40 protein-coding genes and 3 pseudogenes (1 of these 43 cut by a window edge) are annotated in these 57,671 nt (G+C 69.3%); 21 read left to right on the top strand and 22 right to left on the bottom strand.

From position 1 onward, the window contains the following. Nucleotides 1-619 carry the 5' portion of a cytochrome P450 gene (locus AB0C38_RS24275; protein ID WP_360677154.1) on the bottom strand. The gene continues 584 nt to the left of window position 1, outside the view, so 619 of the gene's 1,203 nt are visible here — the first part of the coding sequence; its start codon is at nt 617-619; its stop codon lies beyond the left edge, outside the window. A gap of 103 nt (nt 620-722) precedes the next feature. Between AB0C38_RS24275 and AB0C38_RS24270 the strand changes: the two genes are divergently transcribed. Then, nucleotides 723-3,839 (top strand): BTAD domain-containing putative transcriptional regulator, encoded by a 3,117-nt coding sequence (locus AB0C38_RS24270; RefSeq protein WP_360677152.1) that lies wholly within the window; start codon nt 723-725, stop codon nt 3,837-3,839. Here AB0C38_RS24270 and AB0C38_RS24265 read toward each other — a convergent pair. Together AB0C38_RS24265 and AB0C38_RS24260 are read right to left on the bottom strand one after the other, a co-directional pair. Next, a complete protein-coding gene (locus tag AB0C38_RS24265) occupies nt 3,823-4,563 on the bottom strand; it encodes an ABC transporter permease (protein WP_360677150.1) in 741 nt (246 codons plus the stop codon). The two genes, AB0C38_RS24270 and AB0C38_RS24265, sit on opposite strands and share 17 nt — an antisense overlap. After that, on the bottom strand, nt 4,560-5,495 hold the full coding sequence (locus tag AB0C38_RS24260; protein ID WP_360677148.1) for an ATP-binding cassette domain-containing protein: 936 nt from the start codon (nt 5,493-5,495) through the stop codon (nt 4,560-4,562). Before AB0C38_RS24260 ends, AB0C38_RS24265 begins: the two co-directional genes overlap by 4 nt. Nucleotides 5,496-5,878: 383 nt before the next feature. On the opposite strand from AB0C38_RS24260, the gene AB0C38_RS24255 reads away from it, so the two are divergent. Continuing rightward, entirely contained in the window at nt 5,879-6,169 is a 291-nt protein-coding gene (locus AB0C38_RS24255; RefSeq protein ID WP_360677146.1) for a hypothetical protein, read from the top strand. After that, entirely contained in the window at nt 6,147-6,437 is a 291-nt protein-coding gene (locus tag AB0C38_RS24250) for a hypothetical protein (protein WP_360677144.1), read from the top strand. The genes AB0C38_RS24255 and AB0C38_RS24250 overlap by 23 nt, the downstream gene beginning before the upstream one ends. Nucleotides 6,438-6,657: 220 nt before the next feature. Here the strand turns inward: AB0C38_RS24250 and AB0C38_RS24245 are convergent, their stop codons facing one another. From AB0C38_RS24245 to AB0C38_RS24210, 8 genes are all read right to left on the bottom strand, one after another. Beyond that, on the bottom strand, nt 6,658-7,344 hold the full coding sequence (locus tag AB0C38_RS24245) for a class I SAM-dependent methyltransferase (protein ID WP_360677142.1): 687 nt from the start codon (nt 7,342-7,344) through the stop codon (nt 6,658-6,660). A gap of 38 nt (nt 7,345-7,382) precedes the next feature. Next, entirely contained in the window at nt 7,383-8,621 is a 1,239-nt protein-coding gene (locus AB0C38_RS24240) for an acyl-CoA dehydrogenase family protein (protein WP_360677140.1), read from the bottom strand. A gap of 34 nt (nt 8,622-8,655) precedes the next feature. Continuing rightward, nucleotides 8,656-10,200 carry a 4-hydroxyphenylacetate 3-hydroxylase N-terminal domain-containing protein gene (locus AB0C38_RS24235; RefSeq protein ID WP_360677138.1) on the bottom strand — a complete coding sequence of 515 codons (1,545 nt, stop codon included), beginning with the start codon at nt 10,198-10,200 and terminating at the stop codon, nt 8,656-8,658. A gap of 17 nt (nt 10,201-10,217) precedes the next feature. Then, nucleotides 10,218-10,352: a hypothetical protein gene (locus AB0C38_RS24230; protein WP_360677136.1), complete on the bottom strand. Its 135-nt coding sequence runs from the start codon at nt 10,350-10,352 to the stop codon at nt 10,218-10,220. A gap of 184 nt (nt 10,353-10,536) precedes the next feature. Next, complete coding sequence (locus AB0C38_RS24225) at nt 10,537-10,992, bottom strand: SgcJ/EcaC family oxidoreductase (protein WP_360677134.1); 456 nt, start codon at nt 10,990-10,992, stop codon at nt 10,537-10,539. Nucleotides 10,993-11,043: 51 nt separating this feature from the next. After that, nucleotides 11,044-11,517, bottom strand: coding sequence for an SgcJ/EcaC family oxidoreductase (locus AB0C38_RS24220; RefSeq protein WP_360677132.1), 474 nt, complete (start codon nt 11,515-11,517; stop codon nt 11,044-11,046). Then, nucleotides 11,501-12,652 (bottom strand): hypothetical protein, encoded by a 1,152-nt coding sequence (locus AB0C38_RS24215; protein WP_360677130.1) that lies wholly within the window; start codon nt 12,650-12,652, stop codon nt 11,501-11,503. The genes AB0C38_RS24220 and AB0C38_RS24215 overlap by 17 nt, the downstream gene beginning before the upstream one ends. A gap of 62 nt (nt 12,653-12,714) precedes the next feature. Beyond that, entirely contained in the window at nt 12,715-13,158 is a 444-nt protein-coding gene (locus AB0C38_RS24210; protein WP_360677128.1) for a thiamine pyrophosphate-binding protein, read from the bottom strand. Nucleotides 13,159-13,317: 159 nt separating this feature from the next. On the opposite strand from AB0C38_RS24210, the pseudogene AB0C38_RS24205 reads away from it, so the two are divergent. The 12 genes and pseudogenes from AB0C38_RS24205 to AB0C38_RS24150 form a co-directional block, all read left to right on the top strand. Continuing rightward, nucleotides 13,318-13,590 (top strand): annotated as a pseudogene (locus tag AB0C38_RS24205) (4-hydroxyphenylacetate 3-hydroxylase N-terminal domain-containing protein); the annotation flags it as partial. A 341-nt stretch (nt 13,591-13,931) separates the two neighbouring features. Next, a complete protein-coding gene (locus AB0C38_RS24200) occupies nt 13,932-19,757 on the top strand; it encodes an SDR family NAD(P)-dependent oxidoreductase (RefSeq protein WP_360677126.1) in 5,826 nt (1,941 codons plus the stop codon). A 2-nt stretch (nt 19,758-19,759) separates the two neighbouring features. Further along, on the top strand, nt 19,760-20,212 hold the full coding sequence (locus tag AB0C38_RS24195) for an acyl-CoA thioesterase (RefSeq protein WP_360677124.1): 453 nt from the start codon (nt 19,760-19,762) through the stop codon (nt 20,210-20,212). Nucleotides 20,213-20,312: 100 nt separating this feature from the next. Then, nucleotides 20,313-20,798, top strand: a complete 486-nt coding sequence (locus AB0C38_RS24190) for a flavin reductase family protein (protein ID WP_360677122.1) — start codon at nt 20,313-20,315, stop codon at nt 20,796-20,798. Beyond that, nucleotides 20,795-20,968, top strand: a complete 174-nt coding sequence (locus AB0C38_RS24185) for a DUF6222 family protein (protein ID WP_360677120.1) — start codon at nt 20,795-20,797, stop codon at nt 20,966-20,968. Before AB0C38_RS24190 ends, AB0C38_RS24185 begins: the two co-directional genes overlap by 4 nt. A 96-nt stretch (nt 20,969-21,064) precedes the next feature. Continuing rightward, nucleotides 21,065-21,208 carry a hypothetical protein gene (locus tag AB0C38_RS24180; RefSeq protein ID WP_360677118.1) on the top strand — a complete coding sequence of 48 codons (144 nt, stop codon included), beginning with the start codon at nt 21,065-21,067 and terminating at the stop codon, nt 21,206-21,208. A 94-nt stretch (nt 21,209-21,302) separates the two neighbouring features. After that, the gene (locus tag AB0C38_RS24175) at nt 21,303-23,171 is read left to right on the top strand and encodes an amino acid adenylation domain-containing protein (RefSeq protein ID WP_360677116.1); all 1,869 of its coding nucleotides are present in this window, start codon (nt 21,303-21,305) and stop codon (nt 23,169-23,171) included. Next, nucleotides 23,168-30,634 carry an amino acid adenylation domain-containing protein gene (locus AB0C38_RS24170; RefSeq protein ID WP_360677114.1) on the top strand — a complete coding sequence of 2,489 codons (7,467 nt, stop codon included), beginning with the start codon at nt 23,168-23,170 and terminating at the stop codon, nt 30,632-30,634. The genes AB0C38_RS24175 and AB0C38_RS24170 overlap by 4 nt, the downstream gene beginning before the upstream one ends. After that, nucleotides 30,618-31,874, top strand: a complete 1,257-nt coding sequence (locus tag AB0C38_RS24165) for an MFS transporter (RefSeq protein ID WP_360677112.1) — start codon at nt 30,618-30,620, stop codon at nt 31,872-31,874. The genes AB0C38_RS24170 and AB0C38_RS24165 overlap by 17 nt, the downstream gene beginning before the upstream one ends. Beyond that, entirely contained in the window at nt 31,871-32,827 is a 957-nt protein-coding gene (locus AB0C38_RS24160; protein WP_360677110.1) for a pyridoxal-phosphate dependent enzyme, read from the top strand. The genes AB0C38_RS24165 and AB0C38_RS24160 overlap by 4 nt, the downstream gene beginning before the upstream one ends. A gap of 1 nt (nt 32,828) precedes the next feature. After that, complete coding sequence (locus tag AB0C38_RS24155) at nt 32,829-38,969, top strand: amino acid adenylation domain-containing protein (RefSeq protein WP_360677108.1); 6,141 nt, start codon at nt 32,829-32,831, stop codon at nt 38,967-38,969. Continuing rightward, nucleotides 38,966-39,193, top strand: a complete 228-nt coding sequence (locus AB0C38_RS24150) for an MbtH family NRPS accessory protein (RefSeq protein WP_206792574.1) — start codon at nt 38,966-38,968, stop codon at nt 39,191-39,193. The genes AB0C38_RS24155 and AB0C38_RS24150 overlap by 4 nt, the downstream gene beginning before the upstream one ends. Nucleotides 39,194-39,635: 442 nt before the next feature. Here AB0C38_RS24150 and AB0C38_RS24145 read toward each other — a convergent pair. From AB0C38_RS24145 to AB0C38_RS24115, 7 genes and pseudogenes are all read right to left on the bottom strand, one after another. Continuing rightward, nucleotides 39,636-40,149, bottom strand: a pseudogene (locus AB0C38_RS24145) (transposase); the annotation flags it as partial. Between the two features lie 56 nt (nt 40,150-40,205). Further along, the gene (locus AB0C38_RS24140) at nt 40,206-41,612 is read right to left on the bottom strand and encodes a condensation domain-containing protein (protein ID WP_360677106.1); all 1,407 of its coding nucleotides are present in this window, start codon (nt 41,610-41,612) and stop codon (nt 40,206-40,208) included. 353 nt (nt 41,613-41,965) lie between these two features. Next, complete coding sequence (gene hppD / locus AB0C38_RS24135; protein ID WP_360677104.1) at nt 41,966-43,021, bottom strand: 4-hydroxyphenylpyruvate dioxygenase; 1,056 nt, start codon at nt 43,019-43,021, stop codon at nt 41,966-41,968. Beyond that, on the bottom strand, nt 43,021-43,233 hold the full coding sequence (locus AB0C38_RS24130) for an MbtH family protein (RefSeq protein WP_360677102.1): 213 nt from the start codon (nt 43,231-43,233) through the stop codon (nt 43,021-43,023). The genes hppD and AB0C38_RS24130 overlap by 1 nt, the downstream gene beginning before the upstream one ends. A gap of 17 nt (nt 43,234-43,250) precedes the next feature. Then, the gene (locus AB0C38_RS24125) at nt 43,251-45,005 is read right to left on the bottom strand and encodes a non-ribosomal peptide synthetase (RefSeq protein ID WP_360677100.1); all 1,755 of its coding nucleotides are present in this window, start codon (nt 45,003-45,005) and stop codon (nt 43,251-43,253) included. A gap of 1,204 nt (nt 45,006-46,209) precedes the next feature. After that, nucleotides 46,210-47,574, bottom strand: coding sequence for a nucleotide disphospho-sugar-binding domain-containing protein (locus AB0C38_RS24120; protein WP_360677098.1), 1,365 nt, complete (start codon nt 47,572-47,574; stop codon nt 46,210-46,212). A gap of 11 nt (nt 47,575-47,585) precedes the next feature. Beyond that, a complete protein-coding gene (locus AB0C38_RS24115; RefSeq protein ID WP_360677096.1) occupies nt 47,586-48,410 on the bottom strand; it encodes an alpha/beta fold hydrolase in 825 nt (274 codons plus the stop codon). 143 nt (nt 48,411-48,553) lie between these two features. Between AB0C38_RS24115 and AB0C38_RS24110 the strand changes: the two genes are divergently transcribed. Then, nucleotides 48,554-48,703 carry a hypothetical protein gene (locus AB0C38_RS24110; RefSeq protein ID WP_360677094.1) on the top strand — a complete coding sequence of 50 codons (150 nt, stop codon included), beginning with the start codon at nt 48,554-48,556 and terminating at the stop codon, nt 48,701-48,703. Between the two features lie 17 nt (nt 48,704-48,720). Here AB0C38_RS24110 and AB0C38_RS24105 read toward each other — a convergent pair whose 3' ends face one another. Then, complete coding sequence (locus tag AB0C38_RS24105) at nt 48,721-49,530, bottom strand: class I SAM-dependent methyltransferase (protein WP_360677092.1); 810 nt, start codon at nt 49,528-49,530, stop codon at nt 48,721-48,723. Further along, on the bottom strand, nt 49,527-51,185 hold the full coding sequence (locus AB0C38_RS24100; protein WP_360677090.1) for an MFS transporter: 1,659 nt from the start codon (nt 51,183-51,185) through the stop codon (nt 49,527-49,529). The genes AB0C38_RS24105 and AB0C38_RS24100 overlap by 4 nt, the downstream gene beginning before the upstream one ends. 317 nt (nt 51,186-51,502) lie before the next feature. On the opposite strand from AB0C38_RS24100, the gene AB0C38_RS24095 reads away from it, so the two are divergent. The 3 genes from AB0C38_RS24095 to AB0C38_RS24085 are packed head-to-tail and all read left to right on the top strand — an operon-like array spanning nt 51,503 to nt 54,458. Continuing rightward, the gene (locus AB0C38_RS24095; protein WP_360677088.1) at nt 51,503-52,651 is read left to right on the top strand and encodes a DegT/DnrJ/EryC1/StrS family aminotransferase; all 1,149 of its coding nucleotides are present in this window, start codon (nt 51,503-51,505) and stop codon (nt 52,649-52,651) included. A gap of 36 nt (nt 52,652-52,687) precedes the next feature. Then, nucleotides 52,688-53,797 carry a DegT/DnrJ/EryC1/StrS family aminotransferase gene (locus tag AB0C38_RS24090; RefSeq protein ID WP_360677086.1) on the top strand — a complete coding sequence of 370 codons (1,110 nt, stop codon included), beginning with the start codon at nt 52,688-52,690 and terminating at the stop codon, nt 53,795-53,797. 28 nt (nt 53,798-53,825) lie between these two features. Next, nucleotides 53,826-54,458: a dTDP-4-dehydrorhamnose 3,5-epimerase family protein gene (locus tag AB0C38_RS24085; RefSeq protein WP_360677084.1), complete on the top strand. Its 633-nt coding sequence runs from the start codon at nt 53,826-53,828 to the stop codon at nt 54,456-54,458. A 47-nt stretch (nt 54,459-54,505) separates the two neighbouring features. On the opposite strand, the gene AB0C38_RS24080 is transcribed toward AB0C38_RS24085, so the two are convergent. Then, nucleotides 54,506-54,886, bottom strand: a complete 381-nt coding sequence (locus AB0C38_RS24080) for a hypothetical protein (protein WP_360677082.1) — start codon at nt 54,884-54,886, stop codon at nt 54,506-54,508. 406 nt (nt 54,887-55,292) lie between these two features. Between AB0C38_RS24080 and AB0C38_RS24075 the strand changes: the two genes are divergently transcribed. Next, complete coding sequence (locus AB0C38_RS24075; RefSeq protein ID WP_360677080.1) at nt 55,293-56,294, top strand: alpha/beta hydrolase; 1,002 nt, start codon at nt 55,293-55,295, stop codon at nt 56,292-56,294. A gap of 195 nt (nt 56,295-56,489) precedes the next feature. On the opposite strand, the gene AB0C38_RS24070 is transcribed toward AB0C38_RS24075, so the two are convergent. Next, nucleotides 56,490-56,825 carry a helix-turn-helix domain-containing protein gene (locus tag AB0C38_RS24070; protein WP_360677078.1) on the bottom strand — a complete coding sequence of 112 codons (336 nt, stop codon included), beginning with the start codon at nt 56,823-56,825 and terminating at the stop codon, nt 56,490-56,492. Nucleotides 56,826-57,582: 757 nt separating this feature from the next. Here AB0C38_RS24070 and AB0C38_RS24065 point away from each other — a divergent pair. Beyond that, nucleotides 57,583-57,671, top strand: a pseudogene (locus AB0C38_RS24065) (PadR family transcriptional regulator); the annotation flags it as partial.

Genomic DNA, 57,671 nt, shown 5'->3' with positions numbered 1-57,671 from the left:
GCTTGTGCGTGACCAGTTCGGACAGATACGTGTTCAGCGCGATGTACGCACCCATCTTCTCTTCGAGCGTCTGGTCCCGGACCATGAACTGCGCCGAGTTGGCCTGGAAGCTTTCCCGGTCCTCGTACGCGACGCCGAGCAGCTCGCAGATCACCAGCGACGGCACCGGCAGCGCGAACTCCTTCACCAGGTCGATCGGCGGGGCCAGGCGCGCGAGGTGGTCCAGCTGCTGCTCGACGATCTCGGCGATGTGCTCCTCGAGCTGCTTCATCCGCTTCACGGTGAAGGCACCGGTGAGCCGCTTGCGCAGCCGGCCGTGGTCCGGCGGGTCCATCGCGATGAACATGCCCGGCAGCTGCGGGGACGGCTCGGTCGCGACGGGCATGCCGGGCGTCTCGTACGGCACGTGGACGACGTCGAGGTCCAGCCGCGAGCTGAACCGCGGGTCGGCCATCATCTGCCGCACCGCCTCGTAGCCGGTGACGAGCCAGCCCTCGTGCCCGTCGGGGAACGTCATCGGGCTGACCGGGCGAGCGTCGCGCAGCCGGGTGATCTCGCGGGGCGGGTCGAACGGACCCGCGTCGCGCTCCATCGGGAGTCCCTGCGGGATGTCGCTCATCGGAGGTCCTTTCGTGGTGGTTGTGCCCACCACCATCGCCGCCGGACCTGACATGGCGCTGACACGGCCCGGACATCGACGGGCCCGTGGCATGATCGGCCGGGTGCAGATCGGGATACTGGGGTCATTCGAAGTTCGTGCGGACGACGGCGTCGTGGCCGACGTGCCGGGCGCCCGGCTGCGCGGACTGCTGATCGCTCTCGCGCTCGAGCCGGGTCGCGTGGTGCCGAAGGCGACGCTCGTCGACTGGATCTGGGGCGAGAACCCGCCCGCCGACGCGGCGAACGCGTTGCAGCGCTTGGTTTCCCGGCTGCGAAAGGTGCTTCCGGACGGCGAGGTCGAGGGCAAGCCCGCCGGCTACCGGCTGACCGTGGACCCCGACGCCGTCGACGCCGTGCGGTTCGAACGCCTCGTCACCCAGGCCCGCGACGACGACGATCCGGGACGGCTGCGCGAAGCCCTCGCGTTGTGGCGCGGCGCGGCCATGCAGGACGTCGGCCTGCAGGAGAGCGCGGCGTTCGACGCGGCGGTCACCCGGCTCGAGGGCCTGCGCCTGGCCGCCCTGGAGGACCGGTTCGACGCGGAGATCAGCCGCGGCCACGGCGTGAAGCTGGTCACAGAGCTGACCGACCTGGTCGCCGCGAACCCGGTCCGGGAACGGCTGGTCGGCGCGTTGATGCGAGCCCTCGTCGCGAGCGGCCGCGACTCCGAAGCACTGCTCGTCTACGAACGCCTGCGGGAGACCCTGGCCGACGAGCTGGGCGTCGACCCGTCGCCGGAGCTGTCCGAACTGCACGTCGCGCTGCTGCGGGGCGAGCTGGGCCGGCGCGAGGAGACACGGACGACCAACCTGCGGGCCGAGCTGACCAGCTACGTCGGCAAGGACGCCGACGTCACCGCGGTCCGCGAGCTCGTCGCCGAACACCGGCTCACCACCCTGGTCGGGCCGGGCGGCTCGGGGAAGACCCGGCTGGCCACCGAAACCGCGCGCACGATGCTGGGCGACCTGCCCGACGGCGCCTGGCTGGTCGAGCTGGCGCCCATCGGCGCGGACGGCGATGTCGCGCAGGCGACGCTCTCCGCGCTGAAGCTTCGGGACGCGCTGCTCGGCGACGCACCGGACACCGAGCCCACGGACCGGGTCATCGCGGCGGTCCGCGACCGGGACCTGGTGCTGGTCCTGGACAACTGCGAGCACGTGATCGAGTCCGCGGCGGCGTTCGCCCACCGCGTGCTCGGCGAGTGCCGCCGGCTGCGGATCCTCGCGACGAGCCGGGAGCCGCTCGGCATCACCGGTGAAGCGCTGTGGCCGGTCGCGCCGCTGGTCCTGCCCGCGGAGGACGCCGACCCGGACAAGATCGCGTCCGCGCCGGCCGTGCAGCTGCTGCGGGAGCGGGCCGGTGCGGTGCGCACGGACCTCGCGGCCGACGCCGCCACGCTGTCGACGCTGGCTCGCGTCTGCCGGGCGCTGGACGGGATGCCGCTGGCCATCGAGCTCGCTGCGGCCCGGCTGCGCACGATGTCGCTCGAGCAGCTCGCCAACCGGCTCGACGACCGGTTCCGCCTGCTGACCGGCGGCAGCCGCACCGCGCTGCCGCGGCACCGGACGCTGCGCGCGGTGATCGACTGGAGCTGGGAACTGCTCTCCGACGACGAACGCGTCGTCTTGTGCCGGCTCTCGGTGTTCGCCGGTGGCGCGAGCCTGGAAGCGGCCGAGCGGGTCTGCGCGAGCGACGCGGCCGAGGAGCTCCTGACCGCGCTGGCCGAGAAGTCGCTGGTGGTCACCGAAGGCGACCAGGCACCGCGGTACCGGATGCTCGGCACGATCAAGGAGTACGCCGAGCAGCGTCTCGCCGAGGCCGGCGACACGGACTCGGCGCGTCAAGCGCACCTCGCGTACTTCACCGAACTCGCCGAAACCGCGGAGCCGCACCTTCGCCGCGCCGACCAGCTCACCTGGCTCGCCACGCTCGACGCGGAACACGACAACATCGTCGCCGCGATGCGCGGGGCCCTCGCGGCCGGCGAGGCCCTCGGGGCGATGCGGCTCGCGGCGGCCGCCGGCTGGTACTGGTGGCTCGCCGGGCACAAGACCGAGGGCAACGAGCTGCTCATGGCGGCCACCGCCGTCCCCGGCGAGGTGCCCGACGAAATCCGCGCCACGGTGTACGCGTTCGTCACGGGGTTCCTGACGTCCGGCCGGGAAAGCGACCAGTTCCAGGCGGCGGACTGGATCCACCAGGTGTACGAGCTCAACCAGCGCTTACGGCGCCCGCACCCGGCGGTGGCGCTCGTCGCCGCGCTGGAACGGATGCTGCAGGCGCCGGACGCGTTCCTGCCCGCGTGGGAACCGTTGCTCTCCGAGGACGATCCTTGGGTCCGCGGCCTCGCCCGGCTGCAGCTCGGCAAGATGCGGATCCAGCTCGGCGGTGCCGGGGAAGAGGCGGACGCCTTCCTCGAGACGGCGCTGACCGAGTTCCGCGCGCTCGGCGAACGGTGGGGGACGTCGTTCGCGCTGACCGAGCTGGCCGACCGGATCGCCATGCGCGGCGACTTCGCCGGCGCGTGCGAACACTACGAACAGGCGATCGTCGTCGTCACCGAGGTCGGCGCCGTCGAGGACGTCGTGCGGATGCGGTCGCGGCAGGCCCAGCTCTACTGGCTGTCGGGGGACGAAGAAGCCAGCGCGTCGGCGATGGCCGAGGCTCAGCGGCGCGCGGAACGGGTCGCGTGGCCGGAAGCGCTGACCGAGCTGGCCCTCGCGAAGGCGGAGCTGGCCCGCTGGAGCGGCGACACCGTCCAGGCGCGCCGCCAGCTCGACGTCGCGACGGCCACGCTGGGCACGGCCGCCGAGCGGCCCAACGTCCAGGTGACGACCCAGGACTTGCTCGGCTACCTCGCCGAGGATCTCGCCGAAGCCCGCGAGCACCGCGTCGCGGCCTTCCGGGCGGCCTCGGAGACGGGGACCGCGCCGATGATCGCGCAGGTGCTCGTCGGGATCGCGGACTTGGCTCTGCGCAAGGAAGAGTACGAACAAGCCGCGCGGCTGCTCGCGGCGAGCACCGGCGTGCGCGGCCTGCCGGACCGCACCCAGCCGGACGTCGCCCGGATCGAGCAGGCCACGCGGAATCGCCTCGGTGACACGAAGTTCACCGAGGCGACTCAGGAGGGGACGGGAGCGAACTGGCGCGAGCTGGCCGAGGTCACGCTCGCTTCTTGAACGTCGACCGGGCCCACAGGTAACCGACCAGGGCGATCCCGACGCACCACGCGATCGCGGCGATCGCGTAGCCGGTGGACGGCGTGCCGTTGAGCAGCCCGCGCACGGTCTCGATGATCGGCGTGAAGGGCTGGTACTCCGCGAACTGCCGCAGACCTGGGCCCATCTTGTCCGCCGGGGCGATCGCGCTGCTGAAGAACGGCAGCATGACCAGCGGCACGGAAGCGAGGCCCGCCGTCTCCGGCGACTTCGCGAACAGTCCCAACGCGACGGTCAGCCAGCCGGCCGCGAAGGCCAGCAGCACGACCATGCCGAGCACGCCCAGCCAGTCGAGGAAGCTCGCGTGGGGACGGAAACCCAGCGCGAAGGCCACCCCGACGAGCGCGGCGATGGCGACCAGGTTCGTCAGGACGCTCGCGACGACGTGCCCGGTCAGCACCGCGCCCCGCGAGACGTCCATGACCTTGAACCGGTTGATGATGCCCTTGGTCATGTCGGAGTTCACCGACGTCGCGGTCGCGCCGAGGCCGTAGCAGACGGCCAGCAGCATGAGGCCGGGCGTCGCGTAGTCGACGTAGTTCACGCCGACGCTGAACGCGTCCCCGAGCATGTAGACGAACATCAGCATGATCACGATCGGCATCAGGACCGCGTTGAACACCGACGTCGGGTTCCGGGCGATGTGCTTGAAGTTGCGGCGCAGCATGACAGTCTGGGCGCTCATTTCGAGGGGACCTCCGTGGTGTGGCCCGTCAGGGCGAGGAAAACGTCGTCAAGGTCAGGGGTGTGGACGGAGAACTCTTCGGCGCCGATGGCGTACTCGTCGAGCCGGTCGAGCAGGTTGCGCAGCGACTTCGTGCCGCCGTCGCCGGGAACCCGCAGGGTGAGCGACTCGTCGTCGCGGGTGGAGCCGCTGATGACCCGCGCGGCCGCGTCGAGCTCGGCGACGCTGGTGAACCGGAGCCGGACGTGGGTGCCGGGGATCTGGCGCTTGAGTTCGTCGGGCGTGCCCTGGGCGACCAGCCGCCCGCGGTCGAGCACGGCGATCTTGTCGGCGAGCTGGTCGGCTTCGTCGAGGTACTGGGTGGTGAGGAAGATGGTGACGCCGTCGGCGACGAGGTCCTTGACGATGGACCACATGGTGCGCCGGCTGCGCGGGTCGAGGCCGGTGGTGGGCTCGTCGAGGAAGATGATCCGCGGGTCCCCGACGAGCGTCATGGCGAGGTCGAGCTTCCGCCGCATGCCCCCGGAGTAGGTGGAGGCGGGCTTCTGCGCGGACTCGCTGAGTTCGAAGCGCTCGAGGAGGTCCGCGACGACCCGCTTCCCGTTCGTGACGGGGCTGAGATCGACCATGAGCTGCAGGTTTTCCTGCCCGCTGAGCAGCTCATCGACGGCGGCGAACTGCCCGGTGACCCCGATGGCCTTCCGAACAGCCTTGGCCTCGGAGTCGATGTCATGCCCGGCAACGCGCACAGTCCCGCCGTCGGCTTGGGCGAGCGTGGTCAGGATGTTGACGGTGGTGGTCTTCCCGGCCCCGTTGGGCCCGAGGAGGGAGAAAACGCTCCCCGAGGGAACATCGAGATCGATCCCATCGAGGACGACTTTGTCTTGGTAGGCCTTCCGGAGGCCGGTAGCGGTGATCGCCGAGGTGGTCATGGGAGAACCTTGAGGGGCGGCCCTGACACCAACCTGACCCCGAACTGACACGACGTCTGACACGGCCGCGGGCTGCATGCTCGACCGGAAGGCGGTGGCGCTGGCCCGCGCGGGCCGGAACCTGGTCGGCGTCGGTACCCATGAGGCTCCCGGCGGGTCCGACCGGTCGCGTGGGTGTCCGGGGACGAGGGCCGCACCGCGCGCGAGATCGAGTTGCTGAACGACGCGCCCGGCTACTGGGCGCCCACGGCGGTCGCGGCGGAGGGCGCTCAGATCCTCGTGGCCGGTTCCTTCGGCGCGGGCGCGACCTCCAGACCGCCACGGTGCCGAGAGCCGGCGGGACGTGGCTACTGGCCGGCGGATCCGCGGCCGGCGCGGGGGTCGTGACCGGAGAACCAGGCGACTGGAGACTCGTCGATCGGGCGGCGCTGGGTGACGACAGGGTCATCGGCGGGACCATCGACGAAGCGGGCAAACCGGTGCTGATCGGGGAGCGCATCGAGCAGGACTGGAGCGCGTCGACCCGACCCTGCTCGGTGGTTTGGGCGCTCGGTACCGACGGTTGGCAGCGGGACGAACTGGGCTGTCCGAGGGCCTCGGTCAGCGCCGCCGCGAGCCTGCCGGACGGCCGGGTGCTCCTGGCGAGCAGCCGTGACCTCTGGATCCGACCTTGAAAGCGCCGTCACCCAAACGAAAAAGGCCCGCGCCCTTACGGCGAGCCTTCAAAACGTGGGCCTGAAGTGGCACAACCCAAACTCTTTGCTGGTCGTCGAGGGACCGGAGCTCACCATCGAGCCACCCACTCCCCGCCACTCAGCATCTACCAACAGTAACCGCCGCTTTGGCCTAGACGATGACCAGACCCAGCTGCTCATCGCTGCCTATCAGGCCGGCTCGACCGTGTACCAGTTCGGCATCGAACGCCGCGCAGTCACCAGCTAACGGACGAGCGGGAAGACTATTTTCCCGGCAGCTTACCCTGCGCCAGATACGCCGCCGCGCGCTGCAGGACCACCTTCTCCTGCTCCAGCAACCGGTTACGCTTCTTGGCTTCGCGCAGCCCAACGGCCTCCTCCGAAGTAAGTCCGGGCCGGGTTCCGTCGGCGACAAACCCGGCGCGGGCCGCGGGGTGTGCCTGACCAAGTTTAACTACTACCGTGGACTACGCTGCGGCGCGCGAGTAGTTGGCTCGCTTATACGCTAGGGTCACACCATCGAAGACCGGCAGCATGCTCAGGTCAACCCGGTCATCATCGCATAGTGCGGCGTTCAGCGCGCGGAGCGAGTCTGTCTCCTGATCACTGATGTCGGGGCGCGCCACCTTGCCTGACCAGAGCACGTTGTCCAGCACAAGCAGTCCGCCCGGCCGGAGTAATTCAAGGCATCGTTCGAAGTAGTCGGCATAGCTTTCTTTATTACAGTCGATGAACGCGAAGTCCACAGTGCCGGCGGCACCGTCGGCAAGCAGTACGTCCAAGGTCTCGACGGCGGGACGGATTTCCACCTGGATACGGTCGGCGACCCCGGCCCGTTCCCAGAAAGGGCGGCCGATCTCGGGCCACTGCGCGTTGACGTCGCACGTGATGACGCGCCCATGTGCGGGGACGGCGCGGGCCATGGCCAGCGTACCATACCCGGTGAACGTCCCGACCTCGACGACGGTGGTGGCCCCCGTCAGCCGGACGAGGAAGCCAAGCAACTGCGCCTCCTCTGGTGGAGTCAACATGCCGCGCTCGAACAAGAGCCGCATGGTGGCCGCCCGCAGCTCACGCGCGATGTCGTCTTCGCGAAGGGAAACATCCCGCACATACTCCTGGATTTGCTGGTCCAGCACCAAATTGCGGAGCACCCGGTTCCTCCTGATCTCGGCGGTAGCGTGTTGTGAGCTCAGCTCGCGATGCCCAGTTCCAGTTGAGCGAGTTCACGGGGGGCGATGGTGGCCAGATAGATGTGCACTCCGGCATGCGTATGCAGGGTCGACATATCCCGCCAGATCCGCTCGAGCCGTTCGCCCGCACGTACGGCGCTGGTCCCGGCGGTGGGAAACAGAATGTCGGATACCGCGTTCCACGCCAGCCGTACGACCTCGCGGCTGATGATCGACATCCGGAGCTCCACCTCACGTGTGACATTCCCCTGCTCGGCCGTCTCATGCCATTGCCTTAGCATGTCCGTCATCGCCGCCCGTGCCGTCGCGATGCGTCCAGCCGCTTCGCCGTAACGGAGCTGAAAATCCGGGTCCTCAGCACGCGGTCCGAACGGCGGATACGTGATCGGACGTTCCCGCGTCAGCTCGGCGTAGACATCCAGCGCCGCGGTGGCCATGCCCACGGCCAGCGCGCCGAGCTGGAAGGTGAACGGGGCCACCACGCTGCCGCCGTACAAGGTGGTGCGATGCAACCGAAGCCCCGGCGTTCCCCCAACGACGGAGGTCATTCCCATATGCGTACCAGGCAGCGCGTAGTGCGCCGGGATGTGCGCCTTCTCGACTTTGACGCTGTACGAGCCACTGCCTTTCAGACCAAGCTGAGAACCCCAGTCGTCCAGCCGCCGCCACTGGTCCCTCGGCACGATGAACATCATCGGCTCGGGCGGTTCTCCTTCCGCTCCCGCGACGAAGGTCTGGCCGACGAAATGAGTGGCGTAGGGCGAGCCGGAGGCATAGCGGAACACGCCGTCCACGATCCAGCCGCCGTCTTCGGCAGGCTCGGCGAACCCGGCCGGCGCGATGACCCCCGGGCAGATGAAGTCACCGCCCGCGAATAGCTCATTCTGCGCTTGTTCGCCATAAACAGTAGCAATCAGATGGGCGTGGGACGCCCCGAAGGTGTACATCCACGCCGTCGACGCGCACCCTCGCGCGAGCCTTTCAACCACCTGCATGTGAGTGTCAATACCGAATTCGTAACCGCCGTACCGCCGTGGCACCAGTAGCCGGTAGAAGCCGGATTTGAGCAGCAGTTCATGCGTGTCGAGCGCATAGAATCCGCGAGCCTCCGTCTCCTGCTGTCGGCCGACGAGCGTCTTGGCGATCCGTTCGGCGCGGGCCAAGACTTCGTGCTCGGTCAGGCCCGGCTCTGGTGGAAGCGGATAGTCCTTCGCCGAGGTATCCATGGCGGCTGTCATGCGCTGACCGTCCTTTCATCGAAACATGATCACGTCAGCCAAGTAGGGCTCGGCCTGCCTCGCCGATGTCGGGGAACGAGGCGAGGTCCGGCACCCGCCAGCCGTTCAGGTCATATTCGGCAAGACAGCGGTCGACGAACGCACGATAGCCGTCGAGCTTGCCGTCGCCGAGTTGCCCACGAAGTAATTCGGTCCTGGTGTTTTCGTGGTTACCGGAATAGTTGCGTTCGTAGAGTTCGTGCCTGCCGCCGAATTCGGTGCCGACCGTGTCCCAGAGCAGTTTCATCACCTTTACCCGCTCGACGGCGTCGACCCCGTTCGATCCGCGCAGGTACTTGTCAAGGTACGGCCGGATGTCATCGTTGTGGAAGTCCTGCGCGCTGGAGTTAAGGTAGATCAGTCCGCTCGCGACATCTTGCAACACGATCTCCCTGATCCTCGCGTAGCCGATCTGGGAGAACCAGCGGTAAGCCATGACGTAGTCCGGGTTGGGCAGGACAGCGCCACCCCGCCACGGCACCGGGTTCCGCGCTGCGGCGTCGGACAGCCCCCAGAACAGATTGCGCCAAGCGAGCACTTCCCCTAGTCGCGTCTGTACCCCGCGGAAATCGGATACCCCGGTGATGTCTAGCGCCTTGGCCAGCAGACCGGCGATGAACTCCAGTTTCACCGCGAGCCGCGTACAACCGTGAAACATGGCGCGCTCGTTGAACCCGGAATACCCGGTAAACATGCCGACCTTGGCAGTATCCCCATAGATGAACACGTTTTCCCACGGGATCAGCACCTTGTCCAGCACCAGCACGCTGTCGTTCTCGTCCAGCCGCGAGGACAGCGGGTAGTCGAACGGGCTGCCGGTCAGCGCGGCCGAGGCGGCGTACGACTGGCGGCAGATCAGTTTTTGGCCAGGGGCGTTCATCGGCACGGTGGCGACAATGGCGAACTTGCGGTCTTTGATGGGCAACCCGGTGTGGGCGATGAAGTTGTAATGCGTGAGCGCGGAGTTCGTCGCGACGACCTTCGCTCCGCTCACCACCAGACCGCTGTCGGTCTCCCGCTCGACGTGCACGAACACATCGGCGACCTCGTCCGGCGGCCGGTGCCGGTCCACCGGCGGATGTACGAAGGCGTGGTTCCAGTACAGGACCTTCTCCTGTGACTCCCGGTACCAGCGCTTCGCATTGTCGGCGAACGGGTTGTAGAAGTCGGCGTTCGCGCCGAGCGTGCCGAGGAACGACGCCTTGTAGTCCGGACCACGGCCCATCCAGCCGTAGCTCAGCCGTGACCACGCGGCGATGGCCTGTTGGTCAGCGACCAGATCGGCCGCGCTGTGCGGCGTGGTGAAAAACCGGTGCGTGTAGCCGCCGGGGCCGCCGGCGTCGGTTTCGGTGGTCAGCACGTCCCGATGCTCCGGGTCGTGCAGTGCGTCGTAGAGCCGGGCCGTCATGCGCGCCGGGTTGCGGAACGCGGGATGTTCGGTGACGTCCTTGACTCGGTCGCCATAGAGGTAGATCTCGCGGCTGTCGCGGAGACTTTCAAGATATTCGGCGCCGGTCAGCGGCCGGGTCTGTTCGGTCATCGCGTTCTCTTTGTCTCTCAGGCCGCGGTGCTCTGCGTGGCGTCGACAAGTGCCGCGGGACCGGCGACCGTGGAGATGTCGAAGAGCACGTTGATCGTGATCTCCACCCCGAATTTCGTCCGGATCAGGTCCCGAATGGAATCGGCTGACATCGCATCTCCTGTGCCTGATTGGTTCTGACGTGCGGCCTCGGTTCCGGCCAGCCATGGCGGCGCGGTCCTAGCCGACACCACGGCTGGGCCGCTTTGCTCGCGGTGACGCCACGTGACGCCACCGACCGCCACTTTTGTGGGGATGTCTCCTCAATCCCGATCGAGGTCGAGGAGACACACGCACCTAACTCTTGACAGGGCTCGTCTGCCTCGACATGACCCGCCAGTCGCCGTCCTTCTTGACGAGCACCCACAGCGAGCGGGCCAGCTCATCCGGTTCGATGCCGTCTTGGCCCTTCTTGACGACACCTCCCTCGGTGACCGCGATCGCTACCGAGTCGGTCAGCAGGCGGACCTCCTTCGGCTCGTCGGTCAGCCGGCTTCCCTGGAAACCACCGGCGAAGGCGTCGGCCAGGTACGCGCGGATCTCCTCACGGCTGCTCAGCTGGGCATCGCCCACGAGCATGCTGCCGTTGTCGACGAACAGGTCGGCGATGGCGTCGGCGTCGTTCGCGTCCCACCCCGCCCGTACGCGCAGCTGCGCGGTCACCACGGCACCCTCGACCCCGTTGGGGTAGGGGCCGTAGTGCGACGCCCACTTCTTCGCACCCTCCACGAGGGCTTCGGCGTTGCTGCTCATTGGTTCGTCCTCCAAGCGAATCTTGTCAGGTGTTTTGCTGATCGCGGCGGATTACCAGCGCAGGGTCGCGCCGTCCCCACGCGGGCTGTTCTGGTAGGCGGCGAGCTGCCACTGGCCGTCCCGCTTCACGACGACCCAGCTCGACAGCACCGCCAGTTCCGGCGCGATCTCGGTCTCCCCGGGCGCGAGAATTCCGCCGTGCGTCCGGAACACGGCGACGTCGTCGGTGACGAACCGAAAATCGACCGGTCGTCCCGTTACGCCCGTTCCCTTGAACGGACCGGAATAAGCGGCCGCCATGAAAGCCTGGATCTCTTCGCGGCCGCGCTTGTAGACATCGCCGGGAAGCAGCATCACACCCTCTTCGGTGAACACCTTCGCGACGTCGGTCGCGTCGTTGCGCGACCACGCCTCGACCAGCCGCAGCGGCACGCCAAGGGCTTCCTTCTGCTTCTCGCCGGTGAACTCGCCGTAGTAAGCGTCCAGGGCGTCGCTGGTCGCCTCGGCCTCATGAATCGCGGTCATTGAACGTCCTCTCGAAATCAGGACAGGCACTTCCAGTAATGGCCTGTCGATTATGGTTGCCGGTCACGGGCCCGGCCGTCTCCTCGCTTGCCGATCCGCGTCCGCCCGCAGCTCCGCCAGGAATGGCGCGACCACCTCGCGAACGATCTTGCAGTCGAGTACCAGCGTTCCCGGCATGCCTGCCGCGCACCATTCGCGCAGCACCGAAAGGTCGCCGGCGGTGCGTACCGTGGCGACCTGGGCCCCGAACGCGGCGGCCACCCCGGCATCGTCGTAGACGACGGCAAGGACCGAACGACGGGAACGGATCAGCGTCTCCAGGGTCGGGAAGCCCCATCAACGCGCCGCCGTCGCCAAGGGCGACCACGGTCAGCCGGTCGGCCCTGCCAGCGGCCGCCCCGGCGAACCCGAAACCGATCGTCTGGAAGGCCGAACCGATGAAGATCGTCGCCGCGGGATCCGGCATCGACCAGTACATGAAGGGCCATGCGATGAAGTGGCCTCCGTCGAGCACGACCGTCCGTTCCGCGGGAAGGATTCCAGCGAGCTCCAAGCTCAGCGTGCGCGGGTCGATCCGTTCGGTCGTGCTCACGTCCGTGTACGGCTCCTGTGCCCACCCCACTCCGGCCAGCATCGGCTCCGCCACGTCGCGCCAGTCGGTGCGCACCAGTTCGGCCGCGTCGATGGCGTCGAGCAGCGCGGTCGCGGCGTCTGTGGCGTCGGCCTCGATCTCCAGGTTGACACGGGCCACCTCTCGTCGGGGGCCGCTGTCTGCTCGGATTACCGTGGCCGCCGGGTCGATCAGCCTGCCGCCGTGCGGGGTCAGGGCGTCGAGCGACGCACCGAAGGCCAGCACCAGGTCGGCCTGCCCGATCAGGTCCGCGGCCACCGGGGACGCGAAACCGCCGCACACGCCGATGGACCACCGGGAGCCGCCGAACAGGCCGTTCGCCATCCCCGTCGTCGTCAGCAGCCCGCCGACCCGCGCCGCGAGGTCCTGCAACACCTTGGCCGCACCCGACCGCCACGCACCCAGCCCGGCGAGCACCAGCGGCCTGCGCGCCGTGGCGAGCCGGTGCAGGACGGCGTCCACTTCCGCCGGCTGGCGTGCGGGCCGGCGGACCGGCTCGCTCACCACCGCCGGTTCCCCTTCGCCGGAACATGCGGCGGAGGCCAGGTCGGCAGGCAGGCACAACATCACCGGGCCGTCCCCGTCGCGGGCGAGCGCCAGCGCCCGTGCCGCCGCACCGGCTCGCCTGCCGTCACGCGGACCGCGCGGGCGCCGATCGCGTCGGCGAATCCGGCCGTGTTCATGTCGAAAGGGCGCGGGCCGCCGGTCGGCGTATCACCGCAGATGACGATCACGGAGCTGCGATGTTTCACCGCCTCGCTCAACGCCGTGGCGGTACTGGAAAGACCGGCTCCATGCGTGGTGGCGCAGACCGCGGTCTCGCCGGTGGCCCGGTAGGAGGCGTCGGCCATCGCCATCGCCCCGCCTTCGTGCCGGGCGGCCACGTAGTCGACGCCGTGCCGGATCAGGCCGGCGACGGCGAGGAAATTGCCCGCACCGACGACGCCGAACGCCTGCCGTACGCCGCCACGGGCGAGCTCCCTCACCAGAACGGACACCAGGTCTGTCATGTCCCGCGTCCCATCGTCGACGAATGGCCTATGTGGCACCACGTTCGCAGCACCCACGGAACCGGTGCGTCTCCCTGGCTGCTTCCGGCAGGGCGATCGGCACGAGAAGCGCACGGTCGGAGACGCCCTCGTGAGAACCGTGCTGTGACGCTTGACCACATGAATGGGCCACTGACCGGCGACGAGACGTCGAGAGCATCCGTGACGGCAGGGAGATCTACCTCTACGGCGACCGGGTGAAGGACGTGACGACCCATCCTGCCTTCCGAAACCCGGTGCGGATGACGGCACGGATGTACGACGCCCCTGCACGACCCGGCCCGGCGCGAGGACCTGCTGCGGCCGGGCGACGCCGTGGACGGGCCGACGCACAGCTTCTTCACCACCCCGCGCAGTGCCGACGACCTGGTCGCCGACCAGCGGTCCATCGCGGTGAGCGTTCCCGAACGCCTCGGCGACCGCGTCTTCTCGATTGCTGCCCGCGACAACAGCGATTCTCGCACGGTTCCTGCGCGGCCACGGCCGGGGCACTATCAGAGAAGACGTTTCTTACGCTTACTGGGCATGCTGTCAACAGCGAGTCTTCGCAAAGCGTCGCGCTCGGGGTTCCAGCTGCCACGAATCGTGCGTCGCCAACAGGCCGTGCGTTTCGAACGATATGAAAGGTAGTCCATGAGCAGCTTTGACGTTTCGCGCATTCTTGCGAACGCCAGGACGGTAGCCGTATGTCGTGGCGGACGGGATGCGCGAACGGCGGGAATGTGGTGGTCCTGATGGGTGTCGAGCGGGTCGCGATCGTCGGTGTCGGTCTGTGCTATCCGGACGCCAACTCGCCGGGTGAGCTGTGGGAGAACGTGCTGGCGGGGCGCCGGGCTTTCCGGCGGTTGCCGGACGAACGGATGAACAGCCAGGACTACTGGTCACCCGATCCCGATGCCCCGGACCGGTTCTACTCGCGGCAGGCGGCCGTGCTGCGCGACTTCGAGTTCGACCGGGTGCGGTACAAGGTCGCGGGGAGCACGTACCGCTCCACCGACCTGACCCACTGGCTGGCGCTCGAGGTGGCGTCGAGGGCGCTGGCCGACGCCGGACTGCCCGGCGGCGAAGGACTGCCGAGGGAGTCGACCGGTGTCGTGCTGGGCAACACCCTTACCGGCGAGTTCTCCAGGGCCAACCTCATGCGGCTGCGCTGGCCCTACGTCCGGCGGACCGTGGCCGCCGCGCTGGCCGAGAAGGGCTGGGGTAAGGACGAGACGGCGACGTTCCTCGGCGAGCTGGAGCAGCGGTACAAGGCGCCGTTCCCCGGGATCGACGAGGACACGCTCGCCGGTGGGCTCGCCAACACGATCGCGGGCCGGATCTGCAACCACTTCGACTTCAAGGGCGGCGGGTTCACCGTCGACGGCGCGTGCTCGTCGTCGCTGCTGTCCGTCGCGACGGCGGCGAACGCGCTGGCCGACGGTGAGCTGGACGTGGCGCTCGCCGGTGGCGTCGACCTTTCGATCGACCCGTTCGAGGTGATCGGCTTCGCCAAGACCGGCGCGCTGGCCACCGGCGAGATGAAGGTCTACGACCGGGGCTCGAACGGCTTCTGGCCCGGCGAGGGTTCCGGGATGCTGGTGCTGATGCGGGAGAGCGACGCGCTCGCCAGGGGCGCGCGGATCTACGCCTCGATCACCGGCTGGGGAATCTCCTCGGACGGCAAGGGCGGCATCACACGGCCGGAGGTCGGCGGCCACCGGCTCGCGCTGGCGCGGGCCTACGGCCGCGCGGGCTACGGCGTGGAAACGGTGTCCTATTTCGAGGGACACGGCACCGGGACCGCGGTCGGCGACGCCACCGAGATCGAGGCGCTCTCGTCGGCCCGCCGGGACGCGGACGCGAGCGCCGAACCGGCCGCGCTCAGCACCATCAAGGGAAACTTCGGGCACACCAAGGCAGCGGCGGGGGTCGCCGGGTTGATCAAGGCGGCCCTGGCCGTATACCACCAGGTGATCCCACCGGCCACCGGCCACGTCGACCCGCACCCGCAGCTGCTGGCGGAGTCGGCGGCGATGTACGTGCCGCGCGAGGCGGGGCTGTGGCCCGCCGAGCGGCCGGTCCGGGCCGGGGTCTCCGCGATGGGCTTCGGCGGGATCAACTCGCATATCGCCGTCGAGCAGGCCCCCGGCGTGCCGCGGCGCGTGGAACTGGACGACACCACGAGGAACCTGGTCACTGGAAGGCAGGACGCGGAGCTGCTCCTGCTCGACGCGGGCGACCTCGCCGAGCTGCGCGAGCGGATCGAAAAGGTGGCGGGGTTCGTCGGCAAGCTGGCGATGGCCGAGCTGACCGACCTGGCCGGGGCGCTGGCGGGCACGCTGACCGGCGGGGCCGCGCGGGCCGCGGTCGTGGCGAGCACGCCGGACGAGGCCGAGCGCAAGCTGACCCGCTTGCTCAGCACGCTCGAAGGAGGGGCGACCAGTGTTTTCGCCGCCGGTGAGGGCGTCTTCGCCGCGGCCAGGACGAGTGCCCCGCGCATCGCGTACCTGTTCCCCGGGCAGGGCTCTGGCCGGGGTGTCGCCGGCGCGCTGCGGCGCCGGTTCCTCTCGGCCGACGACATCTTCCGGATCGCGAACCTGCCCGAGGGCGGCGACCAGGTGGCGACCGAGGTGGCCCAGCCCCGCATCGTCACCGGCTCGCTCGCGGCGTTGCGGGTGCTCGGCGAGCTCGGTATCGAGGCGGCCATCGCGGCCGGGCACAGCCTCGGCGAGCTGGTCGCGCTGCACTGGGGCGGGGCGATGGACGAGGCGCAGGTGCTCCGGCTCGCCGCGATCCGCGGCAAGGTGATGGCCGGCGCCAGCCACGGCGACGGGGCGATGGCCGGGCTGGCCACCGACCCGAACGGCGTGGAGCGCTTCGCCGACGGCGAAGACGTGGTGATCGCCGGGTACAACGCGCCGAGGCAGACCGTGATCTCCGGCCCCGCCGAGGCGGTGGAAAGGGTGTGCGCGAAGGCGCGGGCCGCCGACGTGACCGCGACGAGGATCAACGTCTCGCACGCGTTCCACTCGCCCGCCGTCGAACCGGCCGCCGAGGCGCTGACCGAGCAACTGGCCGGGTTCGGGTTCGACCGGCTCAGCGGGGCGGTGGTGTCCACCGTGACCGGTGAGGTACTGCACGGCGCCGAGGACCTCGGCGAGCTGCTGCGCGACCAGGTCGTGCTGCCGGTGCGGTTCCGCGAGGCCGCGGCGAAGGCGGCCGAGGGCTGCGATCTCGTGCTCGAGGTCGGTCCCGGCCGGGTACTCGCCGGGCTGCTCGAGTCGATCGCGCCGGGTACCCCGGTGCTGTCGGTGGACACCGACAGCGGCTCGTTGTCGTCGTTGCTTTCCGTCGCGGGCGCGGCGTTCAGCCTCGGCGCGCCCGTGCGGACCGAGGCCCTGTTCGAGGGCAGGGTTGTGCGGCCGATCTCGCTCGAAGGCGATATGACCTTCCTGGCCAGCCCATGTGAGTCGGCTCCGGCGATCGACGCCGAGCTGGTGTCCGCCGAACCCGCCGAGCGGCCAAGGCAGGAAGCGGCCGAACCGATCGGTGGCGGTGGCAGCACGCTGGATCTGCTGCGCAAGCTGGCCGCGGAGCGCGTCGAGCTGCCGCTGGAGACCCTCACCGCGGACAGCCACCCGCTGGACGACCTGCACCTGAGTTCCATCACGGTCGGCCAGCTGGTCAACGAGGCGACCAGGGCGCTCGGCCGCCCGCCGCTGGAGGGCATGCCCAACTTCGCCACCGCGTGCCTCGGTGACCTGGCCGAGATGATCGACGAGCTGGCCGAGACCGAGCAGGCCAAGGACGGGACGTCCGGGGCCGGCGAGGTGCCGGGCGTCGAGCCGTGGGTGCGCTCGTTCGCCGTGGACTACGTCGAGCGGCCGCGCCCGGGCGCCGATCTCGGCTCGGCGGTGGGCGCGACGCACGAGTGGACCGTGTTCGCCCCGGACGGCCACCCGCTGGCCGAACCGCTGCGAGCCGCGCTGGCCAGCGCGGGGGTCGGCGACGGCGTGCTGCTGTGCCTGCCCGCCGACTGCGGTGCCGACCACCTCGGCCTGTTCCTCGACGCGGGCAGGGCGGCGCTGGCCGCACCGACCGGTACCCGGTTCGTCGTGGTGCAGCGCGGGCTCGGGGCCGCCGGGCTGGCCAGGACGCTGCGGCTGGAGGACCCTTCGACGCGAACCACGATCGTTGACCTCGACGACATCGTGCCCTCGGGCGACGCGCTCGCCGACGCGGTGTCCACCGTGGTCGCCGAGGTGGCGGCCACGACGGACTTCGCCGAGGTGCGGTACACCGCCGACGGCAGGCGGACCGTGCCGATGCTGGAGGCGAGGCAGGCGAGGACGGTCGAACCCGGCACGTCGCCGCTCGGCGAGGGCGACGTACTGCTGGTCACCGGAGGCGGCAAGGGCATCACGGCCGAGTGCGCGCTGGCGATCGCGAAGGATTCCGGGGCGAAACTGGCCCTGCTCGGCAGGGCCGACCCGGCCGAGGACACCGAGCTGGCGGCCAACCTGTCCAGATTGGACGCGGCGGGTGTGCGGTACCGCTACGTGCGGGCCGACGTGACGTCGGCCGGGCAGGTGGGCGAGGCGGTCGAGCAGGTGCAGGCCAGCCTCGGCCAGGTCACCGCGGTGCTGCACGGGGCGGGGCGGAACGAACCCGCGGCCCTGGTCTCCCTTACCGAGCAGGGATTCCGTTCGACGGTGGCGCCCAAGGTGGACGGCCTGAAAGCGGTACTGTCCGCTGTGGACGCCGACCGGATCAAGCTGCTGGTGACCTTCGGCAGCATCATCGGCAGGGCGGGCCTGCGCGGAGAGGCGCACTACGCCACCGCCAACGACTGGATGTCCGAGCTGACCTTGCGGTTCGGCCAGGAACACCCAGGGGCCCGTGTGCTGGCGATGGAGTGGTCGGTGTGGTCCGGCGCCGGGATGGGCGAGAAGCTGGGCGTGGTCGAGGCGTTGCAGCGCGACGGCATCACCCCGATCTCCACCGAGAACGGCATCGACGTGCTGCGCCAGGTGCTCGCCGACCCAGGGGCGCCGCCGGTGCTCGTCGTCGGTGGCCGCACGGGCGGGCTGGCCACGCTGCCCATCGAGCGGCCCGAGCTGCCGCTGACCAGGTTCGTGGACAGGGCCGTCGTGCACTACCCCGGGATCGAGCTGATCACCGAGGCCGATCTCGCCGACGGCAGCGATCCCTATCTCGGCGACCATCTGCTCGACGGCGACCTGCTCTTCCCCGCGGTGCTGGGCATGGAGGCGATGACCCAGGTGGCCGCGGCGGTGAGCGGGCGGACGGGCTCGCCGCGGCTGGACGGCGTCGAGTTCCTCCGGCCGATCGTGGTGCCCCGCACGGGCTCGACCACGATCAGGGTGGCCGCACTGGTCCGCGACCAGGACACGGTCGACGTCGTGATCCGCAGCGGGGACACCGGGTTCGCCGCGGACCACTTCCGGGCCAGGCTGCGGTATTCCGGCCCCGAGCCGGAACGGGGCGAGGTCACCGGGGCGCACGAGCTGTCGGCGGTTCCGGTGGACCCGGTGACCGAGCTCTACGGCAGCGTGCTGTTCCAGGGCAAGCGGTTCCAGCGGCTGCTGGCCTACCGCAGGGCGAGCGCGCGGCAGGCGGTGGCCGAGATCTCCACCAGGTCCGAGGCCGCGTGGTTCGCGCCGTTCCTTCCGCAGGAACGGATCCTGGCCGACCCGGGTACGCGGGACGCGATGATGCACGCGATCCAGTGCTGCGTCCCGGACGCGACGCTGCTGCCGCAGGGCATCGAGCGGCTGTACCTCGCCGACCGCGAGCGGCAGCAGGCCCTGGAGTACGTGGTGCTGGACGCGGTGGAGCGGTCGCAGGACGGCGACACCTACGTCTACGACCTCGACGTGCGGGCCCAGGACGGCGAGCTGGTGGAGCGCTGGGAGGGGCTGACCCTGCGGGCGGTCCGCAAGCGGGACGGTGCCGGACCGTGGGTTCCGGCCGTGCTCGGATCCTATGTGGAGCGTGCGCTGGAGCGGGTGCTCGGTGGCCACCGGGCGGTGGTGGTCGAGCCCGACCCCGCCGACGGCGACGTCGGCACGACCGCGCAGCGCAGGGCACAGACCGAGCTGGCCGCGAGCAGGGCGGCGGGCAGGCTGGTGCGGCTGCGCTACCGCCCGGACGGCAAGCCGGAGGCGGACGGGTTCGAGGTCTCGGCCTCGCACACCGCGGGCCTGACGTTCGTGGTGGCCGGTTCCGGCAAGCTCACCTGCGACGCCGAGGCCGCCACCGAGCGCGGCGCACAGGACTGGGCCGGCCTGCTCGGCGCCGAGCTGCTCGCGGTGAGCGACCTGCTCGCCGCCGAGTCGGGCGAGCCGGTGACGGTGTCGCGCACGAGGGTGTGGACCGCGCTGGAGTGCGTCCGCAAGACCGGTGAGCTGACCCAGTCGCTGGCCGTGCACCGGGTGCACCAGGACGGCTGGGCCGTGCTGTCCGCTGGCGGGGCGAAGATCGCGACCTGGGCGACGATGGTGCACGACCGGCCCGCCCCGGTGGTGTTCGCGGTACTCGCGGGAGAGGAAGCCTGAGCATGACGGACTACTACGAGATCCGGCACACCGTCGGGTTCGAGGAGACCAACCTGGTCGGCAACGTCTACTACGTGAACTACCTGCGCTGGCAGGGACGTTGCCGGGAGATGTTCCTCAAGGAGAAGGCACCGACCGTGCTGGCGGAGCTTCGCGACGACCTGAAGCTGTTCACGCTGAAGGTCGAGTGTGAGTTCTTCGCCGAGATCACCGCGTTCCACGAGCTGTCCATCCGGATGCGGCTCGAGGAGCTGACCCAGACCCAGATCCAGTTCAGCTTCGACTACGTGCACCTGCACGAGGACGGCGACATCCTGGTCGCCCGCGGCAGGCAGCGGATCGCGTGCATGCGCGGCCCGAACACGAACACCGTCCCGGCCAGGGTTCCCGAGGAGCTGCGTGCCGCGCTCGCTCCGTACTCGGCGAACGCGGCCATGCCGACCGCGAGAGGATGACGTGGCCGACAACGGTTCCGCAGATGGCCATCGGCCGATAGCCAGGTTGCCGCGCCCGCCGACGCAACGGTTGTCGAGGCAGGCCTCGCAGCGCGAGGTGATGGCGCAGTTCGCCACCGGGGTCACCGTGCTCACCGCGGGCGGCCGGGACGGCCACGGGATGACGGCGAACGCGTTCACGTCGGTGTCGCTGGAGCCGCCGCTCGTGCTGTGCTGCGTGGCCAAGGCGGCGCGGATGCACGAGGTGATCATGTCCGCGCGGTCGTTCGCGGTTTCCGTGCTCGCCGGGGACCAGCAGGAGGTGGCGCGGCACTTCGCCGACTCGCGGCGGCCGCGCGGCCGGGCCCAGTTCGACGCCATCGAGTGGGTGCGCGGCCCGCGTACCGGTACCCCGCTGGTCGCCGGTGCCCTTGCCTGGCTGGAATGCGAGCTGGTCAAGGTGTACGGCGGGGGCGACCACTCGATCTTCGTCGGCGAGGTGCTCGAAGCCACTCGCGGCGTGGGTGATTCGGCGCTGCTCTTTCACGGCGGCCGGTTCGAGCACACCGGCACCGTGCCAGCCCACGACAGAAAGGCCATCTCGTGACTACCAACCAGGCCGCGGTGCCCGTCCCGATCGAGCCGAGAACCCCCGAACCGGTTGGCCGGCTCGGCCGGGGCATCGTGTGGAGCGACCTCGTCGCCGAAATGGAACGCGAGTGGGCGCGGCGAGGCCGCGAGAACCACGACGTCCGGGAGGACCGGAGGGCCGCCTGATGAGTTCCGACCCGGCCGAGCACTCGCGGCCGCCGGCCGGAGTGCGGGCGGCCCGGCGACGTCGGCGAGCCGGAACCGGAGCAGGCCCCGCCGACGATGGGCTCGCTCAGGCAGCGGCACGGCCTGCTGCGCGCGGAGATCGTCGCGGGGAACCGGAAGGCGGTCGCGCGGCAGCACTCGCTCGGCAAGCGCACCGCGCGGGAACGGCTGGAGCTGCTGCTCGATCGGCGGAACCGATAAACCGATAATGCCGAAGGTGGGGGCGTTTGTCTTGACACGGAAACCTTTGGGACAGTTGGCCAATTTCTCGCTGTTGTCGGTGGACGACGACGACATGATTGCAGAATCGAACGATACGGCCACGGAATTCGCCGATTCCGAGCGGTTGCTGCACGAATTGTTCCACCGCGCCGCGTTGCGGCACCCCGAAGAGCCGGCGGTCATCCACCCGGGCGGGCAGCTGACCTACCGGCAGCTCGGCGACCGGGTGAACGGGCTCGCCGCCCGGCTGCTCGCGACGGGTATGCGGCCCGGTGACGCCGTCGCGATCGTCATGGACAAGGGGTGGGAGCAGGTCGTCGCCTCGCTCGCGGTGCCCGCGGCGGGCGGGTTCTTCGTGCCGGTGGATCCGCGGGTGCCGCGGGATCGGTTGCACCACCTGCTCGACCACGCGGGCGCCGCCGTCGTGGTGACCCAGCCCTGTCTGGTCGAAGGGGTGGACTGGCCGGACGGCGCCGTCGTGCTGGACGTCCCGGACACCGAGCCGGGCACGCGGGAGCCGGTGAGCACGCCGGACCGGGGCCCGGACGACCTCGCCTACGTGATCTACACCTCCGGTTCGACCGGTGCACCCAAGGGCGTGATGATCAACCACCGCGGTGCGGTGAACACCTGCCTGGACATCAACGAGCGGTTCGGGGTCACCACCGGGGACCGCGTGCTCGCCTTGTCGGCGCTGACGTTCGACCTCGCCGTGTACGACGTGTTCGGTGTGCTGGCCGCGGGCGCGACGATCGTGGTCCCGGCGCCCTCTCCGGCACCGGATCCGGACTACTGGGCGGAGTTGACCCACCGGACCGGGGTGACCGTGTGGAACTCCGTGCCCGCGCTGATGGAACTCGCGGTCGCCGCGGCGCGGCCAGGGGCATTGGCGAGCCTTCGCCTCGTCATGCTGAGCGGGGACTGGATCCGCGTCGGGCTCCCGGCCGACGTCGCACGCGCCTGCCCGGACGCCAAGGTCATCAGCCTCGGTGGTGCCACGGAGGCGTCGATCTGGTCGATCCTCCACGAGATCGGCGACGTCGACCCCGCATGGACGAGCATTCCTTACGGGCGGCCGATGGCGAACCAGACCTTCCACATACTCGACAAGGCGATGTCCCCCTGTCCGATCGGTGTGCCCGGTGATCTCCACATCGGCGGGGTCGGCGTGGCGATGGGCTACTGGAATGCCCCGGAGCTGACCGCGGCGAGCTTTGTCGACCACCCGGAGACCGGCGCTCGGATCTACCGCACCGGTGACCTCGGGCGGTACTTGCCGGACGGGACGATCGAGTTCCTCGGCCGGGACGACTTCCAGGTGAAGATCCAGGGTTTCCGAATCGAGCTCGGTGAGGTCGAGGCCGCGCTGCGGCAGTGCACGGGTGTGGCGGACGCGGTCGCGGCGGCCGAGGTTGGCGACGGTGGTGCGCGGCTGGTGGCCTTCGTCCGGGGCGCCGACGGGCTGAATCCCGAGCAGCTGCGTGCGGATATGGGGCGGACGCTGCCCGCGTACATGGTCCCGTCGAGTGTCGTCGTCGTCGGCAGCTGGCCGCTGACGGGGAACGGGAAGGTGGACCGGGCCGCCCTGGTGAGCGGGCACCTCCCGGTCGCGGAGGGCGGTGGGGAGCCGCGGGACGCACTCGACGAGCTGCTGGCCGAGCTGTGGGCCGACACGCTCGACCGGGACGCGGTCGGCACCCGCGACAGCTTCTTCACGCTCGGTGGCCAGTCACTGCTCGCCGCCCGGCTCGTGATGGCCATCAACGCGGTTCTCGACCTCGCGGTGCCGGTCCGGGCGCTGTTCGAGGCGCCCACGGTCGTCGCCTTCCGGGACTGGCTCGAGGTCAAGCCGGAGGTCGACGCAGACGCGCTGCTCGGCACCGCGGAGGCGTTGCTCGCCGACGGGTACGAGATGGACGACGACGAGAGCACGGCTCGATGACCGCCTCACCCAGGAGGCGTCCCGCCGCCGTGCGCGCAGCCCTGCGCAAGGCCGCCGCCGGGACCGGCGCCTACCCCGACGAGCAGCGTCTCGTGCCATCCGCTGGCCAGGAACGGCTGTGGTTCCTCGACCAGCTCTCCCCTGGCAGCTCGGCCTACAACGTGCCGCTCGCGTTCCGGCTGAGCGGCCCGTTCGACGTCGCCGCAATGGGCCAGGCCCTCGCCGCGGTCGTCACGCGGCACGACTCACTCCGCTCGAACATCGTCGCCGCGGATGGCACGCCGGTGCTCACGATCACCCCGGACCACCGGGTCATCATCGCCGTCGACGACATCGGCAGCGACGCCGCCAGCGAGCAAGCCTGGCTCGGCAGGCACATCCGGGCGCCGTTCGACCTGGGCCGCGACCCGCTCGTGCGTGCCCGGCTCGCCAGGTTCGGCGCGGATCACCACCTGCTGCTGGTGGTGATCCACCACGCCGTGTGCGACGGATGGTCCCAGGACGTCCTGGTTCGCGAACTGTCCACTGCGTACGATCAACTTGTCCGAAATGGACAGATGAACCTGCCGCCGGCGCCGGCACAGTACCCGGACTTCGCCGCGTGGCAGCGGGAGCGGCTCGCCGAGCGCAGCGCGGCCGAGCTGGCTCACTGGCGCGAGCACCTCGCGGGTGCGCCGGAGTTGCTCGAGCTGCCGACCGACTTCCCGCGCCCGTCCGCCGCCACCCTGCGCGGAGACGACCTGCCGGTCACCGTGTCTCCGGAGACCTCGCGCAAGCTGCGAGCCCTCGCCCGGGCCGAGGGCACGACGCTGTTCCCGGTGCTGCTCGCCGCGTTCCAGACGCTGCTCGCCCGCTACACCGGCAGCCGCGACGTGGTCGCGGGCACGCCCATGGCGGGCCGGGTCCGAGGTGGCACCGAGGATGTGATCGGGTTCTTCGTCAACACGGTGCCCTTGCGGGTCGACGTCGGCGACGCGTCAGTACGGGAGCTGGTGACCCGCTGCCGGGAAGCGACGCTCACCGCCTACGAACACCAGGAACTGCCACTCGAACTGCTCGCCGACCGCGTGCGCGGCACCGGGCACGACACCCTCGTCCGCGCGCTCGTCCAGCTCGACGACGCACCACGCGTGCTCGCGGCGGGTGGCGCGGAGTGGACGCCGGTGGCGGTCACCAACGGCGCCGCCCGCTTCGACCTCGACTTCGTGGCGGTCGACGGCGGGGAGCTGACCGGGCGGCTGCGCTACGCCCGTGACCTGTTCACCCGGGCGACCGCGGAGCGCATGGCGGGTCACCTCGGTCTGGTGCTCGCGGCGTTCGCCGAGGACCCCGACCAGCAGGCGCTGGATATTCCACTGTGGACGGACAAGGAGCGGGCGCTGGTCCGCGCCGCCAACGACACCTCGGTGCCGGTACCCGGCGCGTGCCTGCACGAGCTGGTCTCCGCGCAGGTGGCGAGAACTCCGGACCTGATCGCCGTCGCCGACGAGCACACCGAGCTGACCTTCCGCGAGCTCGACCGGCGGGCCAACCGGCTCGCTCACCGGTTGCGCGAGCTCGGTGCCGGACCGGACATCCTGGTCGGGGTCTGCCTGCCGCGATCGACAGAGCTCGTCGTGGCCCTGCTCGCGGTCCTCAAGGCAGGTGCGGGCTACCTGCCGCTCGAACCCGACCTCCCGCCGGTACGGCTCGGACGCATGGTCGCCGATGCGCGCCCGGTCGCGGTCGTGACCGAGGCCGAAGCGACCCGCGCACTGCGGAGCACCGACCTGCCCCCGGTCGTCCTCCTCGACCGCGACGACCTCACGAACCTCCCGGACGGAGCACCCGGCACCGGCGTGACACCGGATGCCACCGCATACGTGATCTACACCTCCGGCTCGACCGGGTCGCCGAAGGGAGTCGCGATCCCGCACCGGGCCGTGGTCAACCACCACCTCTGGCTCGCCGGCGAGCTGGGCCTCGACCGCGCCGACGTCGTCCTGCAGAAGACACCGTTCGGGTTCGACGTCTCCGTCTGGGAGCTGTTCCTGCCGCTGATGACGGGAGCGCGCATGGTGCTGGCCCGTCCCGGAGGCCACCGCGACCCGCGCTACCTCGCCGAGCTGATCGACCACGCGGGCGTGACCGCGGCACACTTCGTGCCGTCGATGCTGCGGACCTTCGTCGACGCCACCGGAGTCCCCGCCGGCACGAGCCTGCGCGTGATCATCTGCAGCGGTGAGGCGCTACCCGGTGACCTGCGCGACCGGGTGCTCGCCGAGTTCGACGGCTCCCTGCTCAACCTGTACGGCCCGACCGAGACCACGATCCACAGTACCGGCGCCTGGGCGTCCACAACGGACCACGGCGCGGTCGCGTCGATCGGCCGTCCGATGTGGAACACCACGGCGCACGTACTCGATCCCGACGGCAGGCAGGCGGGGTTCGGGCTGCCGGGCGAGCTGTACCACGGCGGGATCGCGGTCGGCCGGGGTTACCTGCACAAGCCGGGGCTGACCGCGGAGCGATTCGTGCCCGACCCCACCGTGCTCGGAGGCCGGCGCTACGCGACCGGCGACGTGGTCCGCTGGCGGCCAGACGGCACGCTCGAGTTCCTCGGCCGCACCGACCACCAGGTCAAGGTCAACGGGCAGCGGATCGAACCGGCCGAGATCGCGGCCGCCCTCGCCGCGCACCCGGCGGTGGGCGAGGTCGCGGTGCGCCCGGTCGCCGACCGGGCGGGCACCACCACACTCGCCGCGTACCTCACCGTCACCGGTCCGACGCCCGGACCGGCGGAGCTGCGTGCCCACCTCCGAGAACACCTGCCGGCAGGCTGGGTGCCGCAGCACTTCGTCGTGCTGGACGCACTGCCGCGCACAGCCAACGGCAAGCTCGACCGGGACGCGCTCCCCGCACCCGAACCGGCACCGGCGAGCAGCACGCCCCTCCGGACCGATGGCGAGCGTGCACTGGCCGGAATCTGGGCCGAGGTGCTCGGCAGGGCGGACATCGGCGCCGACGCCCGCTTCTTCGACCTCGGCGGCCACTCACTCCAGTTGATCCAGATGGTGGTGCGGCTCGAGCGCGCGACCGGGGTGCGAGTTCCGGTGCAGATCGCGTTCGAGGCGGCCACGCTCGCCGACCTCGCCCAGTACGTCGAGGCACAGGCCGGTGGCGAGAGCACGCCGCCGGTCCGAGTGTCGCGTCGAAGCGGCACCGACGCGCTGTCATACGGCCAGGAACGGCTGTGGTTCCTCGACCGGCTGGTGCCCGGCTCCCCGGCCTACAACGTGCAGCTGGTGCTCGCGCTGCCCGAACTACTGGACGTGCCCGCACTGCGGGCGGCACTCACCGAGGTCGTGCGCCGCCACGAGATCCTCCGCACCGTCTACGACGACACCGGCAGTGGTCCGGCCGGCCGGTTGCTGCCGGCCGAGCCGGTGCCACTTCCGGAGGTGGACCTGACGGCGCACGCGGACCAGGACGGCGCGGTCCGTGCCGCGGCCGACACCCAGGCGCGGCTCCCGTTCGATCTCGCCACCGGACCGTTGCTGCGGGCCGAGTTGCTGCTGCGGGCCGGTCGGCCGGTGCTGGTGCTGACGATGCACCACATCGTCACCGACGGCTGGTCGCTCGGGCTGCTCGTCGACGAGTTGGCCGGGCTGTACCACGGGCGCACGCTCGCCGAGCCCGCGCTCCAGTACGCCGACTACGCCGCGTGGCAGCGGGACTGGATGGCGGGCGAGCGGCTGGACCGCGAGCTCGACCACTGGCGGTCCGTGCTGGACGGGGCACCCGCGATCCTCGACCTGCCGGGCACCAGCGTCCGGCAACCCGTGCCGACCTACCGCGGCGGCATCCGGCGGTTCATGCTCGACGCCGGCCTCACCTCGGCGGTGCGTGCGGTGGCCATGGCGCACGGCGCGACGCCGTTCATGGTGCTGCTGACCGGGTTCACGCTGCTGCTCGCCCGGTTCGGCGGCAAGGACGACCTCGTGGTCGGCACGCCGGTGGCCGGGCGTGCGACCTCGGAACTGGAGGACGTGCCCGGCTTCTTCGTCAACACCGTCGCGCTGCGCGCCGATCTGTCCGGCGCCACGACCTTCGCGGACGCGCTGACGGTCGTGCGAGACGCGGCAGTCGCCGCCTACGAGCACCAGGACGTGCCGTTCGAGAAGGTCGTCGAGGCGGCGGCGCCGCACCGAGACCTCGCCCACCAGCCGTTCCACCAGGTCATGTTCGAGCTGGACGCGCCCCGCCCGGCCGGCGAGACGTGGGCCGAGGTGTTGCCGGTCGGCGTATCCAACGACACGGTCAAGAACGACCTGACCCTGGTCGCCACCGACTCGGGCGACCGGTTCGACTGCGGGCTTCGGTTCGCCACCGACGTGTTCGCCGGTGCGGAGGCGGACGTCCTTGTCGAGGGATGGCGCACCATCCTGGCCGCCATGGTCGCCGACCCGTCCGCACCGCACGCCGACGTGTCGCTGCTGACCGCGGCGGGACAGGCCCTGCTCGACCGCGCGGGCGACACCGCCACACCGGTCCCCGACACCGGAGTGGCCGCGCTGGTCGCCGCGCGGGCGGCGCTGCACCCGGACGCGGACGCGGTGGTGTGCGGGGACGAGGTCGTGACGTACCGGGATCTGGACCGCCGGGCCGCCCGGCTGGCGGGCCGGCTCACGGCATTGGGCGCCGGACCCGAACGGCTCATCGCGGTGCGGCTGCCGCGCGGCGTCGACCTCGTCGTCGCCCTCCTCGCCGTCTGGCGCACCGGAGCGGGCTTCGTCGCATTGGATCCGGAGCTGCCGCCGCGGCGGGCCGCGGACGTGCTCGCCGACGCACGGCCCGACCTCGAGCTCACCGAACTGCCCCCACTCGAGGACGGGCCCGAGCCGCCGCCGCGGCTCGTCCACCCGGACGGCCGCGCGTACGTCGTCTACACCTCCGGTACGACCGGCACCCCGAAGGGCATCTCCGGCACCCATCGCGGAGTCGCCAACTACCTGGCCGATCTGAGCCGGGCCGGTCTCGTCACCGCTGCCGACACGGTGACGGCGTTGACCACCGTGTCCTTCGACGCGTCGCTACGCGACCTGCTGCTCCCGCTCGCCGTCGGCGCACGCGTCGTCCTCGTGCCGGGCGGTGCGGCCGATCTCGACGCGGTTGCCGGCGCCATCGCCGAGACGACGGTCGTGCCCGCCGTCGTGCCGTCGCTGCTGCGCATGCTCACCACACGCGGGAGGCGGTGGCCGGATCTGCGGACCGTGCTGGTCTCCGGTGAGCCGCTGCACCCCGAGGACGTGGCCGCGGTGGCGGCCGTCGCGCCGAATGCGGCCGTCTACAACATGTACGGGCCCAGCGAAACGACCATGACCACCACCCGTCACCGCGTACGGCCCGGCGCGACCAACCGGATCCCGGTGGGCACGGCGATCGGCAACACTCGTGTCGAGGTGCTCGACGAACGGTTGCGCCCGGTGGGGATCGGCATGCCGGGCCGCGTCTTCATCGGTGGCGCGGGCCTCGCACGCGGCTACCACCGGCAGCCGGGGCGCACCGCCGAGCGGTTCGTTCCCCACCCCACCAGGGCCGGGGAACGGTTGTACGACACCGGTGACCGCGCCAGGTACCTGCCTGACGGGACTCTGCAGTACCTCGGGCGCACCGACCACCAGCTCAAGGTCAACGGGGTGCGCATCGACCCGAGCGAGATCGAGGCAGCGCTGTGCGCGCACCCCGCGATCGCCGAGGCCGCGGTGCACGCACCCGGCGGCAGGCTGGTGGCGTGCGTGGTGCCGGCGGGCACTTTGCCCACGCCCCAGCGCATCCGCGCCGATCTGGCCGACCGGCTGCCCACCACCCACCTCCCGGCCGGTTTCGTCCCGCTCGACCGGCTCCCGCGCACCACGACCGGGAAGATCCGCCGCGATGCGCTCCCCGGACCTGCGGCGGAGGCGGTGCCCGACCAGCACCCGCGCGACGGTGTCGAGGAGCTGATAGCCCGCGTTTGGTGCGACGTCCTCGACGTGCCGGAAGTCGGGGTGCACCAGGACTTCTTCATCCTCGGCGGACACTCGCTGCTCGCCGCACGGACCGTCGCCGGGCTACGGGAGTCGCTGGGCGTAGTGCTGCCGGTGCGTGCGTTGTTCGAGAGCCCGACTGTCGCGGAGCTCGCGACGCGGGTCCGTGACGCGGAAGCCGACCCGCTGCCCGAGCTCGTGCCGGCTTCGGGCGAGCCGGTGCTGACCGCCGCGCAGCGTCGGTTGTGGTCCCTGGAACGGAGTTCCGGGCGGTATGCGTTCTACAACGTGCCGATTGTCCGGCGGCTGCGCGGCGAGCTCGACCACGACGCGCTGGCGACGGCCCTCACTGGGCTCGTCGCACGGCACGACGCGCTGCGGACGGTCTTCCCCGCGCACGGCCCGCAGCTCCGGCCGCCCGCGCCGGTGCCGCTCGAGGTGGTCGACGTGGCTCCCGCCGACCTGGCAGGTGCGGTCGCGGCGCGGGCCGGGCAGCCGTTCGACCTGGCGGCCGGGCCATTGCTGCGTGCGACGCTGCTGCGGCAGGGCCCGCGGGACCACGTCCTGTGCGTGGTCATCCATCACCTCGTCGCCGACGGGTGGTCGGTCGGCCTGGTTCTCCGCGACCTCACCGCGCTATACCAGTCCACTGTGGAGCTTCCGTCGGTCGCGCGGTACGCGGACTTCGCCGCGTGGCAGCGGGCATATCTCACCCCCGAGTTCGTCGCGGCCGAATTCGACCACTGGCGTCGCGAACTCGCCGGGGCCGGCGCGCTGTTCGAGCTGCCACCGGACTACCCGCGGCTCACCGGGCCCGACCGGCCGACCCGTGGCAGGGTGACCCGCACCCTCACGGCTGGGCAGAGCGCCCGGGTCCATGAGCTGTGCCGCCAGCTGCGGGCGACACCGTTCATGGTGCTCATGGCGGCGTTCCAGGCCGCGCTCGGCACACGGTTCGGCCGGGACGACTTCACGGTCGCGGTGCCCATGGCCAATCGCGACCGCCCGGAGCTCGACGCGATGGTGGGGTACGTCGCGAACATGGTGGTGCTGCGGGCCGATCTGACCGGCCGGCCGGACTTCGCCACGCTGGTCGACCGCACGCGGGGCCGGGTGCTCGACGCCCAATCCCACCGCCACCTGCCGTTGGAACTCCTGCTCGACGAGTTGGCGCCCGACCAGGCCGCGAGCCACGCGCCGCTCGCGCAGGCGCTGTTCAACATGCAGGACTTCCCGCACCGCGCCGTCGAGGTTGCCGGACTGGAGATCGAGCACACCGGCCTGAACGAGGTCTGGGCCCGCTACCCGATCACGCTGTTCGCGCACGACCGGCCGGGAGGTGTGTTCCTCGACCTGATCTACGACCAGGAGCTGTTCGACCCGGGCCGGGCTGGGTCGCTCCTGGACACGATGGTGACAGCGACCGAGGCGGAGGGCGATGACCTTGCTGCGTAACGGCCCGTTCGTGCGCCTGTGGACGGGGCAGACGATCTCCGAGCTCGGCTATCACCTCTCGCTGGTGGCGTTGCCACTGGTCGCGGTGATCCAGCTCGACGCGACGGCCACCGAGATGGGGCTGTTCGTCGGCGTCGGCATGGCACCCATGGCGTTCGCATGGCCGTTCTTCGGGGTGCTCGCCGACCGGGTCGACCGCCGCCGGATGCTGGTCGCGACCTACACCGGCCGCGCGGTGCTGCTCGGTTCGCTGCCGGTCGCGGCGCTACTCGGCCTGTTCTCCATGCCGTGGCTGATAGTCGTGTACTTCCTGGTCAGCACGCTGCACGTGGCGTTCAGTGTGGTGTCGCCCTCGCTGCTGCCCGCGCTGGTGAGCGGGCGCGAGCTGGTGGACGCCAACAGCAAGCTGGAACTCACCCGTTCCGCCGCGATGATCGTCGGTCCGTCGATCGCCGGGTTCCTGGTGGAGTTGCTCGGCGCCGCCAACACCGTCGCCATCGACGCGGTCTGCTACCTGGCGGCAGCCGGGTTGATCGTCACCCTCACCGTGCCGAAGCGGGCGGGGGCGGCGGAAACGACCGCGGCGCCCCCGGCGGCCTCGGTCTGGCGGGACATCCGCGAAGGCCTCTCGACCGTGTTCGGCGACCGGCTGCTGCGCCCGATGGCGATCTCGTCCGGGATCATGAACGCCTTCTTCTACATCCGCACCCCGATCCTCGCCCTGTTCGTGCTGGAGGACCTCGGTTTCTCGGCCGGGAGTCTCGGGCTGATCCTGGCCGCGGCCGGGCCGGGCGCGCTGGTCGGCTCGTTCGTCGTGCGCAGGGTCAACGACCGAGTCAGCCTCGGCACCACGGTGACCTGGGCGGCGTTCATCGCGGGCGGGCCGGTGCTGATCGTCCCACTGGTGCCGGACAACAGCTTGTGGAGCCTGGGGTTGCTGATGCTGTCGACCTTCACGGTGAGCGCGGGGGTGCAGACCTATAGCATCAGCCTGGTCAGCGCGCGGCAGATCATGACACCCGACCACCTGCTGGGGCGGGTGAACGCGACGTTCCGCTGGGTCGCCTGGGCGGCCACCCCGGTCACCGCGGTGGTGAGCGGGCTGCTCGCGGAGCTCTTCGGGCTGCGTGGGGCGATCGCGGTCGCGGGCGCCGGACTCCTGCTCCCCGCCCTGTTCCTGGCGTTCTCACCAGTCCGCGGCACCCGGATCGTCCCAGGCCTGGCGGGACAGCCGTCATGACGCTCGCCCACGACGACATGATGCCGCCGGCGGAGTACCTGGGCGCCCACCGCACGGCCATCGAGGAGGCGGCCCGGCGGGTGCGGTCCCGCATCCGGCACACGCCGCTGCGCGCGCTGCCCTGCGGGACCTGGCTCAAGCTCGAGTCGATGCAGGTGTCGGGGTCGTTCAAGATGCGCGGTGCGTACAACGCCCTGCTGCGGCTGCCCGGTCACCCCGCGGGTGTGGTCGCCGCCAGCTCTGGCAATCACGCCAAGGCGGTGGCCACCGCCGGGCGGGCGCTGGGCATCGCGGTGACGGTGGTGGCACCGGAGAACGTGCTGCCCACGAAGCTCGCTGCCGTCCGCGACCTCGGCGCCGAGGTGATCACCCACGGCGTCACCTTCGGCAACCGCGACGGGCTGGCCCGCGCGATCGCCGCCGAACGCGGCTGGCCGTTCGTGCACTCCTCCGACGACTGGGACGTCATCCATGGTCAGGCCACAGTCGCCGAGGAGATCATGGCCGCGGTCCGGGATCTCGCGACCATCGTGGTGCCGGTCGGCGGTGGCGGCCTGCTCGGCGGTACCGCTCTCGCGGTCAAATCCCGTGCCCCGCACGTCGCGGTCATCGGGGTGGAGCCGGAACGGGCCGCGGACGCCGCGGCCAGCCTGCGCACCGGCAGGCTGCACCGGCTCCACGGCGAGGCCGACACCATCGCCGACGGGGCCCGGGTGGCGAACCTCGGCGAACGGCCTTTCGAGGTCGTTGTCGGCAGGGGGCTGGTCGACGACATCGTCACCGTCTCCGAGGACAGCATCCGCACCGCGTGGCACACCATGGCAGACGTGCCAGCCGAACCGACCGCGGCGCTGCCGCTCGCCGCGCTGCTCGACAGAGCGGTTCCCGCCGGCACCGGCACGGTGCTGGTCATCAGCGGCGGCAACGTCAAACGCCCCGCATCGGAGACGTGAGATGGACCTTCGCCCGACCCCGGATCTCATCGAGGAGCAGTGCCACCGCGCCCCGGACGCGACGGCGGTGACGTTCGAAGGCACCCACCTCACCTTTGCCGAGCTCGATGACCGGGCCGCGCGGTTCGCGGCCCGGCTGCGCGAGCTCGGCGTCGGCGCGGAAACGGTGGTCGGCGTGTGCCTGCCGCGCGGCATCGACCTGATCGTCACGCTCGTCGCGATCTGGCAGGCGGGTGGGGCGTACGTGCCGCTCGACCCGGACTACCCGCGGGAGCGGCTGCGGTACATGGTCGCCGACGCCGCCCCGGCGGTGCTGATCACCGACACCACCGACCGGGCGGGAGCGCTGCTCGACGACAACGAGCACCGGCCCGAGTTGGTGTGCCTCGACCGGGACCGCGGCACGGTCCTGGCCGGGGCCCGGATCGACCTACGCGTCCGTACCGCGCCGGACAACCTCGCTTACGTCATCTACACGTCGGGCTCGACCGGGCGGCCGAAGGGCACGATGCTCGACCACCGGTCGGTGGCCAACTACCTTGCGTGGACCAGGGATCTGCTGCCGGTCGGCGCCGGCGATGCCGTGCTGCTGCGCACCGCGATCAGCTTCGACCCGTCCGTGTGGGAACTGTTCCTCCCGTTGACCACCGGCGCCCGGCTCGTCGTGCCGAAGCAGGACGGGCACCGCGAGCCCGACTACCTGTCCGCGTTGATCGCCAGGGAACGAGTCACGGTCGCGCAGTTCGTGCCGTCGCTGCTGCACCTGTTCCTCGACGAGGCCGACCCGGCCTCGTGCGCGAGCCTGCGCTGGCTGGTGGCGGGCGGCGAGGCGCTGCCCGCCGCCCTGGCCGACCGGGTGGCGGCGGCGCTCGACGTCGAGTTCTACAACTTCTACGGGCCGACCGAGACCACGATCTCCTCGACGTTCGCCCGGTGCCGGGGCGGCGAGTCACCCGTGCCGATCGGGGTCGCTGTGCCCGGCAACACGCTGCACGTGCTCGACGAGCACCTGCGCCCGGTCCCGCCCGGCACACCGGGTGAGCTGCACATCGGGGGCGTCGCGGTGTGCCGGGGCTACTTCCGCAGACCTGGCCTGACCGCAGACCGGTTCGTGCCCGATCCGACCGTGCCCGGCGGACGCCTGTACCGGACCGGTGACCTGGTCCGCGAGCGTCCGGACGGGCAGCTCGACTACCTCGGGAGGCTGGACAACCAGATCAAGGTCAACGGAGTCCGGGTCGAGGCGGGCGAGATCGAGGCGGTGCTCACCGGCCACCCGGGGGTCGCGGCCGCCGTGGTCCACCAGCGCGACGGACGGCTCGTCGCCTACGTGGTGACCCGTCCCGGCACGCCGGGGCCGGGCGCGCGGGAGCTGCGCGAGCACCTCGCGGACTCGCTGCCCGCCATGGTCGTGCCGCGGTACTACGTGACGTTGTCGCGTTTTCCGCTCAACCCCGCGGGAAAGGTCGACCGAGCCGCGCTCCCCGCGCCCGGCCCGGAGCGGGCCGAGGACCACGTCGCGCCGTCGAACGACCTCGAACGGCGGCTCGCCGGGATCTGGTCGGCGGTACTGGGTGCCGACGGGGTCGGCGTGACCGACCACTTCCTCGACGTCGGCGGGCACTCGCTCGCGGGGATCCGGATCGTCACCAGGATCGCGCGGCAGCTGGGCGTCCGGCTCACGCTCGCCGACCTGTTGCGTGCCGGCACGGTCGCGGGTCTCGCCGACCTGATCTCCACCCGGGGGCGGGACGCGGCGGACGAACCGCGGCCGCTGCCGCGTGACGGACGGCCGCTGCCGCTGTCGTTCGCGCAGGAGCAGCTGTGGTTCGTCGAGCAGGTGGGAGACCAGGCAGGCACCTACAACCTGGCGCTGGCCCTGCACCTGTCCGGGCCCCTCGATGTCGACGTGCTGCGCGAGGCGGTCACCGGGTTGCTCGCCCGCCACGAGACGCTGCGAACGACCTTCCACGCCGAGAACGGTGTGCCGTACGCCCAGGTGCACCCGCCCGGGGCGGCGAGGATGGCGGTCGAGGATGTCGCACCGGACGAGGTGGCCGCCGCGCTGGCCGAGGAGACCGCGCGGCCATTCGACCTGGCGACGTATCCGCTGGTGCGGGCACGGGTCTTGCGGGTCGGCGCGGACGAGCACGTTCTGGTCGTCGTGGTGCACCACATCGTCGCCGACGGGATGTCGTTGGACGTGCTCGCTCGCGACCTCGGCTCGATCTACGCGGGTGCGGAACTGCCCGTGCCCGCCATGCAGTACGCCGACTTCGCCGCCTGGCAACGAGAGCGGCTCACCGGCGCTCGCCTCGACGCCGGGCTCTCGTACTGGAAGTCCACTTTGGATGGTGCGGAGCTCGTGCTCGACCTGCCGAGTGACCTGGTGCGCCCGGCGGTGCAGGACTTCCGCGGCGGCCGGGTCTCGTTCACCGTCGACGGCATCTTGTGTGCCCGGCTGCGCAAGCTCGCCAGGGCCGGGCAGGCCACGCTGTTCATGGTGCTGCTGGCCGGCTACCAGGCACTGCTCGCCCGGTACACCGGCCGGGACGACGTGCTGGTCGGATCCCCTGTCTCCGGGCGGGACCACGTCGACCTCGAGCCGCTGGCCGGGCTGTTCGTCAACACGGTCGTGTTTCGCACCTCGGTGTCCGGCGACCCGAGTTTCCGGCAGCTGCTCGATCGGGTGGCCGCGACCGCGCTCGGCGCCTACGCGCACCGGGACGTGCCGTTCGAGCGTCTCGTCGAGGCGCTGGCACCGGACCGCGACCTCACCCGGCATCCCATCGTGCAGGCGCAGTTCGTCGTGGAGAGCGATCCAGCGGCCGGCTTCGCCGTGCCCGACCTTGCCGCGCGCTCGGTGCCGGTCCCGGTGGGCGGGGTCAAGTGTGACTTGCGGCTCGCGGTGACCGAGCACGCCGGCGGCCTGGCCGGGACGCTCGAGTTCGACAGAGACGTCGTCGACCAGGCCTGGGCGGAGACGTTCGTGGCGCACTGGCTGCGGCTGCTCGACCTCGTCGCCGCCGAACCGGACCGCCCGGTAATGCGCGTGCCGCTCACCCCGGCACCGGTCCCGCGACGGGGCACCCCCGCGGTGGCCGACCCGTGGGAGCCGGTGGCCCGGCAGATCGCTGCCCGGCCGGACCGGGTCGCGGTGCGTGCCGCCGGGACCGACGTCACGTACGCCGAGCTCGGCGCCCGCGTCGACCGCCTCGCCACCCGGCTCGTGGCGGCCGGTGCGGGACCGGAGACGCTCGTCGCCGTCCACCTCGGCCGGGACGCGGAGCTGGTCGTCGCCCTGATGGCGGTGTGGCGGGCCGGAGCGGGGTTCGTGCCGCTCGACCCGGAGCACCCGCCTGCTCGGCTGGCCGGAATCCTCGACGACACCAGCCCCGGCGTGTTGCTGACGAAGAAACCTCTGCCGGGGTTCGCGGGCCCGGTGGTCCAGGCGGGCGACATGCCGGTCGACCGGATCGCGGAGTTCCCCCGGGCCGAGCCGGACAGCCTGGCCTACGTCGTGCACACCTCCGGCTCGACCGGGGCGGCCAAGGGGATCGCGGGCACGCGCCGCGGCGTGGCGAACTATCTCGCGGATATGCGGCGGCGCGAGTACGCGGGCCCTGGTGACACCGTGGCGGCGATGACGACCGTCTCGTTCGACGCGAGCCTGCGCGACCTCGTGTTCCCGCTGACGGTCGGCGCGCGGATCGCGCTGCTGACCGACGGGGTGGCCGATCTGGACACGGCCGTCGACGTGCTCGCAGCCGAACCGGTAAGCGTGGTCGCGTCCGTCGTCCCGTCGGTCCTGCGGGTGCTCACCGGCCACCTCGTCCGGCGCAGGGTCACGCTGCCGGCGCTGCGCACCGTCCTGGTCAGCGGCGAGCCGCTGCACGCGGGTGACGTCCTCGACCTCACCGTGGTCGCGCCCTCGGCGCGCGTGGTCAACATGTACGGCCCCAGCGAGACGACGATGACGACCACCGCACACGAGGTCCGGGCGCCCGCGGTGCACCGCCACGTGCCGGTCGGCCAGCCGATCGACGGCACGTGGGTCGAGTTGCTCGACGACGAGATGATCCCGGTGGGCACGGGCCTGCCCGGCCACGTCTACGTCGGTGGCGCCGGCCTGGCCCGCGGCTACCACGGCAACCCGACGCTGACCGCGGACCGGTTCGTGCCCCACCCAACGCTGCCGGGGCAACGCCTCTACCGCACCGGCGACCGGGCCAGGCACCTGCCCGACGGCAACCTGCAGTACCTCGGGCGGTCCGACGACCAGCTCAAGGTCAACGGCGTCCGCTTCGACCCGGCTGACGTGGAGGCGGCGCTGCGGGCGCACCCGACCGTCGGCCGGGCGGCCGTCGCGGTGCACGGGGTGCTGGTGGCGTACGTGGTCGCGGACCCCGCCGTGGCGGCGGTCGCGGAACCGGTCGTGCTGCGCGCGTTCCTCGCCGAGTCGCTGCCGCACGCGCTCGTGCCGTCGGCATACGTGCCGCTGACCGAGCTGCCCACGACACCGACGGGGAAGCTCGCCCGGCGCGCGCTGCCGGCCCCACCGGAGCCCGCGATGGCAGGCGGGCGGGCGCCGGAAACGGAGGCGGAACGGGTCCTGGCGGCCGTCTGGGCGCAGGTGCTCGACGTGCCGGCACCGGCGGCGGACGCCAACTACTTCGCGCTCGGCGGCGACTCGATCCGCGCCATCCAGATCGTCGCGCGGGCGGCGAGCGCCGGGCTGCACCTGACCCCGCGGCAGTTCTTCGCCCACCAGACGATCGCCGAGCTCGCCGCGGTCGCCACACCGGTCGAGGCACCGGTCGCCATACCGCCGGAGTGGGCCGCCCGGCGTGCGGCGATACTGCGCCGCGACCCGGCCGCGGCGGACGCGTACCCGCTGGCACCGACCCAGGAAGGCATGCTCTTCCACGTACTCGCCGAACCGGGCAGCGGTCTGTACGTCAGCCAGACGGTGTGGCCGCAGGAGGGTCTCGACCCGGACACGTGCACCGCGGCGTGGGCGGAGCTGGCGCGCCGCCACCCGGTGCTGCGCACCCGTTTCCTGCTCGACGACCGGCAAGAACCGTGGCAGGTGGTGGACCGGCACGCCACATCGGCCGCCGACGTCGTCCTCGGCACCGCCTGGCCGCCGGACACCCACCGCAAACGGCTCGAGGAGCTGTTGATGACCGACCGCATGCGGGGCTTCGACCTGTTCGAGGCGCCGCTGGTCCGGCTGACCATGGTCGACCTCGCAGACGGGGACTGGGTGGTCGCGTTGACCAGCCATCACCTCATGCTGGACGGCTGGAGCCTCGTCGCGCTGGTCGACGAGTACCTCACCGTGTACGACGCGCTCCGCGCCGGCGCACCGCCACCGCACGACCCGGCGCCGTCCTGGTCGGCGCACATCGCGTGGCTCCGTGCGCAGGACCACGAGCGGGCCCGCCCGTTCTGGCAGCGGTACCTGGCGGGCTTCCGCGAGCCGACCCCACTGCCGTCGCACGCGTCCGGCGGGTCGGGGCACGCGCAGTGCGAGCGCCTGCTCGACCTCGGTGACCGGCTGACCGGATTCACGACGACACACCGGGTCACCGCGAACACGGTGCTGCAGGCGGCGTGGGGTCTGGTGTTGTCCCGGTACGCGGGCACCCCGGATGTCGTCTTCGGCGTGACGCGCAGCGGCCGGTCAGCGGAACCGGACAACACCCGCATGCTCGGGATGTTCATCAACACGCTGCCGGTGCGGGTCACCATCCCGGCGGACGGGGACCTGGTGACGTGGCTGCAAGACAACCAGCGCCACCAGGCGGAGCTGCCGTCGGACCATACACCGCTGGTGCGGGTGCACGGCTGGAGCGAGGTGCCGGGCAATGTGCCGCTGTTCGAGACCATCCTGGTGGTCGAGAACTATCCGGTGCGCGAGTCGGTCCGCGAACGACTCGCGCCGGCGGGCGCCACCGCGGTATCCGCGAAGACGTGGACGAACTACCCGTTCACCCTGGTGGTCACACCGGGCGACCGGATGCGCCTCGAAGCCGTGTTCGACCGAGGGCGGTACGACGACCGCTTCGTGGCGCACGTGCTCGCCAACTTCGAAGCCGTGCTGGACAACATCATCACCGACACCGAGGAGCCGCAATGACGTACCGGGTGGTCGTCAACGACGAGGAGCAGTACTCGATCTGGCCGGCGGACCGCGAAGGCCCGCCCGGCTGGACCGCGACCGGGTTCACCGGCACGAAGGAGGAGTGCCTGTCCCACATCGACGAGGTATGGACCGACATGCGCCCGGCAAGCCTACGTCGCGCCATGTCTACTTCGGACGGACCGGTCACGGGACAACGTGTCTCGAAGCACCCGGGCTAGCTGGACAGCTGGGTGTAGTCGCGGATTCAGCCAATGCTCGGGGCGCAGGAGGATGCGGACCATGCGTCCGGTGGCGGCAGGGGCGCTTTCGACGTGGGCGTCGGCGCCATCGGGGCCGAGGTAGCGGCTGGCGAGGCCCAGCGTTGCTCGACGGTGACGGAGTCCTCGATCGCGATGATCGAGCCCTCGCTGAGGCGTGCTGCGGCTCAACCAGCTCGGCGTGCTCCCGCACCCCGGTTGGACGCTGAATTTGCAGCAACGATGACCGCTATCGGGGTTCCTGGCGTTGAACGTGCAACAATTAAACGCACGAGCTACCTGCCCATGCGCAAATGGTGAGATCTACACAAAGTTCAGCCCGCTGGTGGCGTCCGCACTGCGACGCAGGTGGCGTACTGGCTGACGTTGATGTCGGTCGCACTACGTCGCCGAGACACTGCCCTACCCAGCGGTGGCGGCCGAGCTTCTCGCTGGTGTCGTAGGCCTTGTCCGCGTGGAGCTTGCCAGGCTTGCGGCGACGTGGGCCACGGCGGGATCGGATCGCGGGGATCGCCTTCACCAGGGGCTTGAGCGCGTGGGAGTCGTTAGTGTTCGCGGCCGAGACACCAACGACAAGCGGCACCCCACCGCGTTCGGACATGACGTGGATCTCCGAACCGGGCTTGCCGCGGTCGACCGGACTCGGCCCGGTCAGCGATCCCCCTTTTCGCACGCACCGATGCCGCATCAACGATGACGCGGGACCAGTCGGCCTGAAACGGTACCCCGAACGACGGCGGCAGATCCCGCCACGAACACCCACTGGTCACCACGTACTCGATCGCGGTGAACACCGCACGAGCCGGCAACGGCGCCGTCCCGCCACCCTGCCGGCGAGCCCGGCACTCCGGAACCAACGGCTCCACCAGCACCCACAACTCGTCCGGCACCAACCGCATCGACAACCGATCAACCACGACCCAAGATCATGGACACAAGATCATGAAATCCCACTTGTCGTCGAATGGGGTCGTCACCGCTGCTCCAATCGCTCGCCCAAATCACGCGACGCACTTCGCAGAAGCAGCACCACGTCGTCGGGGCCGGTCACCAAGTTCTTCAGTTCAGCACGGAATCGGCTAACCCACTGCGCGATAGAGCTTCGGTCAACGAGCCCGTCCTTGTACGCGATATTACCGATAAGCTCGCCCGTCGTGTCAACGGTGAGTGTCCACAATACGCCGTCCGGGATATCCGACGTGCGTGATTGTGAGCCGAGCCGCCGCCGAATCTCGCTGTACTCCAGGTCCCCCACTCGGGTGCCGTCGAGAGGGAAGGGAAAAGGAAAGACTTGGAAGATGATCGGAACCTCATTGTCCACCATCATCGGTCGCATGAACTCGGGTGCTTCGCCCGGGATCGCCGGAATGTCGTGGACGTATGCCTCCAGGCAGGTGTTTCGAGTGAGCTGCAGCACGTCCCGATACTTGGCGCATGCCGTGACATCCACGCGGATCGGTACGAAATTAAAGAATAGACCGACCGCCTCGTCGAAACGGCCATAACCACGGCCAGGCGTCAGTGTCGGGGTGGAGATGTCCGTCGCTCCGGACATCCGGTTGACCGCGATCGTGAAAGCGGCGAGGAGCACCATGAAGGAGGACCCACGCACTTCCCTGGCCAGCGCGGACACGCCAGCCATCAGCTCAGCGTCCACTTCGAACCGGTACATGGCTGTTGTCTGCGGCAAGCCCCTCGATCGCGGCCGGTCCGCAGGCATGGTCAGGGTTTCCCCACCTCGCAGCTTATCCTGCCAGTAACGACGCGACGAATTCTCGGCGGGGCCGCCCAATCTTTCAAGCTGCCACGTCGTGAAGTCGCGATACTGCTGCGGCTCTGCGAGCTCATGGCCCCCGTGTCCGGTCCGGGTCGCATATCGGGCCGCGATATCGCGAAAGATAACCTGCACGGACCACCCGTCCGCGGCCGCATGGTGCACGACGAGCACGAGCAGGGCGTCGTGGTCGTCGAACCGGTTGAGGACCGCGCGAAGTTTCGGTACCGAGGATGCGTCGAAGTCTGCAGTCTCCTCCTCGACAAGCAAGGCGTCGATTCGGCGTCCCCGCTCTTCCGGCTCGATCCCTGGAAGATCCCGAACGGTCAGTTCCGCGGGAGCCGGCTGATGGACGACCTGGCACCGCGCTTCCGGATCACGGATGATCACAGAGCGCAACGCATCGTGGCGCACGACGATGTCATCGAGCGCGCGCTGCAACGCCTGCACGTCGACCTGTCCATGGATGCGCCACCCGTGGACGATATGGTGACGAGGACCAAACGGCCCCTCGGCGTCGCCCTGATCGAGGGCACATAGGAACTCTTGATTCGCTGACAGCGGCCACCGCTCGCCAGCGCCAGTCGAAGTGTCCATGGTCGTCATGGTTTCTTACCTTCTGCCAGGTGTTTCGGGCCGGTCGTAGGGTTCGCGGCACCCAGGGGTGCCGGGTATGACTTTCATGCCTCTGCCGCTGATGGCCCAGGAGGATTGGCCGCCCGGCGCCCCGCGAAGACTCGACCGCTGATGGGGATGTGCGAGCTGATCGCTGTGCAAGGACACGTCGGCGAGGTCGTCTGCTGGGACCATGACCCAACCGAATGCGGAAGTGACCGTGCCCGAGCTTTGGGCCGACCTGGGCGGTCGACCTCAACGCCGGTGGCGCGGCGCTGCTGATCGCGTTGTTGGGTCAACCACGACCAGCGACTGAGTGTGCGAAAGCGGAAACGTGTCATCGCTCATGCTGCGCCCTCGATTGCATCGTGGTTTTGCATGACCGCCTCATAGAGCGCCTTGATGTTTCCGCTCCCGAAGGTTGTCGCGCCAAGGCGTTCGATCAGCTCGACGAAGAAGGTATTGCGCGGGCCGACCGGCTTGGCGAAGATCTGGAACAGCTGCCCGTCATGGTCCTCATCAGCCAGAATGCCACGTACGCGCAGATCTTCTATCGAATGCCTTTCCAGGTCAATCCGCTCATCCAAGCGGTCGTAGTACCGTCCGGGCGTTGAAAGGAACTGAACACCAGCCGCCTGGACCTGGTCGACCGCCCGCACAATGTGCGGCACCCGGAGCGCCAAATGCTGGATCCCCGCACCGGCGTGGTCGCGCAGGAAGGTGTCTATCTGGCCTGGCGACTTGACCAAGTCCGGCTCGATCAGAGTGAAGGTGACGGCGCCGGAGGTACTTTGCACAACCTTGGAATTCATAGATTGTCTACCGACGAATATCTTCTCCTGGTACACGACGCGGAAGTCGAGTACCTCTTCGTAGAACGCCACGGTCGAATCGAGCTGCCCGCCGGGCAGGCAGACAGCGAAATGGTCGATAGCAGCATCGCCGATGTCACGCGCGGAAGGCGAACCGACCAGGGGAAGCGGTCCGCTCGCGGCGCGCTGCACGAAGGTATGGGCGACATCCGCAAAGGCCAAGATGCGCGCCGTCACTACCCCGTCATCTTCGGTTGGCCCGTGTAGCGGTACAGCGCCGCGACTTACCGCCTCGTGGAACGCAGTCCGAGCGTCGGCCACGCCGAGCCCGATGTCGGCGACTCCGTCTCCGTGTCGGGAGAGGTAGATGGCGGCCTGATGGTCAGGTACACGCGGCTCGGTGAGCAGCAACCGGATGTCACCGCGCCCAACTCCGACGGTGCGGCTTCGGCCGTCTTCGATCCGCTGGAACTCCGACAAGGCATAGCCTCGGGTCCACAGGTCCGCCGCTGATGCGGAATCCTCGACGAAGAACCGGACGTGGTCGACCCTCATGCCCGTGTAGACAGAGTTCTGCTCGAGCGCCATCACGCCGCACCCTGGTTGCGGCCAGCACCACGAGGGCGGAGGTCGGTCCAGTTCGTCGCGACGTAACGCAGACAGGACGTGCGATCTGTCGCAGCGAGGGCCACCCGCCAGCCCGCGGGCGCCGCCACGAACTCGGGCCAGAGGGAGTGTTGACCGGCTTCGTTGACCAGCACGGTGAACTGGCCGTCCTCGCGGTCGAACGGGTTCGACATATCCGGAATCCTTCCTGTTAGCTCACCCTGGCGACCTGGTCGCCGTCAATCGCGGTGATGTGCTGGTCAATGAGCGCGACGGTGGGGATATCGAATATCTCCACTACGCTGAGCTTCACGCCCAGCTCAGCCTCGATGCGCAACACGAGTCGCGCCGCCTGGAGCGATTGACCGCCCAGATCGAAGAAGCTGTCGTCGAGGCCGACTTGGTCGACGTTCAAGGTCTTGCCGAAGATGGCGCACAGCGTTTCCTGACGTGGGCTGAGCGGCGCACGATGTTGCTTGGCCCGGTCGAACTCCGGCTCCGGCAGAGCATCTCGATCCACCTTCCCGTTGACGGTCACCGGGATCGCGTCGATGGCGGTGAACGCGGCGGGCACCATGTAATCGGGCAGAGCCCTGGCCAGGTGGGTGCGCAGCCCGCCGAAGTCGACGCCGCCCGCACTGGGGACGACGTAGGCGGCCAACCGCTGATCCTCGTCGCTCGAGGTGCCGACGACCACCGCATCCGCCACGGCCGGATGCGTTCGAAGTGCGGCCTCGACCTCTCCCAGCTCGACCCGGAAGCCACGGATCTTGATCTGCTGGTCAGCCCGCCCGACGAACTCGAGCGAACCGCCGGCGGTCTGCCGGACCAGATCACCGGTACGAAACATCCGCTCGCCCGGAGCGCCGAACGGGTCCGCAACGAACCGCTCCGCAGTGAGATCAGGGCGGCCGACATACCCCCGCGCCAGGCAGCCGCCCGCAACGTACAGTTCGCCGACCCCACCTTCGGCCACTCGGTTCAAGCTCTCATCGAGCACGTGAAGTCGCTTGTCATCGAGAGCCTGACCGAGCGGGACGAAAGCACCGACCTGCGCGTGCTGCGTCAACGGCAACTGGGTGGCGAACAGAGTGGTCTCAGTCTGTCCGTACATCACTCTAACCCGGATATCCGGATTTGCGGAAAGGATCCGACGCACCGCCTCTGGCGAGACGACGTCACCACCGGTCATGACTTCACGCACGGATGAAAGACAGGCAGGATCCTCCTCGGCAACGAGCCTGAAGAGCCCCGATGTCAAGTGAACTGCGGTCGCGTCGCCCCGCTTGAGATCGTCGCGCAGCGCATCGATGTCGAACTCGCCCGGGTGTGCCAGGACAATTTGTCCACCGCGCAATAACGGTGCCCACAATTCAAACGTTGACATTCCGAATGCATACGGCGCGATCATGAGAATCCGACTAAACACTGGATCGTTCCAGGTCTGGTCTTCGATGAGCCCGATCACACTGCGGTGAGAAACTCCGACACCTTTAGGCGCGCCACCCGATCCTGAAGTGAAGAGAACGTAGGCAAGCTGGTCCTCAGCTACCGAAACCACCGGTTCGGACTCTTGCGTTTGTTCAGCGTCACCGGCCGTGATCACCTCGCCGAAGCTGGACAGCGTGGCCGCGGGCGTCGAACCGTCGGTGATTACCATCCGCACCTTGAGTTGGTCGCTGATGGACCGCAGTCGCTCCGTCGGCATCGTTGTGGCCAGGGGCACATACGTGGCGCCCGCCTTGATCACCGCGAGTGTCGCAACGACCAGGTCGAAGGACCGGCCGGAACACACCGCTACGGGCTGCTCTGCTTCCACTCCACGCTCGATCAGAAGGTTGGCTAAGCGATTGGCCCGGCGGTTCAGTTCATCGAAGGTCAGAAACCCGTCGGCTGACCGCACGGCAACCGCTTCGGGCCGCCGGCGAACCTGATTCAAAAAGGTCTCTGCCAGTGTAGAGGCCATATCGAAGCTCCCATCGGAATATTTCCCGGCGCGGCAGGACTGCCGGCCTGCACAAGTCCATGCCGCTCCGGCCTGCCCTACCCTCTGAGTCTTCCAGCCGCCAACGAAGGCTGCGTCTTCGATATTGCGACCAGGCCAACACACCCAGCGTGGTTTGAAGGGTGAGTTCTGGCCCCACCAAGGTCATCGAAGGAGGATGCCGTCGCTGTTGACCGTGGAGGCGCAGCGTGCAACGGAGCAAGGTCGAGTTGTTCGCGGCGATCCGGCGGGACTCGAGGATCGAGGGCTTGTCGGTTCGGGCTCTGGCGCGCAAGTATCAGGTGTATCGCCATCCGGTGCGCGAAGCGTTGACCTCGGCGTTTCCGAAGCCGCGGAAGAAGCAGCCGCCGCGTCGGTCTCGGCTGGATCCGTTCAAGCCGGCGGTTGACGCGATGTTGCGTGCGGATCTGGACGCTCCTCGCAAGCAGCGGCATACCGCGAGGCGGATCTTCGATCGGCTGGTCGCTGAGCACGAGATGGAAGGCATCTCGTATGCGACGGTGTCGGACTACGTGGGCTGCGCAGCGCCGAGGTCCGGCGCGAGGCGGGCCGGGAGCCGACCGAGGTGTTCATCCCGCAGGCTCATCGGCCGGACGCGGACGCCGAGGTCGACTTCGGCGAGGTCTGGGTGCGGCTGGCCGGCCGGTCCACCTGCTCTTATCTGTTCACCTTCCGGTTGTCGTTCTCCGGCAAGGCGGTGCACCGGGTGTTCGCCTCCTGCGGGCAGGAGGCGTTCCTGGAGGGACACGTGCACGCCTTCAGCGTGCTGGGCGGGATTCCGACCGGCAAGGTCCGCTACGACAACCTGCGCTCGGCGGTGCGCCAGGTCCTGGGGTTCTCCCGCGCCCGGACTGATCGGACGGCCAGAGTGACCAGCAGCGCCAGTCCGAATGCGCCGCCGAGATGCCCTTGCGTTTCAGTCGAATCGTTGCCTGAAGAACTCCGATTCTCCCGCCCCGCAAGGGCTTTCTCGTTCAACGGCGCGCTCAACCGACCGACCTGGTCGGTGGATCGAGGCTTAGAGCCCCAATTTCACCGGCCACGCCACCGAACCGCAGGTCAGCGACCCACGACCCCGCCAGCACGCAATCCGCGAGCCAAGTCAGGTTACGGCGGAATCTGCCAGACACCGATGTCTACTCACTCCGGGAGTCGAGATCCACAATCAGCCTTCCTGGGCGAGTTTCTCGAGCCACGGCACGAGTTGTGCGGGAGTCGGTGTCGACGCCCACTCCTCCTCCCGAAGTCGGAGCGCAGCGTCGCGCACTCCGGGGTCCTCGACGACGCGACGCAGCATCGAGCGGATCTCGGAGATTGACTGCTTCTGGTGGTCGAGTCGGCTCCCCGCACCCCGGTCGGCCAGGTAGTTCGCTGTGAGGGTCGAGTAGCCTTGTTTGGGCGACGTTCGATCCCACTCGACGCCGTCCGGGGTCGCGCGGCCGAACAACCTCGTCGGCTCGTCGGTGTCGCACACTATCTGCGGTACGGCATGGGAGAGACCAGCTATGACGGTCCCGAAGCTCCCGTGGTTGACCAGCGCGGAGCAGGTCGGCAGCAGTTGTGACAAAGGGACGTAGTCCACGGCGCGAACGTTGTCCGGCAGCGTCTCGACCTGGTCGGAGAGCTGGTCCTTGTTGAGGGTTGCGATTACCTCGACGTCCAGCCCGTCCACCGCCTCGAGCAGCGCCGGGATCCGGCCCGTGCTGTCGCCCTTGTCGACGGCCCGGGCGGAGACCCCGAGACTGATCGCCACTCGCGGTCGCTGTGGTTCGTCCCGCAACCAGTGCTCGGACACGCTCGCGCCACTGTAGGGCAGGTACCGGACGGGAACGGTGGGAGTCCGGGTGGGTAGCCGCATGCCCGCGGGGATCGGATCGAGCGTCGCCTGCCCCAGCAACAGCTCGTTGTCGACCGTCACGCCGTGGTGCTCGGCCAGCGGTTGCATCGCCTCCGCCAGCATGCTCGGCAGTCCCCTGCTCACGAACCGCTCGTGAGCCCACGCTGTGTAGTCGGGAGAGATGAGGGTACGGACATGGGCCGCTCCGCTCGCCTTGGCTGCGACCGCGCCGCAGGGGAACCACGGCTCCCACAGCACGAGATCCGGGCGCCAGTCTTTCGCGAAAGCGACGATCTCGTCGATGTCTTCGCGCGGCCGCGGCGGTTGGTAGTTCCGGATGGCGAGGATCGCGTAGTGGTAGAAGACGTCCCACATGTCACGCTCGACGCGCTCGTGCACGGATAACGCCCGCACGTACCGCTCGGTCTCGTCCGGGTTCGGGAGCACGTCGGCGAAGCCCGGGTCGTCGCAATCGTGTACCGCCAGCGGTGTCGGCGGCCCACAGGACACAGCGGCGATGCCGGACTCGGTTACGCGCTGCGCGAAGTCCGTGGATATGATGCCGGTGGGGGAGGGGAACCCGGACGGCGCCACCACACGCACGTCGTGACCCGCGCTCTGCAACGCCCACGCGTAGGGTACGAGCGGCCAGAAGTGAGCGGGCGCCGGAAAGCACGTGATCATGACACGCATGGACTCTCCATTCACATGGTTGTGCGGGCAGGGGACTCGTCGAGCAGGAAGTCGCCGATCGGGCCCTTCAGCCTCTCGGCGTCGATGACGTGCGGTCCTTCGGCGACGACGCCGCGCTGTGCCGAGGGGACACAGGCGGCGACGGCGTCGGCCGCCTCACCAAAGAAGTTCGGTCGGAGCTCGCTCATTGTCGGGTGGTCCTGCGACGCGCTGCCGTTGAGCACGAGCGTGGGCACGCCGATCCGTGAGAATCGCTCGGCCGGTGGCTGATTGGTGGTCCCCATGCAGGCGGCGTCGTAAGGTAGCGTATGAGCCAGACTGATCAGGTGTGACCACTTCGGATGCTTCCTTGCTCGCCGCACCGACTCCTCCGGCGAGCCCCAAGCGCGCATCGAGAGCTCGAATGCCTCGGCCCGCCGGCCCTCGTCGAGCAGGGCTCGTACGCGCTGTATGTACCGACTATGCTGAACCGCCGCGTCCGCACCCATGTCGTAGGGCAAGTCGTAGACGACCAGCCTGTTCATCGCGACACCAGCCGCCGCCGCTTCCAACGCCAGCGCCCCACCTGAGCACGCCCCGAAGACATGTGGCGATCCGCCGGCTTCGTCGATCACCGCGGCCAAGTCCTCGATCTCGCGGCGAACGGCGTACGGTGCGACGTCCCCGCTGTCGCCCCGGCCGCGCCGCGCGTAGTTGTAAACGGTGAACCGCGACGCGAGTTCGAGACCGAGCGGAGCGTTCTCGGTGCCGTCGTCCATCGCCCCACACACGAGCACCACGGCGGGACCACTGCCGAAGCGCTCGTACGCGATCTGCGTCCCGTCCAGGGAGCGCACTGAACCGAAGGTACTGATAGGACTACCTTCTTTCATGGCTGGAACCTCCGGGGAACGCTCTCGGTGCTTACACCCGCCGCTCCGGCCGCAGCGAATTCGTCATCGCCCGCCGCCTGGCGCACAACCACTACCTGGGCACCGCCGTGCACCAGTGGACCTTCTGCAGCCTGACCCGCAGCATCTGGGCGCGCCAGTTCTACGACGGGAAAATCGCGGCGGGCAAGAGCCACCACACGGCCCTGCGCACCCTGGCCAACCGCCGCCAGGCCCTGCAGCCGCCTTCGGCGGCCTGAGGTTGTCAGAGGGTGTCTCATGACGGCTCCCCCTCGCCTTGGCGCGAGGCCTGAGTGCGCGACGGCTCCGGGCTCGCTCCACCGTCCCGGCTCCGCACAGGGCGGGTTTCGGTGCTGGAACCCTTGACTCCGACGAAGATGCCCCGCCCGTTGATGCCTTCGGCGTAGTACGTTGCGGGGCAGCCGGCTTCATCGAAGGCCTGCATGTACTCATCCCGGGTGAAGAGCATGAGTTCGTGGACCTGGGTGACCTCCCGGATCCCTTCGGCGCGGGCGATCAGGTACCGGGACTCGAGCCGCGAGTGACGACCTTGGCTCGAGGTGTGCGATACCCGAGCGATTGCACTCCCCTCGACATGCGCCGCGTCGGCGGCGAGGTACCCGTCGAGGAAATTTTCGGGGAACCACCAGGGCTCGATGACGAGCACGCCGCCGAGAACCAAGTGTTGGGCCATCGCCTGGATCGCCGCATGGAGTTCCTCGCGGCTCTCAACGTACCCAATGGCATGGAACAGGCAGGTGACGGCGTCGAACCGGCGCGGCAGCCGGAAGTTGCGCATGTCGCCGCGGTGCACCCGGGACGGGAAGCGGTCCCATGCGCGCCGCAACATCGGCTCGGAGAGCTCAAGCCCCTCGACGTCACCCACCAGCTGTGCGAACGTCTCCAGGTGGGCTGCTGTCCCGCAGGCCACGTCGAGCAACGATCCGGCTTGCGGATACCGCTCGCGCACGAGCGCGACGACCGCCTCGGCCTCACGCACCCAGTCCTTGCCACGGGCCTCGTAGACCGTCTCGTAGATCTCGACGAAATCGGCTCCGTACGTCATCGGCTCGTCCGCGAATGCCCGGTGTCTTCAGCGCCGTTGATGCCCTGCTCGTCCACGAGGTCGCGAATAGTGCCGCGGTCGTCGGTCGACGCATCCGTATCCGTGGGCGAGGCGGTGCCGGCGTCGTCGGCCCCGTCCTTGCCGTCCCCGTGGGCCGGGACGTGGCGCAGCGAGATGCCCGCGACGACTGCGAGAACGAGCGCGACTACACCCCCGAAAGCGGCGGCCACGTTGAGCCCATCGGTGAATGCCTCGGCCGCCCTACGCGCCAGCTCCTCGCCGGCCGGCCCTGGGATACCCTGGGCCACCGACATCGCGCCGGCGACGCTCTCCCGTGCGGTCGATGCGGCGTCGACGCCCGGAACAGGGTCACTGAAGGCGCTGCGGTAAATGGCCGCGGCGATGCTGCCTGTCAAGGCAATGCCGAGGGAGACACCGAAGTCGCCACTGGTCTCTGAGACAGCAGCCGCCGAGCCCGCCTTCTCCTGCGGAGCCGAAGTCATGATGAGCCCGGCTCCCAATGCGCCCGCCGGACCGGCTCCCAGCGACGCCACCATGAACCCGGACATGAGCAGGGCCACGCCGCTCTCCGGGCCAACCTGGGTCACTGCGACGAGCCCGAGCACCGAGATGATCATGCCCGAAACGATCACTTTGCCCGGCGGGATGCGGCGCGTGAACGCCGGGGCCAGCATGGACCCGACCATGCCTGCGAACGTGGGGGCGATCAGCCACAAGCCCGTCGTGAGCGGGGAGTAACCGGCCACCGATTGGAGGTACAGCGCGACGAGGAAGGCGTACCCGGACATGATCCCCATCAACAACATGAGGGTCGCTGCCGAGGCAAAGACCCGGTTGCGGAACAGCGAGACGTCGAGTAGCGGCTCGGCGAGACGACTCTGCCGCCGCACGAATATTACGCCCGCGAGTACCCCGACGACGAGGGCAAGGACGGCGACGCCCGTGAGGCCATTCTTGGCGATCTCCTTCACGCCGTAGACGAACGGGAGGATCGCGACGAGCGAGAGTACGACGCTGCGCAGGTCAATGCGGCCGCGGATCTCGCCGCCCCGCGCCTCGGGCAGCAGGAAAGGAGCGGCCACCACCAGTAGGACCATCACAGGTACTGGGAGGAGGAGCGTTGAGCCCCACCAGAAGTGCTCGAGCAGTACGCCGCCGACGACCGGGCCGAGCGCGATACCGCCCATGAAGCAGCTCATATAGGCGCCGATGGCCATGGCATGGTGCCGCTTGTCAGTGAACAGGCTGTTGAGGAGCGCCAGCGTCGAAGGCATGAGAGTCGCTCCGGCGACACCGAGTACACCACGCGCCGCGATCAGCACCTCAATGCTCGGCGAGTACGCGGCCACCGCCGACACCACGGCGAACGCGCTCGCCCCAATCAGAAGCAGGCGCCGACGTCCGATGCGATCACCGAGATTCCCCATGGTGATCAGGAGTGCGGCGACCACGAAACCGTAGAGGTCCAGAGCCCACAACTGCTCCGTCGAGTTTGCACCGAGATCTACCGACAGAGCCGGCACCGCCACGTACAGAATGCTGAGATCCATGGCCATCATCAGCGTCGGCAGCGCCAGGATGACGAGCCCGATAACCGCTCGTTTCCCGTGCTCGCTTGGGGTTACTTCGGCCACGAGTACTCCTCCGATAGCTCACCTTGTTTGTGCGAGTTTTTGTGAGGCGTCAAGTCGGACGTTGGTCGATTCGCATCGTGCCACGTCGAAAGGCTGTTCCCTCAAATGATTGTTAAAAAGAGTATCACGGTCCATCGGACGGCGAAACGGATGAATCCACGGATCGAACCTGGACCGATCCCACCGGTTTCGTGAGATTCTCATAGTCGGCGAGTGCACGGCAGCCTGGTCACGGGCAACGGTGATCTGCATACTCATTCTACACAGACGAAAAGGACCAGCCACCGGCTGGAGACGTCGGAGCACAGGAGGCCTTGGTGATCAGAATCTTCCAGCCGACAGTGGGCGAGGACGAACTTGCCGCGCTCGCAGAGGTCTTCGACTCGTCCTGGTTGGGCAAGGGTCCTCGGGCGGATGCTTTCGAGCAGGCGTTCGCTGGGCACCTCGGTGTCGACGCCGAACAGGTGACCTCGATCAGTTCGTGCACGGCAGGCCTGTTCATGGCTGCGAAGCTCGCCGACCTCGGCCCGGACTGTGAGGCAGTGCTGCCGACCGTCAGCTACGTCGCCGCGGGCAATGCAGTGGCCGCGACGGGTGCGCGTCCTGTCTTCTGCGATGTCGACGAGCGGACTCTGAACCCGACCGTGGACGACGTCGAGGCAGCACTGACCCCGCGGACCCGGGCAGTGGTCCTTCTCCACTACGGAGGCTACCCGGGCGATGTCGTCGAGATCGCCCGTCTGTGCCGGGAGCGCGGCATCCTGCTCATCGAGGATTCGGCCTGCTCGGTCGCGTCGCGCGTAGGCGAGCAGGCGTGTGGAACCGTGGGCGATATCGGGCTGTGGAGCTTCGACAGCATGAAGATTCTGGTCACCGGCGACGGTGGCATCCTGTGGGCCCGCGACCCCGAGATGGCCGCGCGCGCCAGGAAGCTGGCGTACCTGGGGCTGGAACAGTTCAGCGGGCTGTCGCAAGCCCCCCTGGTCGAGTCGCGCTGGTGGGAGTTCGAGGTCTCGTCGTTCTCCGGCCGCTCGGTCATGAATGACATGCAGGCGGCGATGGGGCTGGTGCAGCTCCCCAAGGTGGAGGCATTCGTCAAGCGCCGCAGGGCGGTCGCCGAATTCTACGACCGCGAACTCGTCGACTTGACCGGTGTTCGCACTCCCCCGCCGCTCCCCGCCGACCACAGGTCGTCCTATTACTTGTATTGGGTCCAGATGGAGACCGAGGTGCGCGACCGGGTGGCGCGAACGCTCCTCGAACGCGGCATCTACACCACATTCCGCTACCCGGCACTGCACCGTGTCCGGGCTTACGGATCGGCGGCGAGCCTGCCCCGCGCCGAGCGCGCTGTCGACCGGACGCTCTGCCTGCCCCTGCACCAGGCGCTGACCGACGCTGACGTAGAACGCATTGCCGCGGAGTTCCGCAATGCGGTGTCGTCGGCCTCCGGGAACCCGCGATAAGACGCCCCGCGACCGAAAGCAGAAATGGAGTTGACGATGACGGTCCACGTATGGGGCTATCTCGACGAGTACCAGCGGGAGCGCGAGGAGATACTCGAGTGTGTCGACACGGTCTTCAGCTCCGGAAAGCTCATCCTCGGTAAGAGCGTGCACAATTTCGAGCAGGAGTTCGCCGATTACCATCGCGTCGCACACTGCGTAGGCGTCGACAACGGCACGAACGCCATCAAGCTTGCGCTGGAGGCGTTTGGGATCGGTCCGGGAGACGAAGTCATCACCGTGTCCAATACCGCGGCTCCCACCGTTGTCGCAATCGTGTCGACAGGTGCGACACCGGTCTTCGTCGACGTCCGCGAGGATGACTTCCTGATGGACACGACCCTCATCAGTGCTGCGATCACGGCTCGGACCAAGGCGATCGTCCCGGTCCATCTATACGGACAGTGCGTCGACATGGCCGCTGTGGGCGCGATCGCCCGTGAGCACGGACTGGTCGTGGTCGAGGACTGCGCCCAGGCCCACGGCGCCCGCCAGCATAACAATGTTGCCGGTACTTGGGGGGATGCCTCCAGCTTCTCGTTCTACCCGACCAAGGTCCTCGGTGCGTACGGCGACGGCGGTGCGGTGCTGACGCCGCACGAGGAGACCGACCGTGCACTGCGCCGCTTGCGCTTCTACGGCATGGAGTCCGAATACCACACCGTCGCGACGCCGGCGCACAACAGTCGACTCGACGAAGTGCACGCCGAGATTTTGCGGAAGAAGCTCACCCGGCTGGATCGCTACATCGACCAACGACGCGCGGTCGCAGCGCGCTACGAGCGCGATCTTGGCGATACCGCGCTGACGCTGCCGTCGACCGTGAAGGGAAACGAGCACGTCTACTACGTCTACGTGGTGAGGCACCCGGCACGCGATTCGATCATCGCGGCGATGCGGGAGCATGATGTTCAGCTGAACGTCAGCTACCGGTGGCCGGTTCACCTGATGACGGGATTCGCCCATCTCGGGTACCGAGAGGGCTCGCTACCGGTAACGGAGAAACTCGCGGGCGAGATCTTTTCCCTGCCGATGTTTGCTTCGCTGCGGCGCGACGACCAGGACCGCACCGTCGACGCCCTTCGTGACGTGCTGGGCAGAATCTGAGACGGCTCGACGAAAGAGGAGTAGACACGTGGAGATCCGAGAACTGGCTGTCGAGGGTGCGCTCGAGTTCACGCCCTCGGCGTACCCCGACGAGCGGGGGCTCTTCGTGGCACCGTTCCAGGGACCCGCACTCGCCCAGGCGCGGGGCCAGCACACGTTTCCCGTGCGACAGGCCAACCAGAGCCGGTCCCGGCGCGGGGCGCTCCGCGGGATCCACTACACCCGAACGCCGCCCGGAGTCGCGAAGTATGTGAGCTGCGCCCACGGTAGCGCCCTGGACATCGTCGTCGATCTGCGCGTGGGCTCACCGACCTACGGACGGTGGGAGTGCGTCGAGATGAACCAGGAATCGTTCCGGTCGGTGTACTTCCCTGTGGGGGTCGGACACGCCTTCATCGCCCTCGAGGACGATACGGTGATGTCCTACATGCTGAATGGCAGCTACGTCCCCGAGAACGAACTCGCAGTCTCGGCGCTGGACCCTCGATTGGCGCTGCCGATCCCGGACGGGGTGGAGATGATCCTCTCGCCCCGGGACCGGGACGCCATCTCGCTCGAGGACGCCGCCCGGCAAGGACTGTTGCCCGAGTACGACCGGTGCGTCCAGCTCGACGCCGAGCTGCGGCGAGAGGGCGACAGCGAGGATCTCAAGTCCGCCTGAGCATCAGCGCCTCACGGCGCGCTCGCACCTGGGGGTGAGCTCTGCATTCAGGTCGCTCGGCGATAAATCAGATCAAGGTCGGTTTCCCAGGTCTCACCATCGGTGGCCTTCTCCCAGCGACCTGTGATCGTGTTGCCATCCGGGCTGATCGTCGCCATAAAGCGCTGCGGGTGCGGGTCAGCGTTGCGCCAGAGCTTCCATTCGTGATCGCTCATCGCCATCTCGTAGGCACGGCAGACCCCGCGCCCGTCGTAGTGCAGAAGGTGACCGGTAAGGAGAACGTCCTCTTTCAGATTGCCGATGCTCTCTGCAGCGTCCCGATGACGCGGTCCGAGAGGTGGTGTTCCCGGCGGCGAGACGACGATACGAGAGTTGGTACACGAGTTCAAGACCAAGGGCGCGGTGTATCGGCGCACCGTGCGGACCACGCTGCGCGCCTCCTACCCGGGCACTGCCGACGCGGACTGGTCCCGCTGCTGGATATGCTGGAGTATCGAGGCGTTGGCGCTGATCCGCCGGTACGCGACAGCGGGTGGCCCGGACGGTGTACGAGGTTGCCACGTTCCAGGCGCTGCGGGAGCTGTTGCGGTGCAAGGAGATCTGGGTGGCCGGCGCTGAGGCGTGGCGCAACCCCGAACAGGATCTGCCGGCCGACTTCGCCCAGCGCCGTCAGGAGCACTATCGCGAGTTGCGCAAGCTGTTGGACCCGAGTGTGTTCATCGACCAGCTGTGCACCGAGATGACCACCGCCCTCGAACAGCTCGACGATAGGTGCCAGGTGACGGTGTCCGCGCAAAAAAATCACTACGTGCTGCCTAATCCAAGGAGAGTCGAGTGTTTCGAAAAACCAGCGCTTTTCGGCGTGCGAGCCGAAGCGTCTACGCCGCCCTGGCCGCGGTCGTCCTCTTGGCCGGTTCGGCCGCCAGTGCCGAGCCGCCGGTGGCCGACCGGTCGGGGTCCGGGGATCTCCCGGGTTTCAGCCACGGAACCGTTGCCGTGGAGGGCACCACGCTGTACTACGTCCGCGGCGGGTCCGGACCGCCGTTGGTGCTGTTGCACGGCTGGCCGCAGACCTGGCGCTCGTGGGCGAAGGTCATGCCGTCCCTCGCCCAGAACCACACCGTCATCGCGTTCGACCTGCCTGGACTGGGCGACTCGAAAATTCCGGCAGGCGGCTATGACAAGGTGACCACCGCCAAGCGCATTCGCGAGGGTGTCCACAAGCTGGGCTTCAGTCAGGTTTCCCTTCTCGCCCACGACGTCGGTTCGCTCGTGGCCTACCCGTACGCCCGCGACTATCCGACCGAGGTCGTCCGGATGGCCGCGCTGTCGACGCCGCTGTCCGGGTTCGGCCTCGAAGAACTCTACGGGGTCAGCTTCCACCTCGGCCTGAACCAGACCGCCGCTCCGGTCCCGGAGAGGCTGATCGACAACGACGACGTGTCGACGTACCTCGGCTTCCTCTTCAGCAGCGCACGGCATCCCGACCGCATCGACCAGGCGGCCTCCTTCGAGGCCTACGCGAGTCCGGCGCGCCGGACCGCGGGCTACGGGTACTACCGGGCGTTCGCGGGCGACGCCGCCGACAACCGTGCCAACGCACACAAGCGCCTGCGGATGCCGGTACTGGCGATGGGCGCGGAGTTCTCCTTCGGCACGGTCGTCGCCGACTCGTTCAGGCAGGTGGGCGACGACGTTCGCGGCGTCGTCGCGCCGGACAGCGGACACTGGATCGCCGAGGAGAACACGGCGTTCCTGAGCGCCTGCGCCAAGCTGTTCTTCGGGCCGCAGGGGGTTCCCGCGCCGAGTCCCGAGCTGGCGAACTGCGTGGCCTGACGGCACATTCGCGCATCACTTCTGTCCCGCGCGTTCAGATCGCGCGGGACAGAAGGCCGCCTCACGCCGCTCGCAGTCGCGGAAAGAGGCGTTCCGCGTTGTGGGTCGTCAGGGCACGCCAGGTGGTTGCGGCAGTCTGAGACGCCGAGTCGATCGAGGGGCGAGGTGCCCTTGCGGGCGATCGCGACCACATCGTCACGGAACTCCCGCGGATACGGCTTGGGCATAACGACATCCTTCCAGCGAGACCCGTGGATTAGGCTGACGTCGGATGGTGTCCGCGCCGCCGTCCAGGCCGTCCTCGACGAGTTGTTTGCGTAGCCGCAGCACCTTCTCCACGGTCTCGGCCGGGGTGGCTGTCGGTGTGGTGTGGGGGCGGCGCGAGCGCGGCTGGAACGCGGCCTCGCCCTCAAGGTGGTAGCGAGCCATGACCCGGCTGATCCAGCCCTGCGAAACACCGTGGTCCCGAGCGGCCTGCGACTGGCTAGCCCCGGCAAGCACGGCAGTGACGACCAGACGACGTTTCGACATCCCCCAGCCTGGTCACAGCCACCTATTCCGATGTCGTGCGACACCCCATTCCGATGTCCTGAGTTACCACACCCCTCCGGACACGACCAATACGCACACGGACTCCGCTCAGCACGAGCTGATGGTGTCCGGTTGGGGGTGGGCTACTGCAACAAGTCGATCATGCTCGGTCGTGGACCAGCGCCAGGCGTTGAGCTGCGGGTGGCTATCCAAGTGGTGCGTCGTCGTCTCGGCGATGAGTTCCGCGAGCCCGCGGAGGCTGAACTGTCGGCCGGCGTAACCTCGCCACCGGTGTCCGGGGTCCGCGGACTGCCGCTCACCCCCGACGACTTCCTGCGCTGACGGCGGTATCCGGGAGTTCGGCGTTCGGTGACCCGGGGCCAGGTGAAACGGGGCCCGGCGACACGGGATCCGGCGGCCCGGGGTCCTGTGGCGCCGGATACCGCACGGCTGCGGGAAAGCAGCGCAGCAGTGCAGCGAGCCGCGCGGTATCGCCCGCCACCTCGGTGTCTGCCCGCTCGACGGCGTTGTGCAGCGCCGCACCGGCGAACACCAGATCGCGCGATGTCGCCGCCTCCGGCACGGTCAGCCCGCATCGGGTTCGGCGTGCTCACCGCGGTCAGTACCGGGATGCTCATATGCTGGAGCCTGCAAGTGAGTGAACCGAGCGCGGGCAGCGCTTGCGCTGGCTGCCGAGGCGATTGAACTTGTTGAGCAGCGCGGAGCGAGTCCGAGCAGATTGAGCGGAGGTGGGCGCATGTCGGCGACGAAGCTCCTGGTACTCGGTATCGTGCACCTCTCCGGCGGCGCGCATGGCTACCAGGTGCGGTCCGAACTGCAGAGCTG

The sequence above is a fragment of the Amycolatopsis sp. NPDC048633 genome (assembly GCF_040650695.1).
In the GTDB taxonomy this organism is placed as follows: domain Bacteria; phylum Actinomycetota; class Actinomycetes; order Mycobacteriales; family Pseudonocardiaceae; genus Amycolatopsis.
Note: the sequence above shows the minus strand (reverse complement) of the source record. Positions and strands in the feature narration are given on the sequence as shown.

What these genes read in the sequence shown, in the direction of transcription:
- AB0C38_RS24265 (WP_360677150.1), bottom strand. Translation starts at nt 4,563, where the DNA reads ATGAGCGCCCAGACTGTCATGCTGCGCCGCAACTTCAAGCACATCGCC.
- AB0C38_RS24260 (WP_360677148.1), bottom strand. Translation starts at nt 5,495, where the DNA reads ATGACCACCTCGGCGATCACCGCTACCGGCCTCCGGAAGGCCTACCAA.
- AB0C38_RS24240 (WP_360677140.1), bottom strand. Translation starts at nt 8,621, where the DNA reads ATGACAGCCGCCATGGATACCTCGGCGAAGGACTATCCGCTTCCACCA.
- AB0C38_RS24235 (WP_360677138.1), bottom strand. Translation starts at nt 10,200, where the DNA reads ATGACCGAACAGACCCGGCCGCTGACCGGCGCCGAATATCTTGAAAGT.
- AB0C38_RS24230 (WP_360677136.1), bottom strand. Translation starts at nt 10,352, where the DNA reads ATGTCAGCCGATTCCATTCGGGACCTGATCCGGACGAAATTCGGGGTG.
- AB0C38_RS24225 (WP_360677134.1), bottom strand. Translation starts at nt 10,992, where the DNA reads ATGAGCAGCAACGCCGAAGCCCTCGTGGAGGGTGCGAAGAAGTGGGCG.
- AB0C38_RS24220 (WP_360677132.1), bottom strand. Translation starts at nt 11,517, where the DNA reads ATGACCGCGATTCATGAGGCCGAGGCGACCAGCGACGCCCTGGACGCT.
- AB0C38_RS24210 (WP_360677128.1), bottom strand. Translation starts at nt 13,158, where the DNA reads ATGACAGACCTGGTGTCCGTTCTGGTGAGGGAGCTCGCCCGTGGCGGC.
- AB0C38_RS24200 (WP_360677126.1), top strand. Translation starts at nt 13,932, where the DNA reads ATGGGTGTCGAGCGGGTCGCGATCGTCGGTGTCGGTCTGTGCTATCCG.
- AB0C38_RS24195 (WP_360677124.1), top strand. Translation starts at nt 19,760, where the DNA reads ATGACGGACTACTACGAGATCCGGCACACCGTCGGGTTCGAGGAGACC.
- AB0C38_RS24190 (WP_360677122.1), top strand. Translation starts at nt 20,313, where the DNA reads ATGGCGCAGTTCGCCACCGGGGTCACCGTGCTCACCGCGGGCGGCCGG.
- AB0C38_RS24180 (WP_360677118.1), top strand. Translation starts at nt 21,065, where the DNA reads ATGGGCTCGCTCAGGCAGCGGCACGGCCTGCTGCGCGCGGAGATCGTC.
- AB0C38_RS24175 (WP_360677116.1), top strand. Translation starts at nt 21,303, where the DNA reads ATGATTGCAGAATCGAACGATACGGCCACGGAATTCGCCGATTCCGAG.
- AB0C38_RS24170 (WP_360677114.1), top strand. Translation starts at nt 23,168, where the DNA reads ATGACCGCCTCACCCAGGAGGCGTCCCGCCGCCGTGCGCGCAGCCCTG.
- AB0C38_RS24165 (WP_360677112.1), top strand. Translation starts at nt 30,618, where the DNA reads ATGACCTTGCTGCGTAACGGCCCGTTCGTGCGCCTGTGGACGGGGCAG.
- AB0C38_RS24160 (WP_360677110.1), top strand. Translation starts at nt 31,871, where the DNA reads ATGACGCTCGCCCACGACGACATGATGCCGCCGGCGGAGTACCTGGGC.
- AB0C38_RS24155 (WP_360677108.1), top strand. Translation starts at nt 32,829, where the DNA reads ATGGACCTTCGCCCGACCCCGGATCTCATCGAGGAGCAGTGCCACCGC.
- AB0C38_RS24150 (WP_206792574.1), top strand. Translation starts at nt 38,966, where the DNA reads ATGACGTACCGGGTGGTCGTCAACGACGAGGAGCAGTACTCGATCTGG.
- AB0C38_RS24140 (WP_360677106.1), bottom strand. Translation starts at nt 41,612, where the DNA reads ATGACGACCATGGACACTTCGACTGGCGCTGGCGAGCGGTGGCCGCTG.
- hppD (WP_360677104.1), bottom strand. Translation starts at nt 43,021, where the DNA reads ATGGCGCTCGAGCAGAACTCTGTCTACACGGGCATGAGGGTCGACCAC.
- AB0C38_RS24130 (WP_360677102.1), bottom strand. Translation starts at nt 43,233, where the DNA reads ATGTCGAACCCGTTCGACCGCGAGGACGGCCAGTTCACCGTGCTGGTC.
- AB0C38_RS24125 (WP_360677100.1), bottom strand. Translation starts at nt 45,005, where the DNA reads ATGGCCTCTACACTGGCAGAGACCTTTTTGAATCAGGTTCGCCGGCGG.
- AB0C38_RS24120 (WP_360677098.1), bottom strand. Translation starts at nt 47,574, where the DNA reads ATGCGTGTCATGATCACGTGCTTTCCGGCGCCCGCTCACTTCTGGCCG.
- AB0C38_RS24105 (WP_360677092.1), bottom strand. Translation starts at nt 49,530, where the DNA reads ATGACGTACGGAGCCGATTTCGTCGAGATCTACGAGACGGTCTACGAG.
- AB0C38_RS24090 (WP_360677086.1), top strand. Translation starts at nt 52,688, where the DNA reads ATGACGGTCCACGTATGGGGCTATCTCGACGAGTACCAGCGGGAGCGC.
- AB0C38_RS24070 (WP_360677078.1), bottom strand. Translation starts at nt 56,825, where the DNA reads ATGTCGAAACGTCGTCTGGTCGTCACTGCCGTGCTTGCCGGGGCTAGC.